Annotated in this window: 51 protein-coding genes (1 of these 51 only partly in view); 35 read left to right on the top strand and 16 right to left on the bottom strand. The window is 73.1% G+C overall.

Annotation, left to right across the window (positions count from 1 at the left end):
- The 3 genes from ACY34K_RS23765 to ACY34K_RS23755 all read left to right on the top strand — a co-directional run.
- Positions 1-91 carry the final stretch of a carbonic anhydrase gene (locus tag ACY34K_RS23765; protein WP_462750390.1) on the top strand. Its footprint begins 536 nt before the window's first position, so only the last 91 of its 627 coding nucleotides appear in the window; its start codon lies off the left edge, out of view; the stop codon is at positions 89-91.
- Between the two features lie 150 nt (positions 92-241).
- The gene (locus tag ACY34K_RS23760; protein ID WP_462750388.1) at positions 242-1,909 is read left to right on the top strand and encodes a SulP family inorganic anion transporter; all 1,668 of its coding nucleotides are present in this window, start codon (positions 242-244) and stop codon (positions 1,907-1,909) included.
- A gap of 167 nt (positions 1,910-2,076) precedes the next feature.
- Positions 2,077-2,799 (top strand): Kelch repeat-containing protein, encoded by a 723-nt coding sequence (locus ACY34K_RS23755; protein WP_462750386.1) that lies wholly within the window; start codon positions 2,077-2,079, stop codon positions 2,797-2,799.
- On the opposite strand, the gene ACY34K_RS23750 is transcribed toward ACY34K_RS23755, so the two are convergent.
- Together ACY34K_RS23750 and ACY34K_RS23745 are read right to left on the bottom strand one after the other, a co-directional pair.
- The gene (locus ACY34K_RS23750; RefSeq protein ID WP_462750384.1) at positions 2,725-6,804 is read right to left on the bottom strand and encodes a hypothetical protein; all 4,080 of its coding nucleotides are present in this window, start codon (positions 6,802-6,804) and stop codon (positions 2,725-2,727) included. The genes ACY34K_RS23755 and ACY34K_RS23750 overlap by 75 nt on opposite strands.
- A gap of 73 nt (positions 6,805-6,877) precedes the next feature.
- The gene (locus ACY34K_RS23745; protein WP_462750382.1) at positions 6,878-7,618 is read right to left on the bottom strand and encodes a PP2C family protein-serine/threonine phosphatase; all 741 of its coding nucleotides are present in this window, start codon (positions 7,616-7,618) and stop codon (positions 6,878-6,880) included.
- Positions 7,619-7,755: 137 nt separating this feature from the next.
- Here ACY34K_RS23745 and ACY34K_RS23740 point away from each other — a divergent pair, with 137 nt between their 5' ends.
- From ACY34K_RS23740 to meaB, 9 genes are all read left to right on the top strand, one after another.
- The gene (locus tag ACY34K_RS23740) at positions 7,756-8,814 is read left to right on the top strand and encodes a M28 family peptidase (protein ID WP_462750380.1); all 1,059 of its coding nucleotides are present in this window, start codon (positions 7,756-7,758) and stop codon (positions 8,812-8,814) included.
- A 75-nt stretch (positions 8,815-8,889) separates the two neighbouring features.
- Complete coding sequence (locus ACY34K_RS23735; protein ID WP_462750378.1) at positions 8,890-9,267, top strand: VOC family protein; 378 nt, start codon at positions 8,890-8,892, stop codon at positions 9,265-9,267.
- Positions 9,268-9,393: 126 nt separating this feature from the next.
- Positions 9,394-11,844 carry a SpoIIE family protein phosphatase gene (locus ACY34K_RS23730; protein WP_462750376.1) on the top strand — a complete coding sequence of 817 codons (2,451 nt, stop codon included), beginning with the start codon at positions 9,394-9,396 and terminating at the stop codon, positions 11,842-11,844.
- Positions 11,841-12,941, top strand: coding sequence for a sugar ABC transporter substrate-binding protein (locus tag ACY34K_RS23725; RefSeq protein WP_462750374.1), 1,101 nt, complete (start codon positions 11,841-11,843; stop codon positions 12,939-12,941). The genes ACY34K_RS23730 and ACY34K_RS23725 overlap by 4 nt, the downstream gene beginning before the upstream one ends.
- A 59-nt stretch (positions 12,942-13,000) precedes the next feature.
- Positions 13,001-13,789 carry an ATP-binding cassette domain-containing protein gene (locus ACY34K_RS23720; protein WP_462750372.1) on the top strand — a complete coding sequence of 263 codons (789 nt, stop codon included), beginning with the start codon at positions 13,001-13,003 and terminating at the stop codon, positions 13,787-13,789.
- Positions 13,786-15,015 carry a sugar ABC transporter permease gene (locus ACY34K_RS23715; protein WP_462750370.1) on the top strand — a complete coding sequence of 410 codons (1,230 nt, stop codon included), beginning with the start codon at positions 13,786-13,788 and terminating at the stop codon, positions 15,013-15,015. Before ACY34K_RS23720 ends, ACY34K_RS23715 begins: the two co-directional genes overlap by 4 nt.
- 114 nt (positions 15,016-15,129) lie before the next feature.
- Positions 15,130-16,989, top strand: a complete 1,860-nt coding sequence (locus ACY34K_RS23710) for a methylmalonyl-CoA mutase family protein (protein WP_462750368.1) — start codon at positions 15,130-15,132, stop codon at positions 16,987-16,989.
- The gene (scpA, locus tag ACY34K_RS23705) at positions 16,989-19,193 is read left to right on the top strand and encodes a methylmalonyl-CoA mutase (protein ID WP_462750490.1); all 2,205 of its coding nucleotides are present in this window, start codon (positions 16,989-16,991) and stop codon (positions 19,191-19,193) included. Before ACY34K_RS23710 ends, scpA begins: the two co-directional genes overlap by 1 nt.
- 6 nt (positions 19,194-19,199) lie before the next feature.
- Positions 19,200-20,183 (top strand): methylmalonyl Co-A mutase-associated GTPase MeaB, encoded by a 984-nt coding sequence (gene meaB / locus ACY34K_RS23700; RefSeq protein ID WP_462750366.1) that lies wholly within the window; start codon positions 19,200-19,202, stop codon positions 20,181-20,183.
- A gap of 6 nt (positions 20,184-20,189) precedes the next feature.
- On the opposite strand, the gene ACY34K_RS23695 is transcribed toward meaB, so the two are convergent.
- Entirely contained in the window at positions 20,190-21,659 is a 1,470-nt protein-coding gene (locus ACY34K_RS23695; RefSeq protein WP_462750364.1) for a short-chain fatty acyl-CoA regulator family protein, read from the bottom strand.
- Positions 21,660-22,011: 352 nt separating this feature from the next.
- Here ACY34K_RS23695 and ACY34K_RS23690 point away from each other — a divergent pair, with 352 nt between their 5' ends.
- Together ACY34K_RS23690 and ACY34K_RS23685 are read left to right on the top strand one after the other, a co-directional pair.
- A complete protein-coding gene (locus ACY34K_RS23690) occupies positions 22,012-22,509 on the top strand; it encodes a peptidylprolyl isomerase (RefSeq protein ID WP_462750362.1) in 498 nt (165 codons plus the stop codon).
- A gap of 93 nt (positions 22,510-22,602) precedes the next feature.
- Positions 22,603-22,989 (top strand): VOC family protein, encoded by a 387-nt coding sequence (locus ACY34K_RS23685; RefSeq protein ID WP_462750360.1) that lies wholly within the window; start codon positions 22,603-22,605, stop codon positions 22,987-22,989.
- Here ACY34K_RS23685 and ACY34K_RS23680 read toward each other — a convergent pair.
- Entirely contained in the window at positions 22,977-23,462 is a 486-nt protein-coding gene (locus tag ACY34K_RS23680) for a DUF6875 domain-containing protein (protein ID WP_462750358.1), read from the bottom strand. The two genes, ACY34K_RS23685 and ACY34K_RS23680, sit on opposite strands and share 13 nt — an antisense overlap.
- Before the next feature lie 172 nt (positions 23,463-23,634).
- A complete protein-coding gene (locus ACY34K_RS23675; protein WP_462750356.1) occupies positions 23,635-26,874 on the bottom strand; it encodes an amidohydrolase family protein in 3,240 nt (1,079 codons plus the stop codon).
- Positions 26,875-27,079: 205 nt separating this feature from the next.
- Here ACY34K_RS23675 and ACY34K_RS23670 point away from each other — a divergent pair, with 205 nt between their 5' ends.
- From ACY34K_RS23670 to ACY34K_RS23650, 5 genes are all read left to right on the top strand, one after another.
- Complete coding sequence (locus ACY34K_RS23670; RefSeq protein ID WP_462750354.1) at positions 27,080-27,904, top strand: class E sortase; 825 nt, start codon at positions 27,080-27,082, stop codon at positions 27,902-27,904.
- Between the two features lie 208 nt (positions 27,905-28,112).
- Positions 28,113-28,799 (top strand): hypothetical protein, encoded by a 687-nt coding sequence (locus ACY34K_RS23665; protein WP_462750352.1) that lies wholly within the window; start codon positions 28,113-28,115, stop codon positions 28,797-28,799.
- Positions 28,800-29,115: 316 nt separating this feature from the next.
- Positions 29,116-29,790 carry an ABC transporter permease gene (locus ACY34K_RS23660; RefSeq protein WP_462750350.1) on the top strand — a complete coding sequence of 225 codons (675 nt, stop codon included), beginning with the start codon at positions 29,116-29,118 and terminating at the stop codon, positions 29,788-29,790.
- Complete coding sequence (locus tag ACY34K_RS23655; RefSeq protein WP_462750348.1) at positions 29,787-30,458, top strand: ABC transporter permease; 672 nt, start codon at positions 29,787-29,789, stop codon at positions 30,456-30,458. Before ACY34K_RS23660 ends, ACY34K_RS23655 begins: the two co-directional genes overlap by 4 nt.
- Positions 30,455-31,402, top strand: coding sequence for an ABC transporter substrate-binding protein (locus tag ACY34K_RS23650; RefSeq protein ID WP_462750346.1), 948 nt, complete (start codon positions 30,455-30,457; stop codon positions 31,400-31,402). The genes ACY34K_RS23655 and ACY34K_RS23650 overlap by 4 nt, the downstream gene beginning before the upstream one ends.
- On the opposite strand, the gene ACY34K_RS23645 is transcribed toward ACY34K_RS23650, so the two are convergent.
- From ACY34K_RS23645 to ACY34K_RS23635, 3 genes are all read right to left on the bottom strand, one after another.
- Positions 31,363-31,809, bottom strand: a complete 447-nt coding sequence (locus tag ACY34K_RS23645) for a protein-tyrosine phosphatase family protein (protein WP_462750344.1) — start codon at positions 31,807-31,809, stop codon at positions 31,363-31,365. The two genes, ACY34K_RS23650 and ACY34K_RS23645, sit on opposite strands and share 40 nt — an antisense overlap.
- Complete coding sequence (locus tag ACY34K_RS23640; RefSeq protein ID WP_462750342.1) at positions 31,806-32,303, bottom strand: GNAT family N-acetyltransferase; 498 nt, start codon at positions 32,301-32,303, stop codon at positions 31,806-31,808. Before ACY34K_RS23640 ends, ACY34K_RS23645 begins: the two co-directional genes overlap by 4 nt.
- Before the next feature lie 76 nt (positions 32,304-32,379).
- Complete coding sequence (locus tag ACY34K_RS23635; RefSeq protein ID WP_462750340.1) at positions 32,380-33,537, bottom strand: ABC transporter ATP-binding protein; 1,158 nt, start codon at positions 33,535-33,537, stop codon at positions 32,380-32,382.
- Positions 33,538-33,760: 223 nt separating this feature from the next.
- Here ACY34K_RS23635 and ACY34K_RS23630 point away from each other — a divergent pair, with 223 nt between their 5' ends.
- From ACY34K_RS23630 to ACY34K_RS23620, 3 genes are all read left to right on the top strand, one after another.
- A complete protein-coding gene (locus ACY34K_RS23630; RefSeq protein ID WP_462750338.1) occupies positions 33,761-34,888 on the top strand; it encodes a glycoside hydrolase family 5 protein in 1,128 nt (375 codons plus the stop codon).
- A gap of 85 nt (positions 34,889-34,973) precedes the next feature.
- Positions 34,974-36,269, top strand: coding sequence for an alpha/beta fold hydrolase (locus ACY34K_RS23625; protein ID WP_462750336.1), 1,296 nt, complete (start codon positions 34,974-34,976; stop codon positions 36,267-36,269).
- Positions 36,270-36,311: 42 nt separating this feature from the next.
- Positions 36,312-37,055, top strand: a complete 744-nt coding sequence (locus tag ACY34K_RS23620) for a PIG-L deacetylase family protein (RefSeq protein WP_462750334.1) — start codon at positions 36,312-36,314, stop codon at positions 37,053-37,055.
- 96 nt (positions 37,056-37,151) lie between these two features.
- On the opposite strand, the gene ACY34K_RS23615 is transcribed toward ACY34K_RS23620, so the two are convergent.
- A complete protein-coding gene (locus ACY34K_RS23615) occupies positions 37,152-38,567 on the bottom strand; it encodes a pyridoxal phosphate-dependent aminotransferase (protein WP_462750332.1) in 1,416 nt (471 codons plus the stop codon).
- Between the two features lie 311 nt (positions 38,568-38,878).
- Between ACY34K_RS23615 and ACY34K_RS23610 the strand changes: the two genes are divergently transcribed.
- The 11 genes from ACY34K_RS23610 (at position 38,879) to ACY34K_RS23560 (ending at position 49,829) form a co-directional block, all read left to right on the top strand.
- Positions 38,879-39,847, top strand: a complete 969-nt coding sequence (locus tag ACY34K_RS23610) for an NADPH:quinone oxidoreductase family protein (protein WP_462750330.1) — start codon at positions 38,879-38,881, stop codon at positions 39,845-39,847.
- Positions 39,844-41,025, top strand: a complete 1,182-nt coding sequence (locus ACY34K_RS23605; RefSeq protein WP_462750328.1) for an acyl-CoA dehydrogenase family protein — start codon at positions 39,844-39,846, stop codon at positions 41,023-41,025. The genes ACY34K_RS23610 and ACY34K_RS23605 overlap by 4 nt, the downstream gene beginning before the upstream one ends.
- Entirely contained in the window at positions 41,022-42,125 is a 1,104-nt protein-coding gene (locus ACY34K_RS23600) for an acyl-CoA dehydrogenase family protein (RefSeq protein WP_462750326.1), read from the top strand. The genes ACY34K_RS23605 and ACY34K_RS23600 overlap by 4 nt, the downstream gene beginning before the upstream one ends.
- 88 nt (positions 42,126-42,213) lie before the next feature.
- A complete protein-coding gene (locus tag ACY34K_RS23595; RefSeq protein ID WP_462750324.1) occupies positions 42,214-43,821 on the top strand; it encodes an ABC transporter substrate-binding protein in 1,608 nt (535 codons plus the stop codon).
- A 23-nt stretch (positions 43,822-43,844) separates the two neighbouring features.
- Positions 43,845-44,810, top strand: coding sequence for an ABC transporter permease (locus ACY34K_RS23590; RefSeq protein ID WP_462750322.1), 966 nt, complete (start codon positions 43,845-43,847; stop codon positions 44,808-44,810).
- Positions 44,803-45,669, top strand: coding sequence for an ABC transporter permease (locus ACY34K_RS23585; protein ID WP_462750320.1), 867 nt, complete (start codon positions 44,803-44,805; stop codon positions 45,667-45,669). The genes ACY34K_RS23590 and ACY34K_RS23585 overlap by 8 nt, the downstream gene beginning before the upstream one ends.
- Before the next feature lie 23 nt (positions 45,670-45,692).
- Positions 45,693-46,610 (top strand): ABC transporter ATP-binding protein, encoded by a 918-nt coding sequence (locus ACY34K_RS23580; RefSeq protein WP_462750488.1) that lies wholly within the window; start codon positions 45,693-45,695, stop codon positions 46,608-46,610.
- The gene (locus ACY34K_RS23575; protein ID WP_462750318.1) at positions 46,603-47,265 is read left to right on the top strand and encodes an ABC transporter ATP-binding protein; all 663 of its coding nucleotides are present in this window, start codon (positions 46,603-46,605) and stop codon (positions 47,263-47,265) included. The genes ACY34K_RS23580 and ACY34K_RS23575 overlap by 8 nt, the downstream gene beginning before the upstream one ends.
- A gap of 88 nt (positions 47,266-47,353) precedes the next feature.
- Positions 47,354-48,217: an ANTAR domain-containing protein gene (locus tag ACY34K_RS23570; protein ID WP_462750316.1), complete on the top strand. Its 864-nt coding sequence runs from the start codon at positions 47,354-47,356 to the stop codon at positions 48,215-48,217.
- 228 nt (positions 48,218-48,445) lie between these two features.
- A complete protein-coding gene (locus ACY34K_RS23565; protein ID WP_462750314.1) occupies positions 48,446-49,240 on the top strand; it encodes a bleomycin resistance protein in 795 nt (264 codons plus the stop codon).
- Positions 49,233-49,829, top strand: coding sequence for a hypothetical protein (locus ACY34K_RS23560; RefSeq protein WP_462750312.1), 597 nt, complete (start codon positions 49,233-49,235; stop codon positions 49,827-49,829). The genes ACY34K_RS23565 and ACY34K_RS23560 overlap by 8 nt, the downstream gene beginning before the upstream one ends.
- 156 nt (positions 49,830-49,985) lie before the next feature.
- On the opposite strand, the gene ACY34K_RS23555 is transcribed toward ACY34K_RS23560, so the two are convergent.
- The gene (locus ACY34K_RS23555; protein ID WP_462750310.1) at positions 49,986-51,119 is read right to left on the bottom strand and encodes an aminotransferase class I/II-fold pyridoxal phosphate-dependent enzyme; all 1,134 of its coding nucleotides are present in this window, start codon (positions 51,117-51,119) and stop codon (positions 49,986-49,988) included.
- Positions 51,116-51,760, bottom strand: coding sequence for a helix-turn-helix transcriptional regulator (locus ACY34K_RS23550; protein ID WP_462750308.1), 645 nt, complete (start codon positions 51,758-51,760; stop codon positions 51,116-51,118). The genes ACY34K_RS23555 and ACY34K_RS23550 overlap by 4 nt, the downstream gene beginning before the upstream one ends.
- 210 nt (positions 51,761-51,970) lie before the next feature.
- Between ACY34K_RS23550 and ACY34K_RS23545 the strand changes: the two genes are divergently transcribed.
- Both ACY34K_RS23545 and ACY34K_RS23540 read left to right on the top strand, forming a co-directional pair.
- On the top strand, positions 51,971-52,897 hold the full coding sequence (locus ACY34K_RS23545) for a phosphatidylinositol-specific phospholipase C/glycerophosphodiester phosphodiesterase family protein (protein WP_462750306.1): 927 nt from the start codon (positions 51,971-51,973) through the stop codon (positions 52,895-52,897).
- 120 nt (positions 52,898-53,017) lie between these two features.
- The gene (locus tag ACY34K_RS23540) at positions 53,018-53,212 is read left to right on the top strand and encodes a hypothetical protein (RefSeq protein WP_462750304.1); all 195 of its coding nucleotides are present in this window, start codon (positions 53,018-53,020) and stop codon (positions 53,210-53,212) included.
- 27 nt (positions 53,213-53,239) lie between these two features.
- On the opposite strand, the gene ACY34K_RS23535 is transcribed toward ACY34K_RS23540, so the two are convergent.
- The 5 genes from ACY34K_RS23535 to ACY34K_RS23515 form a co-directional block, all read right to left on the bottom strand.
- The gene (locus tag ACY34K_RS23535) at positions 53,240-54,460 is read right to left on the bottom strand and encodes a phosphodiester glycosidase family protein (RefSeq protein ID WP_462750302.1); all 1,221 of its coding nucleotides are present in this window, start codon (positions 54,458-54,460) and stop codon (positions 53,240-53,242) included.
- Positions 54,461-54,656: 196 nt separating this feature from the next.
- Entirely contained in the window at positions 54,657-55,496 is an 840-nt protein-coding gene (locus ACY34K_RS23530) for an AAC(3) family N-acetyltransferase (protein WP_462750486.1), read from the bottom strand.
- Between the two features lie 187 nt (positions 55,497-55,683).
- Positions 55,684-56,067 (bottom strand): hypothetical protein, encoded by a 384-nt coding sequence (locus ACY34K_RS23525; RefSeq protein WP_462750300.1) that lies wholly within the window; start codon positions 56,065-56,067, stop codon positions 55,684-55,686.
- Between the two features lie 18 nt (positions 56,068-56,085).
- Complete coding sequence (gene grpE / locus ACY34K_RS23520) at positions 56,086-56,814, bottom strand: nucleotide exchange factor GrpE (RefSeq protein ID WP_462750298.1); 729 nt, start codon at positions 56,812-56,814, stop codon at positions 56,086-56,088.
- A partial coding sequence (locus ACY34K_RS23515) for an Hsp70 family protein (RefSeq protein WP_462750296.1) occupies positions 56,811-57,294 on the bottom strand: 484 nt, incomplete at its 5' end. The genes grpE and ACY34K_RS23515, both read right to left, overlap by 4 nt.

Genomic DNA, 57,294 nt, shown 5'->3' with positions numbered 1-57,294 from the left:
CGGCGAACTGCGGCTCCACGGCTGGTACTACCAGGTCGACACCGGTGTCCTGCACGAGCTGGCCGACGACGGCTCCTTCGCACCCCACTGATCCGCCCCACCCCGCCCGCGCCACCCCCCACTCCCGCGCGCCGCCCCACCCCGCCCGCGGCGGCGGGCGGCGGCGGGCGAGCGCAACGGATCCTCACGCCCCGGGCACCCGCGGCCCGGGCCGTCGGCAGAGACCAAGGAGTCCCCCCGCATGTCGTCCCCGCCCCTCACCCCGTCCCCCGCACCCTCCCACCCCCCGTCCGCGCCCGGCGAGGCAGTTTCCCGGGCCAAGGCGCCGAAGCAGCGCGCCCGGCACGCGCGCCCCGCCGGACGGTCCGCCTCCTCCGCGCCCGCCGCCCCCAGCCTCGCCGCCGAGCTGCGCGGCGCCCGTCTCGCCACGGAGATCACCGCCTCCTTCGTGGTCTTCCTGGTCGCCCTGCCGCTGTGCATCGGCGTCGCCGTGGCCTCCGGGGCACCCGCCGAACTGGGCATCGTGTCCGGCATCGTGGGCGGTCTCGTCGTCGGCCTGATGCGGGGAAGCGCGCTCCAGGTCAGCGGACCCGCCGCGGGGCTCGCGGCACTCGTCGCCGAAGCCGTGCTGGAACACGGCCTCGTCATGCTCGGCGTGATCGTCCTGGCCACCGGCATCCTCCAGATCGCCCTGGCCCTGATCCGGCTCGGCCGCATGTTCCAGGCGATCTCCGTCGCGGTGGTGCAGGGCATGCTCGCCGGCATCGGCCTCCCCCTGATGATCGGGCAGTCCTACGTCCTCGCCGACTCCAAGGCACCGGGCACCCCGGTGGAGAACCTCCTCGGGCTTCCGGCGCTGATCGGCTCCACCGCCGGTGACACCGGCGCGACGGTCGCCGCCGCGCTGGGAGCGGCCACCGTGGTCCTCAGCTTCCTGTGGAAGAAGGTGCCCGGGCCGGCTGCCAAGGTCCCGGCCGCGCTCGTCGCGGTCGTGCTGGGCATGGGCGTCGCCGCCCTGCCGGGCGTGGACATCAAGACACTCCAGGTCGGCGACCTCCTCGGCGCGGTCCATCTCCCCGGCCCCGAACAGTTCGCCGGTCTCGCGGACCCGGCGGTGATCGCCACCGTGCTCACCTTCACGGTGATCGCCTCCGCGGAGAGCCTGTTCACCGCCGCCGCCGTCGACCGCATGCACACCGGACCCCGCACCCGCTACAACACCGAACTGCTCTCCCAGGGCGTGGGCAACACCGTCTGCGGCGCGCTCGGCGCCCTGCCCATGACGGCCGTCGTGGCACGCAGCTCCGCCAATGTCCAGGCCGGTGCGCGGACCCGGCTCTCCCGCACCCTGCACGGCCTGTGGCTGCTCGCCTTCGCGCTCCTGCTGCCGGGCCTCCTCGCGCTCATCCCCATCACCGTCCTCGCCGGCGTCCTGGTCCACAGCGGCTGGAAGCTCTTCGCCCCCGAGCAGTTCTCCCGGCTCTGGAAGCAGGACCGCGGCGAAGCCGTCGTCATGGGGGTCACCACTCTCGCGATCTTCGTCACCGCCCTCCTCGAAGGCGTCCTCATCGGCCTCGCGGCGGGCATCCTGCTGGCCGTCCTGCGTATGTCCCGGACGACACTGCGGCATTCGAACGACGGGGAGACGGCCAAACTGACCATGACGGGCAGCGCCACCTTCGTCCGCCTCCCGCAGCTGCTGGAGGCGCTCGAAACCCTCGCCGCCGCGGGCACGCCCCGCATCCGGCTCGACCTGACGGCGACGACCCATCTGGACCACGCCTGCCGGACCCAGATCGACGAGTTCGTCGCCCAGCAGCGCAAGACCGGCACCATGCGCGTCGAACTGCTGCTCCCGACCGGGCGAGGGACCACCGGCCGACCGGACCAGGGCGCGTTTCGAAAGTAGCGTCGTCCGCCCGGAGGGCGGGGCCCCGGCCGGACGGGACTTTCGAAACACACCTTGGGCCCTGCATCGTTGGTGGCCGCTCCCTCCGCGTGTCGCGCACAGGGATGACTGAATGACCGTGAACACCCTTTTTGTCCCCTCGAGTGTCATTCCTTGAGCTGCCCGCCATGACCGTCGGCCGCTCGGGAACGGCGGCGGTGAACGCACCCTGCCCGCGGAACGCCCAAGGCCTGCGCGGCAGCTGTGTGTACGCCGTCGGCGGCGTCGCCACCGCCGAACCCCTCGGCACGGTCGAGGTCTTCAGCCCGGCGAGGAACGAGTGGCGGAAGCTCGCCCCGGTGCCGTCCGCACGGCGCGGCATGGGGGTCGCCTCGGGCCCCTGCCCGGCGCCCGCCACCGATCCCGGCCGCGTCACCACCTGTGTGTACGGCGTCGGCGGCTCGCTATCTGTCGCGACCCCGGCCGCCGCGACCCCGACCGTCGCCACCATGGAGGTGTTCACCCCCAACGGCAGCGCCTGGTCCGTCCTGCCCGCCCTGCCCAGGCCCTGCTTCGGCGTCGGCGCCACCGCCGCCCCCTGCACCGAGGACCTGAAGCGCAGCTGCCTGTACGCCGTCGGAGGCACGGCCGGCGGGCCCCCAGCGCCGACGTCACGTCCTTCGACGTCACGGGCGCGCGGACCACCCCGGCGAAGCCGCCCGCCGGAGGTGCCGCGAAGCCCTTCCCCACGGTGCGCTGACCCCGCGTCCCGGCAGCCGGCCGTGCCCGGGCGGGACTCCCGCCGGAAGTCCCGCCCCGCACCACGCCGACCCGCGTCAGGACCGACGACGCTGCCACGCGCGGGTGAACAGCACCGGCAGTGGAACGGACGGCACCGCCGCCATGTGTGACGTCGACCGGTGCTCCGCCGCCAGCGGAAGCAGCGAGAGCTTCGAGGCCTCGACGGGCAGGCGCGGCGGCTTGCGCTCCTGCCAGAGGCCCGGCGCGAAGAGGGTGCGCCCGGATCGGGGCCGGTCCGCGCGCACCACGAGGGCCGATGCGCCCAGTTCGGCCACGGCCGTCTTGAAGCGAGCCGGCTTCCAGTCCGTCCACGTCTTGACGTTGCGGTCCGTCGGATCCGGCAGGGCGAGAAGCATCAGATAGAGCGCCGCGGCGTCCTCACCCAGCCCGGTGGAAGCGGCGCACTCCTCGACCAGATGCGGCACCGATCGCGCGGGGTGCTGCTCCCAGCCCGGTTCCCGCCCCGCGTCCTTGGCCAGATGTTCCCCCAGCGCGGCGAAGTCGTCACTCAGCAGCAGCCGCAGATCCGCCACTCCGGGCAGTCCCCAGGGCCCCGGCAGCCACTGCGAGGGCAGGACGGAGTCGAGGTACGTGTCCAGCGAGTCCAGCAGCGGATCGTCGGCGCCCTTGAGCAGGGCGGGATCCACCCGCAGATGACGGATGTCGTACACCGCGTCCTCCGTCTCCGTGACCGCCGGGTGCGCGGTCAGGGCATCGGTCGACGGGGGAGCGCCCATCAGGTAGTTGCTCTGCAGGGAGAACACCGTGAGCGGCCCCGGTCCCGCGGCCAGCTCCTCGCGGAGCCGGGACATCGCCGCGCCGATCGCCGGGCGCTGAGGATCCCCGGCCGGGGTGCGGTGGGCGAACCAGGCGGTGAGCCTCGGCAGCGCGAGCAGCGGCGGCTCCGCCACCGGGCCCGGCCCGGTGGTGGTCAGACAGTCCGCACCGGCGGCGACGCGGCCGGTGAGCGCGTGCAGCCGCAGGGCCGGCCACCAGAACGCACGGTCGCGTTGCGTCCCGCGCGGCAGCGCGGCCTCCCCCGTCGGCGGTGCCGTCTCCTTGGTGAGAAGAGGAAGGAGGGCGGCGGGGACCGGGAGCGGGTCGCCCAGCTCGGTCACCCACCACGCCGCGGCGCGCTCCACATCGGGTCCCGTGCTCCACAGCTGCCCGGGGTCGTCCGGCAGCAGCTTGTCGTAGAGCGTCGCGAGCGCTTCAGGCCCGAGCACCGAGCGCAGGTCGGCCACGGCACGATCGGCCTCCTTCCTCGGGATGCCCCACGGACCGAGGTCGAAGGACCTGCTCTCACGGCGGTCGGCCTTCAGCCCCGTCACCTGGTGGGGCGCGGCGGGAACGTACGCCATGAGCAGTACGGTCGCCTCCGCGACCGAGAGGCCCAGCCGTTCGGCGAACGCGCGGGCGAGCTCCGGGCGGGCCGGCGGGAAGCCGTGGGTGGCGAACAGCTCGGCGAAGCGGGCGAACCAGTCTCCGGACCGCACCGGCTCCAGCACATACGCGCCGGTGAGCCTCGCTCCCGCGGCGGCCAGCGGACCCTCCTCGGGGAAGACCCCGTCGGGGGCGTACTCCCACAGCGTCCGGCGGTGCCGAAGCGCTCCGTGGTCCATCACGTACGCGGCCGACGTGGCCGTCCTGAAGAGCTGTCCGCCGACCGGGAGGCGGACATCGGGCCGGTCGTGGGGGAGGTCGCAGTGGACCACGCGCCAGCGGCCGGGCTCCCCGGTGACGAACGGATACCGCGCGTACGTCACCAGTGCCTCGGCCGCCCGCCGCCCGACCGCCGAGGCGCTCGTGGACGACGCGACGGTCAGGGCGAGAGCCGCGGCGTCGGCGTGGGTGGGCCGGAACCGGAAGGAGACGCGGCGATGGTCCAACTCGCCGCTCGGACGCGTCAGATCGCCCTCCCAGACGGGGGTGCCGGACGCGGCGAGCTCCCTCAGCCGGCGGCCCACCCGCGTCTCGTCGTCCTCCTGCGGCGCCTCGGGCACCGCCGGTGCCTCCGTCTCGTCCGGGCTGAGGCGCCGGACCAGCCGCTCCAGGCCCGCGCGGCAGTTGACCGCCACGACCAGGGCGTACGAGACCCGGTCCAGGTCCGCCGCCGACAGCTCCGGCAGGGCCTCGGCGATCGGCCGGTGATGGGGACCGGCGGATCGGTTGCTGACGCCGACGTATGCGGGCGTGAGCGAAGGCAGCAGCTCCTCCACCCGCGCGCGCGTGACACCCTCGGGCAGCTCGGCCATCAACAGCGGCATGACGTCCACCGCGGCGAACTCGGCCGCCGCGGCCGGGTCCTTGAGGAGCCGGTCCACCGCCTTGCCCGCGTGCACGAAACGGCCGAGCAGCAGGGCGAGCTCGCGCAGGTCCACGCCCGCGCGGAGCCGGGCGCGCTCACGGTCGCACCAGGAGCGCACCTCCTCGTGCCCGACGGGGTTGTCGAACAGTGCGGGCAGCTCGTGCCAGCCATTGGTCTGGTGCGGCTCGTACCAGCTGTTGGACGCCCGGTCCTGGACGGTCATGTCCAGTTCGGCGCGGAGCCGGGCACGCAGCTCGCGCGCGAAACGCTCGTCCGCCAGCAGGTGCTTCAGCTCGGGCCGGCGCGCGATGTGGAGGCTGTTCAGGTAGCACGGCCCGAGGAGCTCGGGCGGGTCCGCGACGGGGGCGCCGTGCTCCAGGAGGACGTCGATCAGGTCCAGCGGAGTCTTCCCCGCGACCCGCTCTCCCACGGTCCAGTAGCGGAACTCCACGGGCACCCCGTCCGCTGCCAGCTTCGGCGCCAGGCTTTCGGCCAGCTCGTACAGAACGGGCCAGGGGCCCGGCCGGTCGCTGGACTTCAGCACGCAGTCGGCCAGCCACGCCGCGGCCTCCCCGGGGGCCGCCCCCGGCGCCTCGCCGGTGAGCCGGGCCAACGCTCCCGTGCGCTCCAGCAGCTGCGGCCACACCTCCTGGCCCCCACGGAACCGGACCGGGCGCAGTGCCAGTACGTGCCGGACCGCCTCCGGCCCCTGATCGGCCAGGAGTTCCAGGGCCCGTCCCTTCAGACAGTCGGCCCAGAACTTGTCGTCGTACAGCGACGGCCCGCCGTCGGTGAGGACGCCCCGCAGCAGGACGGCGAGTTCTTCCTCCGGGTCCCGGCCGGCGGCCCTGGCGATCCTGCGGATGTCGGCGGGCAGTTGCGGATACACCTCCCGGGAAGCCCGGAAGCGGCGGAGTACCACGTCGCGGAAGCCGGAGAGATCCGACGCGGTCGCCTTCCCCGAGGTGGTCAGCTCACGTGCCCAGGCCCGCAGGACCGTGGCCGGCAGCGCGTCCTCCCCGGCGTAGCGCAGATAGCGCTCGCGCAGCCACGCCTTGTCGACCTTGCGGGCCTGAAGCCGTTCGGCCGCGCGGGCGCGACCGAACCAGGCGGCCGCCGTGGCCGGCTCCTCCCTCCGCAGGGCGAAGTCGGCCATCTCGTCCAGGAAGGTGATGAGCACGGCGGGCTCGGTGTCCTCCAGCCCCTTCAGCACACCGTCGACGTCCTTCTTGTAGGGGTGGCCCCAGTCGACGGTCTCCCTGGCCAGCGCCCGGAGCGTGGCGATCGTCGTCTCCTCCCGGCCGGGGTGGGCCGCGACGACCCGCTCGGGGAAGGGCAGAGCACCCTCCGAGAGGTCCGGTATGCGGGTGGAGAACAGGCTTTCCGGCTCCAGTCCCTCCGCGCGCATCAGCAGATCGCGGTACGGGACGACGTGTTCGGGCATCGGGAGGGCCATGGTGTGCCCGTCCCACCCGCTGTAGACGCGGACGAACAGGCCGCCCTCGCCCAGCTCCTCGGTGAGCCGGACACCCTCGGCCTCCAGGGCCTCGTGCCACCACGGGTCGGAGTCCGCCAGCGCGCGCGGCACGGCCGTCCCCGCCCCGGCCCACTCCCGTGCCCGGACACGGCAGGCGTCGCGGTGCTTGCGCAGTTCCCGGCGCGCGTCGAGCAGCGTGTCCAGATCCGGGGCCCCCACGATCCCGTCCGGGCAGGTCTTGAGGCGCCTTCCGCGCGGGTTGCGGTAGACGATGTCCAGATCGTCCGTCAGTTCCGCGGTGTAGCCGTTCTTTTCGACACGCCGGCCCATAGGTCGTTCTCCCCGTCGTGGTGATCGTTCGGGTCGACCCTACGGGCCGCCACTGACAGGCGGCCGGCCGGTCTCACTCGCCGATCCGCACCACCGCGAGGGTGATGTTGTCCGGGCCGCCGGCCTCGATGGCGGCCTTCCACAACTCGAAGGCCGCCCGGCCGTCGTCGTACACCCGCAGCAGGGCTGACAGTTCGTCGTCGGGCACCGGGTCGGTCAGCCCGTCGCTGCAGATCAGGAACCGGTCGCCGGTGCCCACAGCGGCGGTCGCCACATGCGGCAGCACCTCGGTGTACGCGGCGCTCCCGCCGAGCGTCTGCAGGACCGTGGACGTGGTGCGCCGCCCGGGCTCCGGAATCGGGCTGTCGTCCACACTCACCTGGTGCAGTTCGTCGCCCGAGGCGTCGTACACCTTGCTGTCGCCGACGTTGAACGCCACCACGGACTTCGCCAGGACGACGGCACCCGCGACCGTGGTGCCCATGGTGAACAGCTCGGGACTGCCGCCGGCGGCCGAGTACACCGCCCGGTTGCAGTGGTCCAGGGCGCCGACGACCGCCTCCTCGTCGTCCAGCACCGGGCCGAGTGCCGCCAGCCGGCGGACGACCAGGGCGCTCGCCACCTCACCGGCCGGCTGCCCGCCGAGGCCGTCGGCCACCGCGACGACGACGGGGGAGCCGAGCGGGAAGACCAGTGTCTGGGGGCTCTCGGTCACGGTGCCGCAGAGCGTCCACGGCCCGACGACGAGACTGTCCTCGTTGTGCTCGCGGACCAGTCCCACATGACTCAGCGCGGTCACGGCTACGTACGGCACCCGAATCGCCCCGCCTCTCCCGCTCCGGCAGGCATGCTCCTCACCCCCCATTGTCGCGCCGTGAGCGGAGGCGCACCCCGTGGCGGAGGCGCACCGTGGTGCCAGGACCGAAGAGCGGTGGGAAGGCGGTGGGACCCGTGCTGCCGACGGACGTGACCGCGCTGGCCGGCGAGCTGGCCCGGCGCGCCGATCCGCTGCGCCTGCGGCGTGACGTGGAGATCCTCGCCGACCGCCCGCGCAGCCGTACCCGCGCCCCGGAGGCCATGCGGCGGGCCGAGGCCCATGTGGTCCGCGAGCTGACGGCGGCCGGCTGGCGGACCGAGCGGCAGCCGTTCGACGTGCGCTGGCGGCTCGGCTCCACCGACCGCCGCGGCCACATGGCCCTGCCGCTCGAGTTCCGGCTGCACCCGAGGCTGACGGGGGCGAACCTGCAAGCCGAGCCGCCCGCGGGCCGCACCGCTCAGCCGCGCCCCGGTCCCACCGTGGTCGTCGGCGCCCACCTGGACACGGTCGACGGCAGCCCCGGCGCCGACGACAACGCCTCCGGAGTGGCTGCCCTGCTGGAGGTGGCGCGGCTCCTCGCCGCCCTGCCCCGGCCGCCCGAGGTGACCCTGATGGTCTTCGACATGGAGGAGCTGGGCCTGATCGGGGCCCGGGTCGCGGCCCGGCGGCTGCGCCGCACCCGGCGGGTGGCCGGCATGATCTGCCTGGAGTCGGTCGGCTTCTTCGCGACCGGCCCGGGAACACAGACGATGCCGATCGGCTTCGACACGGCGTTCCCCGCCGTGGCCGCCGAGGTCCGCTCGGCCGGCCTGCGGGGCGACTTCACCCTGGTGGTCCACCGGCGCTCCACGCAGGCCGCGGCGTCCGTGTGGTGCGCGGCGGCGCGGGCCGTGGACCTGCCGTGCGTCATGCTGCGCGACCCCCGTCCGGACGGGCCGCGGGGCGCGCTCCTCGGCCTCGCCGTCCCCCCGATGGCCCATCTGGACCGCAGTGATCACTCCGCCTTCTGGAACCTGGGCATTCCGGCGATGATGCTCACCGGTACGGCGAACTTCCGGAATCGCCACTACCACCGGCCCACCGACACCCCGGACACCCTCGACCACCCCCGGCTGACGGCGGTGGCGGTGGCGACCGCGGCCACCACCGCGTGCTGGCCGTCAGGCGCGTCCGCGGCTTCCGGAGGACACTGACCACGACAGCCCGGCCGGGAGTGTCCGGCACGTGGAGCCGCCCGGCCGGACGTGCGTCCACTCCCGGAGGTGAGCATGTTCGGATCGACGAAGGCGTTCAGCGGGTTCTCCGTGAACGACATCGAGGCCGCCAGGAAGTTCTACGGCGAGACACTCGGGATCAGGGTCTCCGAGGAGAACGGGATGCTGATCCTGCACATCGCCGGGGACCGGGACATCTTCGTCTACCCCAAGGACGATCACACCCCGGCCACCTTCACGATCCTGAACTTCCCCGTGGACGACATCGACGCCGCGGTCGACGAGCTCGGCGGGCGGGGGGTGCGCTTCGAGCGCTACGAGCAGTTCGAGGCCGACGAGAAGGGCATCGTCCGCGCCGAGGGCGGCCCCGAGATCGCGTGGTTCACCGATCCCGCCGGAAACATCCTGTCCGTTCTGAAAGAGCCCGAATAAATCTGTATAAACCCGGATGATGCGGGTCGGACTGGCTGCTCCGGTCCGAAACGTAGCAGCATGGGGTAAAGGCAATGAACAGCGGCCCTTGCCGGCGGCCAGCCGCGCGCGGAGGCGGTGCACGCTTTGACCGGGCAGATCTTTGCGTCCTGTGGGGTAGAGCTTGCCGCTGTCTACGTGCTGACGGAGAGCGGGAACGAACTCCACCTGGCCGAGGTCGTCGGTGACGCCGGAGCGCCGTACGGAATGCCCTCGGCGTACGCCCTGGCGGGACGCTCACCGGTCGCCGACGCCTGTCGCGAGGGCCGGCCCCTGTGGCTGAGCGCCAAGGAGCTCGCCCCCTACGGCGTGGGCGGCCCCGGCGGCGCCATCGAGGTACTGGACCGCACGGGCCGGTCCGACGGTATTTCGCTGGGCGCGCTGCCGCTCGGTGGCGAGGCTCGGCTGCTCGGCTGTCTGCTGGTGGTGCGGAACGCCTCGGACGGCTTCGCCGACGACCACCGCGCGCTGCTGGAGCTCTACGCCGACCAGGCGGCCGCGGGCCTCGAGGCCGTCGCGGCCCGGGTCTCCGTCCGTACGGAGACGGTCGGCCGCCCCGGCCCGACCCTGCTGCCGCGCCGCGGCGGCGCCTTCGTCCTCACCCTCGCGACCGGGCACATGGACGTCGACGCCCCGGTACTCGATCTGCTCGGCATCCCCCCGGAGGCGTTCGACGGGCAGGTGGAGAGCCTGCTGGCATGCGCCGTCCCCGACGACATCGCCGCGCTGATGTCGGTCGTCGAGCCGGACCGGCGGGCCACCGACCAGCAACTGGCCTTCCGGGTCCGGCGGCCGGGCGGCGAGCTGCGCTGGCTGGGGCTGCGGTGCCGGGTCCTGACCGGAGCCGACGGCCGGCCGGAGCGCATGCTGGGCGTGGTGGGCGACGCCTCGTACCTGCGGCCCAGCGCCGACGAGGTGTCCCTCGTGCAGCGGCTGTCGGCCTCCCTGGCGGGCGCGACCACCATCCGGGACGTCAGCCGGGTCGTCGTCACCTCGCTGCGCGAACCGCTGAAGGCCAGCAGGGTGGCCGTCGCCGAACTGGAGGGCGACCGGCTGGTGGTCACCGTCCTCGACCCGCCCGACCCCGACGACTGGCCCGAGTCGTGGCGCTCGGAATGGCGCTCGGAGTGGCCCGACGCCTCCAGCCACACCCTGCCCACGCTGGAGAGCGCCGTGCGCGAGGGCCATGTGAGCCTGTGGCCGCCGGGCGCCGAACTCGAACCCGGCCTCACCGGCATCGGCCCCGGCGGCCTCGCCGTGCTGCCGCTGCCCGCCGACGGCCGCATGGTCGGGGTGTGCATCGTCGGATGGGACACCGACCACCGGTTCGGGCCGGAGGAGCGTTCTCTGCTGACCGCGACGGCCGGCCTGGTCGGCCAGGCCCTGATGCGCGCCCACGCGCTGGACGCCGGGCACGAGCTCGCCACGATGCTGCAGCGCAGCCTGCTTCCCCGCAAGCTGCCGGAGCTGCCCGGCGGCGTGGCCGTGGCCCGCTATCTGCCCGCGACCGTCGGCCTGGAGGTCGGCGGCGACTGGTACGACGTCATCCCGCTGTCCGACGGCCATGTGGCGCTGGTCATCGGCGACGTCCAGGGGCACAGCGCCGGAGCCGCCACGATCATGGGCCAGATGCGTACGGCGATCCGCGCCTACGCCGTGGAGGGCCACCCGCCGGATGTCGTCGTCGCGCACGCCAACCGGCTGCTCGTCGGAATGGAGACCGATCTCTTCGCCACCTGCAGCTATGTGGATCTGGACATGGAGGAGGGGCTCGCCTGGATCGTCCGGGCCGGGCACCTGCCGCCGCTGCTGCGGCTTCCCGACGGGACCACCGAGGAGACGGAGGTCGAGGGCGGGCCACCGCTCGGCGTCATGGCCGACGCGGAGTACCCGATGACCGAGATCGGGCTCGCCCCCGGCACCCTGATCACGCTGCTCACGGACGGGCTGGTGGAATCGGCCGGACTGCGCCTGGAGGACGGTCTGCGCGCCGTGCGCGACGTGCTCGGCGCCACCGACGTGGCCGACCCCGGCCGGGTCGCCGACGAGCTCGTGGCGAGTCCGCGCCGGCGCGAGGACGACGTGGCGGTGCTGCTGATGCGCTACGACGGCATGCGGGTACGTCCGATCCGGGCCAGGTGGGCCGTGTGGCGGCTCCCGGACGCCGTCATGCACGCGCGCCGCTTCACCGGGCGCACCCTGCGCTCCTGGGGAGTGGTCGACGAGCTCGACGTCGCCCTGCTGGTCGTCTCCGAGCTCGTCACCAACGCCATCGCGCACACCCAGGGCGAGGTGCGGCTCGATCTGACGCTGGCGGGCGACCGGTTGCGGATCGCCGTCAACGACGCGTCCCCCCGCACCCCGGTCAAGGCGGGCAGCGTGGACTGGGAGGCGACCGGCGGGCGGGGGCTCCTCCTCGTCGAGGCGATGTGCGCGTCCTGGGGATCGGTGCCGCTCAGCGGCGGCAAGCAGGTGTGGGGCGAGGTGGCCCTCTCCCCGCGCGAGCAGCTCGGCGACGCCGGGAGGCGAGAGAGATGAACACACGACCGCGCCGGACCGCCGCCCTGCTCACCGCGCTGGTCCTGGCCTCGGGCCTGGCCGCCTGCGGCAAGGCCGCCCAGGTCGAGGAGTCGGACGGGCAGGCGGTCGGCAACGGCCTCGGGATCGGTCTGCTGCTCCCGGACAACACCGAGCGGATGGACAAGTTCGACCGGCCCCTGATCGAGCGGCGGATCGCCGAGCTGTGCCCGGGGTGCACCGTCGAGTTCGCCAGTGCGCAGCACGACGTGGCGACGCAGCAGCAACAGGTCGACGCCATGATCACCAAGGGGGTCCGGGTGATGATCCTGGACTCCGTCGACTCGCGTTCGCTGCGCTCGTCGGTCGAGCGGGCCCGGGCGGCGGGTATCGACGTCGTGGCGTACGACCGGCTCGTGGAGGGGCCGATCTCGGGATACGTCTCCTTCGACGGCGAACGCGTCGGCCGGCTCCAGGGCGACGCGCTGCTGGCCGCGCTCGGGGACAAGGCCCGCGGTGGCCAGATCGTCATGATGAACGGTGCCGCGACGGACCCGAACTCGGCCTGGTTCAAGCAGGGAGCGCTGGCCGCCCTCGAAGGCAAGGTGAAGATCGGAAAGGCCTACGACACGGCCGGATGGCGGCCCGTGAACGCGCACATCAACATGGCCGGCGCCATCGCCGCCCTGGGCGCCGAGAACATCGACGGCGTCTACTCCGCCAACGACGGCCTCGCCTCCGGCATCATCTCGGCCCTCAAGTCGGCCAAGATCACCCCGCTGCCTCCCGTCACCGGGCAGGACGCCGAGCTCGCCGGAGTGCAGCGGATCGTCGCCGGCGACCAGTACATGAGCGTCTACAAGCCGTTCCACCTGGAGGCGGACGCCGCCGCCCGGATGGCCGTCGCCCTGGTCCGCGGCGAGCCCGTGACCTCCGTCGCCACCAGCAGGGTGAACAGCGCCACGACCCGGAACATCCCCTCGGTCCTGCTCACGCCGATCGCCGTAACCGCCGACAACATCAGGGAGACCGTCGTGAAGGACGGTATGTACACGATCGCCCAGATCTGTACGCCGAAGTTCGCGGACGCCTGCAAGAAGGCGGGTCTCATCCCCTAGGCGGAGTGCCGCGCCGCGTCAGTCACGTTCGTCCGCCGTCCGCGGCGAAGGAGGAGCAGATGGTCCACACGTCAGCACCACCCCTGCTGGCGCTACGGGGAGTGTCCAAACGGTTCGGCGCCGTACAGGCGCTCGCGGACATCGAACTGGAGATCCGTGCCGGTGAGGTCGTCGCCCTGGTGGGGGACAACGGCGCCGGCAAGTCCACTCTGGTCAAGGTGATCGCGGGGGTGGACCCCGCGGACCGCGGCGTGATCGAGTGGGAGGGCCGGCCCGTCCACATCGGGCGCCCCCACGACGCCCAGAACCTCGGCATCGCGACCGTCTACCAGGACCTGGCGCTCTGCGACAACCTCGACGTCGTCGGCAACCTCTTCCTCGGCCGTGAGATCAACAGGATCGGCATCCTGGACGAGGTGGAGATGGAGCGCCGCACCCTCGGACTGCTCGAAACCTTCGCCATCCGCATGCCCAGTGTCCGGGTCCCCGTGGCCTCACTGTCCGGCGGGCAGCGGCAGACCGTCGCCATCTCCCGCTCGGTCCTCGGCGAACCGAAACTCGTCCTCCTCGACGAACCCACCGCCGCGCTCGGCATCGAGCAGACCGCCCAAGTGCTGGACATGGTGGACAAGTTGCGCGAGAGAGGCCTCGGGGTCCTCCTCATCAGCCACAACATGGGCGACGTCAAGGCCGTCGCCGACTGGATCGCCGTACTGCGGCTCGGCCGGAACAACGGGTTCTTCGACGTGACGACCACCTCCCACGAGCAGATCATCTCCTCCATCACCGGGGCCACGGACAATGCCGTGACCCGCCGTGCGTCCCGGGAGTGGGAGGCGGATCTGTGACCACGACCAAGCCGTCCGGGTCACGACCCGCGGGCGGATGGCCGCGGCCCGGCCGCCTTGCCGAGGCCGTCGAGGACCGGCTCCGCAGCGGCGAACTCGGCTCCCTGCCCGTCCTGCTCAGCCTCGTGTCGATCTGGATCATCTTCGCCGCCCTCAACGAGAACTTCCTGTCGCCGCGCAACCTGTCCAATCTCAGCGTCGACATCGTCGGCACCGGACTCATGGCGGTCGGTATCGTCTTCGTGCTGCTCCTGGGCGAGATCGATCTGTCGGTCGGCTCGGTGAGCGGACTTGCCGCCGCCGTGTTCGCCGTGCTCAACGTCCAGCAGGGCATGGGGGAGGGGACAGCCGTGCTGATGGCCGTCGCCGTGGGCACGGCCACCGGCGCCCTGCACGGGTTCTTCTTCGCGGGAGTCGGCGTGCCCTCGTTCGTCGTCACCCTGGCCGGCCTGCTCGGCTGGAACGGCCTGATGCTCTACGTCCTCGGCTCCAGCGGCACGATCAATCTCGACGGAGAGGGCCTGGTCGCCCAGTTGACCGGCTATTACTTCAATGACGTCGCCGTCGCCTACGGGGTCGCGGCGCTCGGCACCGCCGGCTACTTCCTCGCCTCCTGGCAGGACATGCGCCGCCGCAGGAATGCGGGCGTGCCGTCGCGGACGCCGGCCGAGATGACCGCGCGTACGGCCGCGCTGGGCGTGATCGCCTTCGCCGCGGCGTTCGTGCTGAACCAATTCCAGGGCATGCCCCTCGCCCTGCTCCTCTTCATCGTCGTCCTCGTCGCGCTCGACTACGTCCTCCGCCGCACCACCTACGGCAGGATGATCTTCGCGCTCGGCGGTGGTGTCGAGGCCGCCCGGCGGGCCGGCCTCGACGTCACCCGGGTCCGCATCTCGGTGTTCATGGTGTCCGGCACCATGGCGGCGGTCGGCGGTCTCTTCCTCGCCTCCCGCGTCACCTCCGCCAGCCAGGCGTCCGGCTCCGGGAACCTGCTCATGGAGGCCATCGCCGCGGCGGTCATCGGCGGCACCAGCCTGTTCGGCGGCCGCGGCACGGTCTGGTCCGCGCTGCTCGGTGTCCTCGTCATCCAGTCGATCGCCTCCGGCGTCGCCCTGCTGGGTATCCAGGGGGCCGTCCAGTTCATGATCACTGGAGGGGTGCTCCTGGTGGCCGTCGTCATCGACTCCCTCTCGCGGCGCGCCCAGAAGGCACACGGTCGCGTCTGAACGGATGCGTCCGGACATGCCCGCTCTCGTACGGGCCGGTGATCCTCCCAGAGAGGGCAAGGTCACAGCCGTCCCCTCTGCTGCTCATCCGTACGCCTGGCCTAGCATCCGAGCATGACGGTTCTGCCCCAAGACGGCCTTCCGCTGGCCGCCGAATTCCCGGACGCGACCCACGAGGAGTGGCAGCGCCTCGTGGCCGGTGTGCTGCGCAAATCCGGCAAGGACGTGTCCGGCGCGGCGGCCGAGGAGGCGCTGGCGACCCCGCTCGAAGACGGGCTCGTCGCCCACCCCCTCTACACCGCGCGGGACACCGCCCCCGCCGCCGGATACCCCGGCTTCGCCCCGTTCGTACGGGGCGGCAGGCCGGTCGGCGGCTGGGACGTACGGCAGCGGCACGAGCACCCGGACCCCGAGCGCGCCAACGAGGCGGTCCTCGCCGACCTGGAGAACGGCGTCACCTCGCTGTGGCTGACCGTCGGCGGCGCCGGAGTGCCCGTCACCGGCCTGGCCCGGGCCCTGGACAAGGTCTACCTCGACCTGGCGCCCGTCGTGCTCGACGCCGGCCCCGAAACCGCCTCCGCCGCCGCCCGGTTGCTCCGGCTGTACGACGAGCGGGGCGTGGCCCGCGATGCGGCCCGCGGCAACCTGGGTGCGGACCCGCTCGGCCACACCGCCCGCACCGGCGAGGACCCGGCGGGCGTGGACGACGCCATGGCCCTGGCCCGGCGCTGCCACGAGGAGTACCCGGGGCTGCGCGCCCTCACCGTCGACGCCCTGCCCTACCACGAGGCCGGCGCTTCCGCCGCGCAGGAGCTCGGCTGCTCCCTGGCCACCGGCGTCGCCTACCTGCGCCTGCTGACCGCGGCCGGCCTGCCCGTCGAAGCGGCCTGCCGTCAACTGGAGTTCCGCTACTCGGCCACCGCCGACCAGTTCCTCACCATCGCCAAGCTCCGCGCCGCCCGCCGCCTGTGGGCCCGGGTCACCGAAGCCTGCGGGGCCCCCGACGCGGGCGGCCAGCGCCAGCACGCCGTCACCTCGCCGGTGATGATGACCCGGCGCGACCCGTACGTGAACATGCTGCGCACGACGATCGCCACCCTCGGCGCGGGCGTCGGCGGCGCCGACGCCGTGACGGTCCTGCCCTTCGACCAGGAGATCGGCCGGCCGGACGCCTTCGCCCGCCGCATCGCCCGCAACACCTCCTCCATCCTGCTGGAGGAGTCGCACCTCGGCCGGGTCGCCGACCCGGCGGGCGGCTCCTGGTACGTGGAGCGGCTGACGCACGAACTCGCCGATGCCGCCTGGGCGTTCTTCCAGGAACTCGAGGCCGCCGGCGGCCAGGAGACGGCGTTGCGCTCCGGCCTGGTCGGTGACCGCGTCGCGGCCACCTGGCAGGCGCGCAGGAAGCACCTCGCCAAGCGCCGCGAACCCGTCACCGGCGTCAGCGAGTTCCCCCACCTCGCCGAGAAGCCCGTCGAGCGCGAACCGTGGGACAGCGCCCCCCGGGGCGGGGGCCTGCCGCGGGTGCGCCGGGACGAGGCGTACGAGGAACTGCGCACACGGTCCGACGCCCATCTGGCCGCCACCGGTGCCCGGCCCCGCGTCTTCCTCGCCGCACTCGGCCCGGCCTCCGCCCACACCGCCCGGCTCGCCTTCGCCTCCAACCTGTTCCAGGCGGGCGGCGTCGAACCGGTGAACGAGCCCCTTCCCGCCGGGGACCGGAGCCCCGCCGACGCGGCCGCCGAAGCCTTCCGGGCCAGTGGCGCGACCGTCGCCTGCCTGTGCTCCAGCGACGCCCTGTACGAGGAGCAGGCCGCCGAGGTCGCCGCGGCCCTCAGGGAGGCGGGCGCCGAGCGGGTGTTCCTCGCGGGCAGGCCCGCCGACCACCCCGGCGTCGACGAGTACGTCTTCGCGGGCTGCGACGCGGTCGCCGTCCTGTCCTCCGTTCTCGACCGCATGGGAGTGGCGGCGTGATGCAGATTCCCGACTTCTCGCAGGTCCCCCTGGACTCCGGCGTGCCCGCCGAGGCCACGGAGGAGCAGTGGCGGGCCGCCGTCAAGGAAGCCACCGGCAGCAGCGCCGACGACCTGCTCTGGGAGACCCCCGAGGGCATCGGCGTCAAGCCGCTCTACACCGGCAGCGACCTGGAGGGCCTGGACTTCCTGGGCACCTACCCCGGCGTCGCGCCCTATCTGCGCGGGCCCTACCCGACGATGTACGTCAACCAGCCGTGGACGATCCGGCAGTACGCGGGTTTCTCCACCGCCGAGGAGTCCAACGCCTTCTACCGGCGCAACCTCGCCGCCGGCCAGAAGGGCCTGTCCGTCGCCTTCGACCTGCCCACGCACCGCGGTTACGACAGCGACCACCCGCGCGTCACCGGCGACGTCGGCATGGCCGGCGTCGCGATCGACTCCATCTACGACATGCGTCAGCTCTTCGACGGCATCCCGCTGGACCGGATGACCGTGTCGATGACCATGAACGGCGCCGTCCTGCCCGTGCTCGCCCTCTACATCGTGGCGGCCGAGGAGCAGGGCGTACCGCCCGAGAAGCTCGCGGGGACCATCCAGAACGACATCCTCAAGGAGTTCATGGTCCGCAACACCTACATCTATCCGCCGAAGCCCTCGATGCGGATCATCTCCGACATCTTCGCGTACACCTCGCAGAAGATGCCGCGCTACAACTCCATCTCCATCTCCGGCTACCACATCCAGGAAGCCGGCGCGACGGCCGACCTGGAGCTCGCCTACACCCTCGCCGACGGCGTGGAGTACCTGCGGGCCGGCCGGGACGCGGGCCTCGACGTGGACGCCTTCGCGCCCCGCCTCTCCTTCTTCTGGGCGATCGGCATGAACTTCTTCATGGAGATCGCCAAGATGCGCGCGGCCCGGCTGCTGTGGGCCAAGCTGGTCAAGCAGTTCGACCCGAAGAACGCCAAGTCCCTGTCACTGCGGACCCATTCACAGACCTCCGGGTGGTCCCTCACCGCGCAGGACGTCTTCAACAACGTCACACGCACCTGCGTCGAGGCGATGGCCGCGACCCAGGGCCACACCCAGTCGCTGCACACCAACGCCCTCGACGAGGCGCTCGCCCTGCCGACCGACTTCTCCGCCCGCATCGCCCGCAACACCCAGCTGGTCCTCCAGCAGGAGTCGGGCACCTGCCGGGTCATCGACCCGTGGGGCGGCAGCGCCTACGTCGAGCGCCTCACCTACGACCTGGCCCGCCGCGCCTGGCAGCACATCCAGGAGGTCGAGGCGGCCGGCGGCATGGCGCAGGCCATCGACGCGGGCATCCCCAAGCTGCGCGTCGAGGAGGCCGCCGCCCGCACCCAGGCCCGGATCGACTCCGGCCGCCAGCCGGTCATCGGCGTCAACAAGTACCGGGTCGAGAACGACGAGCAGATCGACGTCCTCAAGGTCGACAACTCCTCCGTGCGCGCCCAGCAGATCGCCAAGCTGCGCAGACTGCGCGAGGAGCGCGACGAGACCGCGACGCAGGACGCGCTGCGGGCGCTGACCGAGGCCGCCGGGCGCGGCCCGGGCCCCGGCCTGGACGGCAACCTGCTCGCGCTCGCGGTGAACGCCGCCCGGGCCAAGGCCACCGTCGGTGAGATCTCCGACGCCCTGGAGAAGGTGTACGGGCGGCACGCCGGACAGATCCGTACCATCGCCGGTGTCTACCGCAACGAGGCAGGAGAGTCCCCTTCCGTGGAACGCACCCGCTCCCTGGTCGACCGCTTCGAGGAGGCGGAGGGCCGCCGCCCGCGCATCCTGGTCGCCAAGATGGGCCAGGACGGGCACGACCGCGGCCAGAAGGTGATCGCCACCGCCTTCGCCGACCTGGGCTTCGACGTCGACGTCGGCCCCTTGTTCCAGACGCCGGCCGAGGTGGCCCGCCAGGCGGTCGAGGCGGACGTCCACATCGTCGGCGTGTCCTCCCTGGCCGCCGGGCACCTCACCCTCGTACCGGCACTCCGTGAGGAGCTGGCCGCCGAGGGCCGGGAGGACATCATGATCGTCGTCGGCGGTGTGATCCCGCCGCAGGACGTGCCGACCCTCCTGGACATGGGCGCGGCGGCGGTCTTCCCGCCCGGCACGGTCATCCCCGACGCGGCGTACGACCTGGTGACGCGGCTCGGCGCGGCACTGGGCCACGACGAGCTGTAGCCGCGTATGCCCATCGACCTCGACAGCTACATCAAGGGGGTACTCGACGGGAAGCGGGCGTTCGTCGCCCGGGCGATCACGCTCGTCGAGTCCACCCGCCCCGATCACCGCGCCCTGGCGCAGCGTCTGCTGACGGAGCTTCTGCCGCACACCGGCAACGCCCGCCGGATCGGCATCAGCGGTGTCCCGGGCGTGGGCAAGTCGACCTTCATCGACGCCTTCGGCACGCTGCTCACCGGCCTCGGCCACCGGGTGGCCGTGCTTGCCGTGGACCCGTCGTCCACCCGCACCGGCGGCTCCATCCTCGGTGACAAGACCAGGATGGAGCGGCTGGCCGTGGACCCGGCCGCCTTCGTGCGGCCGTCGCCCAGCGCCGGGACGCTCGGCGGCGTCGCCAAGGCCACCCGCGAGTCCATGGTGGTCATGGAGGCGGCCGGCTACGACGTGGTGCTGGTGGAGACCGTCGGCGTCGGCCAGTCCGAGACCGCGGTCGCCGGCATGGTCGACTCCTTCCTGCTGCTCACCCTCGCGCGCACCGGCGACCAGCTCCAGGGCATCAAGAAAGGCGTCCTGGAACTGGCCGACGTCATCGCCGTCAACAAGGCCGACGGCCCGCACGAGCGGGACGCCCGCGCCGCCGCCCGCGAGCTCGCCGGCGCACTCCGCCTGATGCACCCCGCCGACGCCGCCTGGACCCCGCCGGTCCTCAGCTGCAGCGCTCGCGAATCCACCGGTCTCGACGTCGTCTGGGAGCGGCTGGAGGCGCACCGCGGTGTGCTCGACGCGGGCGGCCGGCTGGCCGCCAAACGCCGCGACCAGCAGGTCGAGTGGGCCTGGTCGATGGTCCACGACGAACTGCTCGGCCGGCTGCGCACCCACCCCTCGGTCCGCTCCCTCGCACCCGCCCTGGAACAGCGGGTCCGGGACGGCGCGCTCACCGCGACCCTGGCCGCAGAGCGGATCCTGGAGGCGTTCGCCGAGGAGCGCTGACACGCGTCACGCCCCAGGGGGTGTCCTCGGCGGCACCTCCTGGTCGGCGACCGGGTACGGCACGAAGGTGCTGCTGTTCTCGTCGACGGCCAGCGGGCGGCCCAGCGGCGGCACGGCCCGCTGCGGGCAGTCGAGCCGCTCGCACACCCGGCAGCCCATGCCGATCGGGACCGCGGCGCCGGCGTTGCCGAGGTCCAGCCCGTCGGCGTAGACGAGCCGGGAGGCGTGCCGGATCTCGCAGCCCAGCCCGATCGCGAAGATCTTGCCCGGCTCGCCCCAGCCGCCCCGGTGCCGGGTGACGGTGCGCGCCGTCCACAGATAGCGCCGGCCGTCCGGCATGGCGGCGATCTGCACATGGATGCGCCCCGGCGCGGCGAACGCCTCGTACACGTTCCACAGCGGGCAGGTGCCGCCCGCGCGGGAGAAGTGGAAGCCGGTGGCGGACTGCCGCTTGGACATGTTGCCCGCCCGGTCGACCCGTACGAAGGAGAACGGAACCCCGCGCAGCCGCGGCCGCTGCAGGGTGCTCAGCCGGTGGCACACCGTCTCGTACCCGAGCCCGAACCGGTCGGTGAGCCGCTCGATGTCGTACCGCATCTCCTCGGCCGCCGTGTGGAAGGCCGTGTAGGGCAGGATCAGCGCGGCCGCGAAGTAGTTGGCGATGCCGATCCGGGCCAGCGACCAGGTGACGGAGCCCTCCTCGAAGTCCTCCGACGCGAGCGCGGACAGCTCGCCGCCGTATTCGAGCAGGGCCAGTTGCGTGGCCATCCGGAACGCCTGCTGACCCGGGCGCAGCCGGGAGGACAGATGGAGCGTCCGGCGCTCCGGGTCGTAGTGGTGCAGCCGGCCCGGATCGCCCTGCCCGCCGGAGCGGTGCGAGGGCCAGGAGCCCGCCGCCAGTCGTACGCCGTGCCGTTCGCCGAGCCGCGCGGCGAGCGCGGGCAGCACCCCGCCGGGCCGCACCCCGACCTCGCCGGCGAGCGACTCGGCCGCCACGTCCGTGGCGTGCAGATAGTTCTGGCGCCGGTAGAAGAACTCCCGTATCTCCTCGTGCGGAGGACGCGGCGCGGCCGGGTCGGCGCTGCCCGCACGCCCTTCCGCGGCCTGGGCCAGCCGCTCCGTCAGCGCCTGGTTGCGCCGCCCCATGTCGAGCAGGACCGCCGCGACGGCCGGCAGGCGCGAGGCGAGCTCCGACAGATCGGTGGGGGAGATCCGCGCCGAGGCGACCTCGTCGGCGAGCGCCTCGCGCAGATCCGCCAGCACCCGGGTGGTGTCCCGCTCGGAGAAGAACCCGGCGTCCACGCCGAACGCCTCGGTCAGCCGCAGCAGCACGGGGACGGTCAGCGGGCGTGAATCGTGCTCCATCTGGTTGAGATAGCTGGGCGAGATGGCCAGTAGCCGGGCCAACTCCGCCTGGCTGAGCCGCCGCTCCTCGCGCAGCCGCCGCAACCGCGCTCCCGCGTACGTCTTGCCCACCGCGGCTCCCGCCCCCGCTCCGACCTTCCGGACACCCCCCGACACCGTGAGTCTAAGCGCCCAACCCCGCGAAACAACCTTCGCCGAATTGGCAAAATCCGGAGGAAGGATTCGCAGAACTTGGCATTCGTCCTGCCCGGCGGGGTACTCCGAGGAGCGAAAACGGGTGCGACCCGCCCTTGGCACGGTTCACAACCGGCGGAGGCCGGCCAGGGTGCGGCGGACGAGTCGAGGGGTCCGTGCCCCCGGCCGGGGCGGGCCGGGGCCGGGACGGCGTGGCATGGGACACACGGCCGGGCGATGCCCACCCTCCTGTGCGGCACCACGATGCCGAAGTGACAGGATGTACCCCATGAGCAACAACGTGTTCTTCGACATCACCATCAACGACAAGCCCGAGGGCCGGATCGTCTTCAAGCTGTTCGACGACGTCGTCCCCAAGACGGCCCAGAACTTCCGTGAGCTGGCCACCGGCCAGCACGGCTTCGGCTACGCCGGCTCCTCGTTCCACCGTGTCATCCCGCAGTTCATGCTGCAGGGCGGCGACTTCACCCGTGGTGACGGCACCGGCGGCAAGAGCATCTACGGCGAGAAGTTCGCCGACGAGAACTTCGAGCTGAAGCACGACCGCCCGTTCCTGCTCTCCATGGCGAACGCCGGCAAGAACACCAACGGTTCCCAGTTCTTCATCACGACCATCGTCACCGACTGGCTGGACGGCAAGCACGTCGTCTTCGGCGAGGTCGTCGAGGGTCAGGACCTGGTCAAGAAGATCGAGTCCCTCGGCTCGCGCTCGGGCAAGACGTCCGCCAAGATCTCCATCGCCGAGTCGGGCGTCGTCGAGGGCTGATCCCCGGCGTGCCCGCCGCGCCACGCGGCTGAGGGGCCGAAGGAGCGTCATGTCTCCTTCGGCCCCCGCACCCGCCCGCGTACGCTCGGAGGCATGGTGCATGTCCTGTCGAGCAGGATCCTGTTGTGCCCGACCGACCCGGAGCGGACCCGCGACTTCTACGGCGACGTGCTCGGCCTCGCCGTCTACCGCGAGTTCGGCACCGGACCCGACCGCGGGACGGTCTACTTCCTCGGTGGCGGGTTCCTCGAAGTGTCGGGCCGCTCCGCCGGCCCACCCCCGCGCGGTCTTCGCCTGTGGGTACAGGTGGCCGACGTCCGGGCGGCACACGAGGAACTGCTGGAGCGCGGAGCGGAGATCCTGCGGCCCCCGCGACAGGAGCCGTGGGGGCTGATCGAGATGTGGGTCGCCGACCCGGACGGCGTACGCATCGCCGTCGTCGAAGTGCCGGCGGACCACCCCCTGCGCTACCGCCCCTGACCGTGCGCCGGTCCTCCGGCCGGAGCGCGGGACGCCATGCCGAAGCGGGCCCGGTACGCCGCCAGGTGACGCGGGTCGTCACGCAGGAACGGCAGGTCCGAGGGGACCATGCGGCGGATGGCGAGCAACGGCACGGAACCGCGGAGCGGCCCGGTGGACCGGTTCCGCAGCCCCGGTACGACCGACCGCCCGTCGGGGAACTCGTCGATCATCAACCCCTGTTCGGCGAACTCCGTCTTGAGCGCCCGCCGCACACCCTCGACCGCCCAGGACACGTCCCGCCGCGACAGCGCGGGGAGGGCGACCAGCAGGGCCCGGTGCCGGCCGGTGGCCGGCGAAGTCCCGGCCCGGCGGAAGAACCGCCTGCGGTACGCCCTCATGAGCTCGACCAGCTGTTCCGGCCCGGTCGGCCTGCCCGGCCACACCACGGCCCGCGGACCGCCGCGGGCCGGCGCCCCGTCGCTCAGGATCACGGGATGTCTCCTCATCCGTCGGGCCGGTACTGCGGAGTACCACACTTACGGTCAGTGCCGCCGGGCGGCCACCGGAACAGATGCCCGGAAGGAGCCGCCGGATGGCACGGAGACGCAGGTCAGCCCCGGCCGGCCGGGCATGCGATTCACCCGCTCACGGGAGCCTGAATGGCTACGCGTGCCTCTCGCCGAACAGGTCGGCCCCGCAGCAGCCGTCGTGCCGCAGATGCTGCCCGACCGACAGCCAGTCCGGGGCCGGGGAGTCCCGCAGCCGGGCTCCGGCGGACGCCGGAGCCGGGGGGAACGCCTCGACGAGCGCGGCCTGTTCGTAGGGCACTCCGCCCCGGAGCACCGCGACCGTCCGGACCAGCGAGTCGAAGTCCGTGAACGGATCGCCGTCGACCACCGTCACATCGGCCACCTTGCCCACCTCCAGGCTGCCCAGGTCACGGTCGGCGGCGAAGGCCCGCGCGGGAAGCAGCGTCACGGTCCGCAGCGCCTCGGCGGGGGACAGTCCGCCCAGCCGGTGCAGGGCCCGCAGATTCATGTGCAGGGCCAGGCCCACGGGGACGATCGGCGCGTCGGTGCCGAGGGCCACCAGCCCGCCCGCGGCCAGCACGCGCCGGTAGAACCCGGTCTCGACCCGCAGGGCGGCCAGTTGTGCCGCGCTCGGCGGCTCCGCGGCCAGCTCCCGGATCAGCGCGGCGTCCCACGGAGCCATGACGGCGGTGACGCGCGGGTCGCGTGCCAGTTCCGGATCGGCGCCCACCAGACCGATCGCGTTGAAGGGAGTGGCGATCAGGGTGAAGCCCACACCGCGGGCGGCATAGATCTCCTCCACGTCCTGGTAGGTCCGCCCGGACATGGTCGTCGCATGACCGAACTCGGCCCGCTGCGTCGCCTGCAGATGACTGGTCAGGTCCTGTCCCGTCTGCAGGCCGGGGGAGCAGAAGTGGCTGCCGGTACGGACACCGAGCCGCTCGTGGGCGAACCGAGCCGCTTCCTCCATCACCCAGGCCGGTGCCCGCACATAGGTCTTGACGACGTCCCAGTCGAGGGCGGCACCCCGCTCCAGCGAACGCCGCAGGCCCTCCGGTGTGCGGTGGGCCCGGCCCATGCTGTACGCCACCCGGGCGCCGTCCAGCAGTTCGCCGCAGGTCAGCAGGCGTGGCCCGGCCAGCTCCCCGGCGGTCACGGCCTCTCGGACCCGGGCCTGCTCATGGGCGAACCCGCCCAGCGAGACCGCCGTCGTGATCCCGTACACCAGCTGGGAGGCGGTCTGGCGGCCGCCGTAGGTGCTCTGCCAGGGGTGGGTGTGCGCGTCCCACAGGCCGGGCAGCACCGTGCTCCGCTCGGCGTCCACGCGCCGCAGCGCCGGCCGGGCGCGCCGCGGCCGGTGCGGCTCCACCGCCGCGACACGCCCACCGCGTACCACCACGTCGACGTCCTCGCGGACCGACCGGTCGCCGCCCGTGCCGTCCCAGAACCGGCCGGCGTGCACGACCGTGTCGGCGGGCGCGGGCCGCCGGTGGTCCAGCGGCACGCGCACCGTGCGCGGTTCGCCGCCGTCGGCGCCGATCAGCCGCAGCCTGCTCCCCGACAGGTACAGCAGAGTCCGGGAGTCGCCCGACCAGGACGGGTGGTCGGCGGGTTCGTCGGTGAGCCGGCGCGGTTCGCCCAGCGGCCGGCCGTCCGGCGCCACGGGCAGCAGGCACAGCGCGGACTCGACGATCACCGCCAGCAGCCGGCCGTCCGGCGACCAGACCGGACCCGAGTCGTAGCGGTCCGACAGGGAGGCGTGCGGCGCGACGGCGTGGAGCCGGGCGGCCCCGGTGGCGGCTTCCACGACCCGGACGAGGTTGTAACCCTCCCGGAATCGCCGGTTCAGCCGGTTGCGGTCGCACAGCGCGATGAACCGGCCGTCCGGGGACCAGCTCGGCCGGCCGGGCAAGCCGCCACCGCCCAGGGGTTCGGCCAGCACACGTTCCGCGCCCGTGGACAGCTCCCGCACGATCAGGTGTCCGGTCAGGTCCAGGCAGGCGAGCCGGGCGCCGTCGGGGGAGAGTGCCGGATGCACGCGCCCACCCGTGGCGAGCGCCGTCTCCTCACCGGAACCGAGGTCGTGCCGGTAGACCCCCGGCAGGCCGTCCCGGTCGTCGCAGTAGACCAGCGACCGTCCGTCGCGCGCCCAGACCGGCCCGAGCACATAGCGCGTGGCGGCGGCCCGCACCAGCCGGCGCGGGGGCCGCCCGCCCGCCGTCCCGGCCAGCCAGAGAGAGTTGAGCGCGGCGAAGGCGATCCGCCGGCCGTCGGGCGACAACGCCGGGAGATGGATTCCGCGCACCGGGCGCACCCGGTCGCCCTCGAAGTCGTACCGCTTGGTCCGGTAGCGCGGCCGGTCGACGGGGAGTGCCGCGGTGAACGGGATCGTCTCCACGGCCCGGGGCTCGTCGGGGCGCACGAGGGTGAACCGGCCGTCGACCGTCAGGAGCAGTTCTCCGCCGGCCGTCCAGCGCGGCGGCACGGGCGCGACGTCCCCGGGGACCGCCACCGGGCTGCCGTCCACCACCAGGGTGCACGAGCCCCGGGGCGACGGAGTAGTGCGCAGATACGCGAGCCGTCCGCCGTCCCTCGACAGGGCCGGGACCATCACCTGGGCCGCCGCCGTCCCGGTGTGCACGACACTCACGGGGCCCGCCCCGTCGGCGGGCGCGGCCACCACGGTGCGGGCCTCCAGAACCTGGCCCGAAGGGGTGGTGAGGACCTTCGCCCGGACGAACAGGATCCGCGCGCCGTCGGGCGACCACGTCGGGTCGAAGTCCTCCCAGGGGCCGTCCTGCGACGGCCCGTCCTGCCCGGGTACTCCGCTCACCCGGCGCAGCGCCCCGGTCCGCAGGTCGAGCACCCAGACGCGGTACGGAGCGCCGGTCACCGGGTCGCCACCGCGCTCGGACGCGAAGGCGAGCCGGGTGCCGTCGGGGGACCAGGCCGGACCGCGGTCGTCCCACGGCCCCTCGGTGCGCCGGCGCAGCTCCGAGCCGTCCGGCCGCATGGTCCACAGGTGGAAACCGCCGTCCCGGAAGGCGCAGAACGCGACCAGGGAGCCGTCGGGGGAGAACACCGGCCGGGTCGGTTCCAGATCGGCGGGGGTCAGCGGGACGGCCGTGCCGCCCCGGCGGGGGACCGACCACAGGACGTGCTGGATCTCCGCGATCAGCCGCTCCCCGCCGGGCGCCAGATCGGCGGAGCCGTTGGTGGCGGCGGTGAAGCTCAGCGCGACGGCCCGGCGCCCCGCGCCGGCGGCGGCCTCGGCCGGCGGCGGGAGCACGACGGTCCCCGCCGCCGCCCCGGCTCCCGCGAGGAATCCCCGGCGGGACAGTGCCTCCGCCGCGCCGATCGGTCCGGTGTCCAACGATTCCTCCCGGGTTTCCCGCGGTCCGCATGGCCACCAGGAGTATCTCCGCTGTCGCACTCCGTGCACCACCACGCCCCCGATTGATGGCCCACCTCACGTGCGGGAACCCTGTTGGAGGAACATCTGCTCGACTACCGTCGTTTTGTCCGACAGGTGCCGTCCCCCGCACGGTGCGACCGCCTGGCCATCGACCTGGAACGCCATGTTCAGTCACCGAACCGTCCCCGCCGCTCTCGCCGGCGCCGTCGTCGTCGCGCTGGTCGGCTGCTCCGGGGCCGACGCGGCGAGCGGCGACGACAGGCCCGCGGCGGCCCCCGTCGCGGTCTCCTCCGCGAAGGCGGCGACCACCGCGCCCGCTGTTCCCCCGGCCGCACCGTCCCCGGGCGTCACGGCCTCGACCGTCCCGTCCCCGGGCGCCGCCGCCACGGCCTCCGTGCCCGCCGGCAGCCCCGCGGAGCCGTCCCCCGAGCCCCCGCCGGGCAAGAGCGAGACGCGCACCCGGCCCGCCGAGCTCACCATCCCCGAGATCGGCCTGAAGGATCTGCGTGTCGTGCCGTACGAGGGCACCACCGACGACTGGCCCGGTACGCGCATCCAGAACAAGGGCTTCGCCGCGAGCCCCTACGGCGACGAGGGCGGCGTCGGCCCCGGCGAGGTCGGCAACTACCTGGTCACCGCGCACCGGCTCTCCGCCGGCGGGCCGCTGCGCGACCTCCCGTCCCTGGACGTGGGCGATCGTGTGTTCGTCACGGCGGGCGGCACGGTGCACGAGTACCGGATCACCGAGACCCGCGAGACCTCCTTCCGCTCGGAGCGCTCCCTGGCCGAACAGCGGGCCGCCGTCCCCGGCGAGCCCGGGAAGAAGCCCACCGAGGCGATGATCACGCTCTCCACCTGCGCGACGCCCGAGGACAACGCCGCCGGCAACTTCTGGCGCGACGACCGCGGCAACCCCGAGCACCGCATCGACAAGGTCGGTGTCCTGGTCTCCTCGAAGCCCGCCGCCGGCGCCCCGAGCGCCTCCTAGGCGTGTTTCGGAAGTCCCGTCCGGCCGGGGCCCCACCCTCCGGGCGGACGACGCCACTTTCGAAGCACGCCCTGGCCCCCGGCGGCCCGCGCGGTCGTTCCGTTTGTGAGGGCCGGGGTGTTCGCCGCCCGGCACGCCCGGCCGGGCGTTAGCGTTCCCTCGTCACACACATGTACATGTGCACCGTGTGCACAGGGGGGAAATCCGCATGGGGAACACACGCACGCCCGCAGCGCGCCGGACGGCCGCCGCGTTACTCGCCGGGCTCGTCCTCGTCCTGCTCGGCCCGGGCGCCGCCCACGCCTCGACCACCGTCGAGGTCCCGGCACCCACCGCCGGAGGCGTCTCGGCGAGCCTGAAGTTCTACGGGGCCAAGGTGCCCCAGCCCTACAACCCGGATCCGGACGCCCACTTCGGCGACCGCAAGTGCCGGCTGATCTACCACGACTACGACCCCACCGCGGGCTGCGGCGGGTTCAAGCTCTCGGTCACCCTGCACAACGTACGCAACCAGCCCGGCTACCTCGCCGGCCTCAGCAGCACCGGCGGCTACTTCCGTGCCTACGCCGACACCGCGCGCACCTTCGGCTGCGTGCGTCCCGACGGCACCTTCGACCCGGCCACCAGGTTCGCCGTCCGCACAGAGCAGGCGCCGATGTCCGCGACGTACTACGAGCCGGACAGCAACTACGTCCTGAATCGCTACCGGGGCACCGCCGAGGGGGACTTCGGACCCCACTTCTTCGTCAACTTCCCGCCGGTGACGTTCGACTGCCCGGCGGGCACCACCGCGACCCAGTACGGGCTCAAGGTCACCAACGTGAAGGTCACGATCGACGACGCCAACGTCTTCGGCAACTCGGCGTGGAGCCACCCGGGGCCGTTCTACGCCTAGGGCGTGTTGCGAAAGTGGCGTCGTCCGCCCGGAGGCTGGGGGCGTCTGGTGCGTGCGTTCGCAAGGCGGAGGGTGGGGGTACCTCCCGCGCCGCCAGGCGCAGGGGGAGAGGGCGCAGCGGGCCGCGCCGACGACCGACAACGCCGCGAGCGTGCCAGGCGTTCCCGGCCGGACGGGACTTCCGAGACACGTCCTGGTCCGTAGTCCGTTCCACGCCTGACTCGCACCGGCGCGCGCCGGGGACACGCCGGCCGGCGTGTCCCCGGACAGCCGAGCAGGAGGGGCGGTCCCGGCCGGCCCGGGCTGCAATGGGCATGTGATCGCACCTCCCGACGACTGCCTCGCGCGCAACGAATGGATCTGCGGCGCCTATCTGACGACCCGGCGCGATCTCCTCCGCGACGCCGTCGTCCAGCATCTCCAGCTGTCCCTCACCTCGGTCCTCGTCGGACTCGTCCTCGCCGTCCCGCTGGCCGTCGCCGCCCGCCGCCTGCGGGCCGCCGCCGCGCCGGTCCTCGCCGTGACGACCGTGCTCTACGCGATCCCGTCGCTCGCGATGTTCTCGCTGCTGCTCCCGGTGTACGGACTGTCCGCGTGGCTCGTCATCGCCGGCCTCGTCCTCTACTCCCTCACGCTCCTCGTGCGCAACATCCTCGCCGGGCTGCGCGCCGTGCCCGAGGAGACCCGGCAGGCCGCGCGCGGCATGGGATACGGGCCCGTCCGGCTGCTGCTCGCCGTCGAGCTGCCGCTCGCGCTGCCCGCCACCATGGCGGGACTGCGGATCGCCACCGTCTCGGCCGTCTCCCTCGTCACCATCGGTTCGGTCGTCGGGTTCGGCGGACTGGGCAACCTCATCCATGCCGGGATGAACACCTACTTCAAGGCGCAGGTCCTCACCGCCTCCGTCCTGTGCGTGGTCATCGCGCTCGCCGCCGACCTGGTGCTGCTGCTCGTCCAGCGCCTGCTCACCCCCTGGGAGCGATCCGCGTGAACACCCTCGTGGACGCCTGGGGCTGGCTGACCACCGCCGGCCACTGGTCCGGCGACAACGGCATCGGCCACCGTCTCGCCGAGCACCTCCACCTCACCGTCGTGTGCCTCGCCCTGAGCTGCGCGCTCGCCCTGCCCGTCGCGCTCGTCCTGGGCCACCTGGGCAAGGGCGGCGCACTCGCGGGCAACATCTCCAACGCCGGGCGCGCCGTCCCCACCTTCGCCGTCCTCGTCCTGCTGCTGCTCAGCCCGATCGGCCCCTACGGGGACTGGCCCACCGTCGTGGCCCTCGTCCTGTTCGCCGTGCCCCCGCTGCTCACCAACGCGTACACCGGAATGCGCGGAGTCGACCGCGACGTCGTACGGGCCGCCCGGGGCATGGGAATGACCGGGTCCCAGATGCTGGTGCGGGTGGAGATCCCGCTCGCCCTGCCGCTGATCCTCACCGGCGTCCGCATCGCCGCCGTCCAGCTCGTCGCCACCGCCACCATCGCCGCGCTCGCCGGTGGCGGGGGACTCGGACGGATCATCACGGCCGGCTTCAACCTCGCCTCGACGCCCCAGGTCGTCGCGGGAGCGTTCCTCGTCGCCGCGCTGGCGCTGGTGGTCGACGGCGTGTTCGCGACGGTGCAGCGGCTCGCCCCGGGCGGCTCGAAGGCCGCGGCATGACCGCGCGAGCCGTCCTGCCCGCCGCCCTGCTGCTGCTCACCGCCTGTGCCACCGGGCCCTCCCTGGAGACCCGGGGCGAGCTCACCGCCCCGCCCGGCGACAGCCGGTACCTGACCATCGGCTCGGCGGGCTTCACCGAGAGCGAGCTGCTCGCCCGGATGTACGCGCTGCTCCTGGAGCAGGACGGCTACCGCACCCGCGTCCTGTCCGTCACCAACCGCGAGATCTACGAACCCGCCCTGGAGAACGGCCAGATCGACGTGGTGCCCGAGTACGCCGCCACGTTCGCGGACTGGCTGAACGCCAAGGAGCACGGGCCCGGCGCCCCGACCGCCGGTTCACCGGACGCCGGCGCCACCATGACCGCCCTGCGGGCCCTCGCACGGCCCCGCGGGCTCACCGTCCTCGACCCCGGCGGGGCCGTCGACCAGAACGCCTTCGCCGTGACCCGGGCCTACGCCCGCGAACACCGGCTGCGCAGTCTCAGCGATCTCGGGGCCGCCGGACTGCCGGTGCGCCTCGCGGCGGGCGACGAGTGCGTGCGGCGCCCGTACTGCGCGCCCGGACTGCGCAAGACCTACGGCATCGACATCACCGCCGTCGACCCCAAGGGCGTCGGCACCACCCAGGCGAAGCAGGCCGTCCGCGGCGGCCAGGACCAGATGGTCCTGACGACCACCACCGACGGCACGCTCGACGAGTTCGGCCTGGTCCTCCTCGCCGACGACCGACACCTGCAGAACGCCGACCACATCGTGCCCGTCGTCAACCGCCGGCGCGCCGGCGGAGCCGGTGTCGTCCGCGCCCTCGACCGCCTCAACAAGGTGCTGACCACCCGAGACCTGGCCGCCCTGAACGAACAGGTGGACGACTGGCGGCGGCTGCCCGAGGACGTCGCCAGGAACTACCTGGTCTCGAAGGAGCTGCTGAAGCGCCGTACGTAGCGACGCTGCCAGGGCGTTTCGACGGCCCGGTGGTCGTAGTTCCGGCGGACGTACTCCACCGCCCGGTCCGCCGGGACGCCGTCGAGCACGGCGATGCACGCGAGGGCCGTCCCCGTGCGGCCCCGACCGCCGCCGCACGCCACCTCGACGCGTTCCGTGGCGGCGCGGGTCCATGCCTCGGTGAGCAGTTCCCGGGCCTGCGTGTGACTGCTCGGCAGCCGGAAGTCCGGCCAGCGCAGCCAGCGCGACTCCCACGCGACCTCCGGCGGCCGCTTTCCGAGCAGATAGACCGCGAAGTCCGGGACCGGGCCGGCGGGGAGAGGCCTGCGCAGGCCGCGTCCCCGGACGACACGCCCGGAGGGAAGGCGCAGGACCCCGGGGTCCGTCGTCCGCCACGTGTCCGTCATGCCTGCCCGCCCTCCCCCAGCGGTCGGGTGTACCGGACGCCGGGCCGTCCGTCGATCCTGATGTCCTCCACGGCCCCGAAGCCGTTGCGGGTGAGCACGGCCATGGACGCCGGGTTGTCGAGGGTGGTGACCGCCGTGAGCGCGGTGAGCCGGTACACCGCGCCGGCCAGGCGGCACACCTCGGCGACCGCCGCCGTCGCGACGCCCCGGCCGGTGGCGCGCTCGCCGACGCGGTAACCGAGTTCGGCCGCGCCGTCGGTGACGTCCACGAGATTGACACGGCCGAGCAGTTCCCCCCGCTCGTCCACGACGAGGTGGAAGTGGCACAGCCCGCTGTCCTGCTCGGCGAGCAGCGCCTCGTGCCGGGCGGCGAACTCCGCGAAATAGGCGTCCCCGCGGTCGGGCACGGTGTGGGTGAAGAACGCGCGGTTCTCCCGTTCGAAGGCCAGCAGGGCCGGCGCGTGATCCGCCCGCAGTCGCTCCAGCATCACCATGAACGGCAGCATACGTATACGTGATCGAGTCGGACCACGGAATTCGGAAGCGGAGCGCGTGGGGCCAGTGGCGGGCTCAGGCGTTCGCGACCGAGTCGAAGGCGACCTCGTCGCGCCCCACGCCCCGGGCGTCCGCGTCCACCGAGCGGCGCAGTGCCTCATGGAGCTTCGCGGGGGTGAGGACGCCGAGGAACGCGGCGCCGTCCAGGACCGCCACCCAGCCCGCGTCGTGCTGGAGCATTTCGCCCAACGCCCGCTTCAGTGGTGCCCCCACCGGTACCCGGGCCCCCATGCGCCGGGCGTGGTCGGCCACCGTGCCGCGGGCGCCCGCGAGGGCGCCGGCCGCGACCCAGCCGTGCAGTTCTCCCGCGCCGTCCAGGACGACCGCCCAGCGGGCGCCCTCGTCCCGCATCCGGGCGGCCGCGGCCGGGGCCGGTTCGTCCGTCCGGGCGACCGGCGGCCGCTCCAGGTCGTGCGGCTCGATCGCGGTGACCGACAGCCGTCTCAGGCCCCGGTCCGCGCCGACGAAGGCGGCCACGTACGGGGTGGCCGGCGTGCCCAGCACGGCGGCCGGGGAGTCGTACTGCTCGATGCGTCCCCGCCCGTACACCGCGATGCGGTCGCCCATGCGCACGGCTTCCTCGATGTCGTGGGTGACCATCAGCACCGTCTTGCGGACCGTCGCCTGGAGGTTCAGGAACTCGTTCTGCAACCGTTCGCGGACCACCGGGTCGACCGCGCCGAACGGCTCGTCCATGAGCAGCACCGGAGGGTCGGCGGCCAGCGCCCGCGCGACCCCGACGCGTTGACGCTGCCCACCGGAGAGCTGCGCCGGGTACCGCCCGCCGTACACAGCGGGATCGAGTCCGACCAGGTCGAGGAGCTCGGCCGCCCGCGCACGGGCCCTGGCCCTCGTCCAGCCGATCAGCGCCGGGACGGTGGCGGCGTTGTCGAGGACGGTGCGGTGCGGGAAGAGGCCGCCCTGCTGGACGACGTATCCGATGCGGCGGCGCAAGCGGACCGGGTCGACCCGGGAGATGTCCTCGCCGCCGACGAGGATCCGGCCGGAGGTGGGCTCGATCAGCCGGTTGACCATCATCATCGTGGTCGTCTTGCCGCAGCCGGACGGCCCGACCAGGGTGACCAGTTCACCCTCGGAGGCTTCGAACGAGAGGTCGTCGACGGCGGTCGTGCCGTCCGGGAAGACCTTGCTGACCCGCTCGAACCTGATCATGGCCTCCACGCTAGGAGCGGCCCGGCCCTGCCGCACACGGACCTGGACCGGACGAGTCGGGGTGGCGGCCGCCGCCGCGGTGCTCGTTCCGGTGCCGCCCGGATCGAAACGTTGTCAGGAGCCTTGCGGGCGTCGAAGGAGCGCTGCTATCCCTCTGTAAGGAAAGTTTCCTTCCAGTCTCTCCCCCCACCCACGGCCCGCCGTCAATGGCATTGGAGGCCCCATGAGACCGGCACGGATCCGACTACGTCCCCTCCTCGGCGCGGGCGCACTCGCCGCCGCTCTGCTCCTCGGGATCACCACGGCACCCGCCGCACCTGCCGCCCCCGTAACCCCGGCCACCGCCACCGCCGCGGCAGACGGTTCCGGGCACAATCGGCGGGTGGACCCCTCCGCCGCCCCCCGCCGCACGACCCCCGTGAGCAGAAACGGGCACCTCAGGGTCTGCGGCACCAAGCTCTGCAACCAGTACGGCACGCCCGTCCAACTGCGCGGCATGTCCACGCACGGCCTGCAGTGGTACAGCCAGTGCCTCACCAGCGGCTCACTGAACGCCCTGGCCACCGACTGGAACGCCGACGTCCTGCGCATCTCGATGTACATCCAGGAGGGCGGATACGAGACCGACCCCCGCAAGTACACCGACCTCGTCCACTCCGTCATCGTACAGGCCACCGCGCGCGGCCTGTACGCCATCGTCGACTGGCACATGCTCAGCCCCGGCGACCCGCACCACAACCTGAGCCGCGCCAAGACCTTCTTCACGGAGATCGCCCGGCGCCACCACGGCAAGAACAACCTGCTCTACGAGATCGCCAACGAACCCAGCGGCGTCGGCTGGACCCGGATCAAGAGCTACGCCGAGGAACTCATCCCGGTGATCCGCGCCCATGACCCCGACACCCCGGTCCTCGTCGGCACCCGCGGGTGGTCCTCGTTCGGTGTCTCGGAGGGCTCCGACGAGAAGGAGGTCGTCAACAACCCCGTGAACGCCTCCAACATCATGTACACCTTCCACTTCTACGCCTCATCGCACCGCGAGGAGTACCTGAACACGCTCTCCAGGGCGGCCGGCCGACTGCCCGTGTTCGTCACCGAGTTCGGCACCCAGAACTACGCCGGCGAAGGCAGCAACGACTTCGCCATGTCCCAGCGCTACCTGGACCTCATGGCGAGCAGGAAAATCAGCTGGGTCAACTGGAACTTCTCCGACGACGACCGCACCGGAGCCGTCTTCAGGAGCGGTACCTGCGCGGCGGGCGGCCCCTGGACCGGGACCGCATCGCTGAAGCCCGCCGGGGTCTGGATCCGTGACCGGATCCGCACCCCGGACCGCTTCACCGGCGACTGACCGGCGCCCCGCTCCCGTCGCGCCCCCGCCCCGTGTGGTCCACTGTGCGGGCGGGGGCGCCACCGACCATCGGACAGGAGCAGCGTTGACCACCTACCGCCAGCCCGGCGTCGTCCTCACGGACCACCACTTCACCGTCCCGCTCGACCACGCGGCGCCCGCCGGCGAACAGATCGAGCTGTACGGCCGCGAAGTCGTCGCCACCGGACAGGCCGCAGCGGACCTGCCCTGGCTGGTCTACCTGGAGGGTGGCCCCGGCTTCGGCGCCCGTCGCTTCACCGGCAGGCAGGCCTGGCTCGGCCGCGCCCTCCAGGAGTTCCGCGTCCTGCTCCTCGACCAGCGGGGCACCGGCCGCTCCACACCCGCCAACCGGCAGACCCTCCCGCTGCGCGACGGTCCCCGCGCCCAGGCCGACTACCTCGCCCACTTCCGCGCGGACAGCATCGTGCGCGACTGCGAGCTGATCCGGCGCCGGCTGACGGGCGGTGCGCCCTGGACCGTACTCGGCCAGAGCTTCGGCGGCTTCTGTGCCACCCACTACCTCTCCACCGCCCCCGAAGGCCTGCGCACCGTCCTCGTCACCGGCGGCCTGCCGTCACTCGACGCCACCGCCGACGACGTCTACCGCGCCGCCTACCCCCGCATGCGCCGCAAGGTCGAGGCGCACTACGCCCGCTACCCGCAGGACGTCGAACGGGCCCGCCGCATCGCGCTGCACCTCATCGAGCACCGGACCGTGCTGCCCAACGGGCACGTCCTCACGCCCGAGTCGTTCCAGTCCCTCGGCATCCTGCTCGGCGGCGGCGACGGCAGCCACCAGCTGCACTACCTCCTGGAGAACGCCTTCGTCCGCACCCCCGCGGGCCCAGCCCTCTCCGACGCCTTCCAGGAGAGCGTGCAGGCCGTCCTCTCCTACGCGGGCCACCCGCTCTACGCCGTCCTCCACGAAGCCATCTACGCCCAGGGCCACGGCCCGACCGCCTGGGCCGCCGAGCGAGTCCGGACGGAGTTCCCCGCGTTCGACGCGGCCAAGGCACTCGCCGGCGACGAACCGCTGCTCTTCACCGGCGAGACCATCCACCCCTGGCACTTCGACACCGACCCGGCGCTGCGGCCCCTGCGGGAGACCGCCGAACTGCTCGCCGCCCGCACCGACTGGCCGGCCCTCTACGACGAGCCGCGCCTCGCCGCCAACGGCGTACCGGTCGCCGCCGCCGTCTACCACGACGACATGTACGTCGACACGGCCCACTCACTCACCACCGCCCGCACGATCCGAGGGCTACGCACCTGGGTCACGGACGAGTACGAGCACGACGGCGTACGGGCGAGCGGCCCGCGCGTCCTGGACCGCCTGCTCTCGCTGGCCCGCGACGCCTGAGTTCACCCCGCGGGGCCGGACGGCGCTACGTATGCTGCGATCATGACCGATCAAGTGACCGAAGAGCTGCGACCGATGCCCGACGACTGGCAGCGAGCCCTCGCCGTCGTCGCCCATCCCGATGACCTCGAGTACGGCTGCTCGGCCGCGATCGCCTCCTGGACCGACGGGGGCCGCGAGGTGGCCTATGTGCTCGCCACCCGCGGGGAGGCCGGCATCGACACGCTCGACCCCGCCGTCTGCGGCCCGCTGCGCGAGGAGGAACAGCGGGCCAGTGCCGCGGTCGTCGGCGTCTCGGAGGTCGAGTTCCTCGATCACAAGGACGGCGTCATCGAGTACGGGCTCGACCTGCGCCGGGACATCGCGGCGGCGATCCGCCGCCACCGCCCGGAGCTCGTCATCACGCTCAACCACCGCGACACCTGGGGCGGTGTCGCCTGGAACACCCCCGACCACGTGGCCGTCGGCCGCGCCACACTCGACGCGGCCGCGGACGCCGGCAACCGCTGGATCTTCCCCGAACTCACCGAGCAGGGCCTCGAACCCTGGAACGGGGTGCGCTGGGTCGCGGTGGCCGGCTCCTCCACCCCGACGCACGCGGTCGACGCCACACCGGGCCTGGACCGCGCCGTGCGGTCCCTGCTCGAACACCGCACCTACATCGAGGCCCTGACCGAGCAGGACCCCGAGGAGTACTGCCGTACGTTCCTCACCGGCAACGCCCGGGCCGCGGCCGGGCGCTTCGGCGGTCGTCCGGCGGTCACGTTCGAACTGTTCGGCCGCTGAGCGGCGGCGGCCCGGGGAGTTCGCCCGGGCCCGTCCGCGAAGGCCCGACCGCCCGCCGGACGGACGGGACTTCGCGGACGCCCCCGGGGCGGGCGCCTAGGCGCCGGAGACGAGCCGGTCGACGGCCGCCGTCCCCGAGGTGTAGCCGCGGGCCATGGCCATGGGGCCGACCGATCGGACGGACGCGGGAGCCGCGGCCGGCGCGGGTACGGCGACCGGCGGGAGCTGGGACGGTACGAGTTCCAGGCCCGGCGCCGCGGGCACGGGAGCCGGTGCGGGCAGCGGTGTGGGCGGGGGCAGCGGTGCGGACGCCGGGCTCCGGGCGGGAAGGGGCGCGGGCGGAGGGGCCGCCTGGGCCGGGAGCGCGACCGGCGAGGTGGCCGACTGCCGCACGGGACCGCCGTACAGCACCTGCTCCATCGCCGAGACGAGCAGTCGCACCTCCTGCGGCTGCCGCACCACCAGCCGCAGGAACCTGCTGGAACTGCCCACCTTGTTGCCGCACTCGCGGACCAGCACGCCGTGTTCCGTGAGCAGCCGGTCCCGCAGCACCGCTCCGTCCACCCCCACCGGCAGCCGTACGTAGGCGAAGTTGCCCTGCGAGGGATAGACGGTGAGGCCGGGCAGCGTGGACAGCAGGGTGAGCATCTCCTGCCGGTCGCGACGGGCCCGGCGCAGACTCTCCGCGTACTCCTGGCGGTGCTCCTTCAGCATGAAGACCACGGCCTCCGCGAAGGAGTTGATGTTCCACTTCGGCAGCATGGAGCGCACCCGGCCGGCCAGGGCCGGATTGGCGACGAGGTAACCGAACCGGATGCCGTGCAGGCCGAAGTTCTTGCCGAGGCTGCGCAGCACGATCACATTGGGCCGCAGGACCGCCTCCTCGACGATGCTGGTCTCCGCCGGGGCGTCCGCGAACTCCAGGAAGGACTCGTCGACGACCACCAGGTCCAGATCCTGGAGGGCGTCGCACAGCCCCAGGACCTGCTGCTTCGACAGCAGCCCGCCGTCGGGGTTGTTGGGGTTGCAGATGACCGCCGTCCGGGAGCCCCTGCTGCGTACGAACCGCACGAAGGCGTCGGTGTCGAGACCGAAGCCGTACGCCTCGGGCAGCAGGAACATGTCGACGCGCTTGCCGGTCTCCATCGGCTGGTCGGTCCAGCGCCCGAAGGTGGGCACCGGAACGGCGAGCGACTCACGGACCAGGAGGTGATCGATCCAGGTGATCAGTTCGGTGGAGCCGTTGCCCATCGCGACGGTCTGCGGATTGAGGCCGAGGACCTGGCACAGCTCGGCGGTGATGGTGTCGGCGCCGCTCGGGTAGTAGGTGAGGATCTCCCGCAGCCGGGCACCGAGCCGGTCGAACATCTCCGGCGTGGGGAAGTAGGCGTTGCACGGGATGCAGAAGTCGGTGATCCGGCCGGGTCCCGAGCCGCCTGCCCGGTCGAGCATCGCGATCGACGGACTGTGTGCGGTCGCGGTCCGGAAAAGCGTGGTGACGTCGCCGGCCATGAACTGCCCTCCCTGCCCCTGGAAGACCCGCACCGGAGGGCGCGGGCCAACGATCCATACGGATGACGGGTGGGACGGCGTTCAACGCCGGGGGCTCATGGTGTCGGCGGACCGTGACCGAGCCCGAGCCGCCGCCCGAGCCGCCACCGTGGTGGTCGCAGCCGCCCCGTCCGGTCTCCGGGGGTCCGGCGCGCGTCGGCGAAGGTGCCTCGCCGACCGGTGCGACCTCTTCCGCGGCGGGCAAGCGACCGCTTAGTATGTGCTGAGTGCGATCCAGCGCGGTACTGCCCGATCCTTGTGGGAGGCCCCCAATGCAGGCATGGCGAGTGCACCGGAACGGCGAGCCGGGCGAGGTGATGCGGCTCGAAGAGGTGGACCGGCCCACCCCCGGTGCCGGGCAGCTCCTGCTGAAGGTCCGTGCGGCGGGCATCAACTTCCCCGACGCGCTGCTCTGCCGCGGCCACTACCAGGTGCGCCCGCCGCTGCCGTTCACCCCGGGGGTGGAGATCTGCGGCGAGACCGAGGACGGTCGGCGTGTCATCGCCACTTCCGCCCTGCCGCACGGCGGTCTCGCCGAGTACGTCGTCGCCGACCAGGCCGCCGTCCTGCCCGCCCCCGACGCGCTGGACGACGCCGAGGCGGCCGCCCTGCACATCGGCTACCAGACCGGGTTCTTCGGCCTGCACCGCCGCGCCGCCCTCAAGGCGGGCGAGACGCTTCTGGTGCACGCCGCCGCGGGCGGCGTCGGCAGCGCCGCCGTACAGCTCGGCAAGGCCGCCGGCGCCACGGTGATCGGCGTCGTCGGCGGGCCCGAGAAGGCAGCCGTCGCGCGTGAGCTGGGCTGCGACCTCGTCGTCGACCGGCGCAGCGACGACATCGTCGGCGCCGTCAAGGAGGCCACCGGCGGCCGGGGTGCCGATGTCGTCTACGACCCCGTCGGCGGCGACGCCTACACCAAGTCCGCCAAGTGCGTGGCCTTCGAGGGCCGCATCGTGATCGTCGGCTTCGCCGCCGGCGAGATCCCCGCCCCCGCCCTCAACCACGCCCTGGTCAAGAACTACTCGATCGTCGGTCTGCACTGGGGCCTGTACAACCAGAAGGACCCCGAGGCGGTCCTGCGCTGCCACGACACCCTCACCGAATACGCCGCCAAGGGCCTGATCAAGCCGCTCATCAGTGAGCGGGTCGGCCTGAAGGACGCGGCGGCCGCCGTCCAGCGCGTCGCCGACGGCACCACCACCGGCCGCCTCGTCGTCCTCCCGGAAGGAGCCGCCAAGTGACCGACGCCGCCGAACTTCGCCGCCGCACCCAGGAGTTGCTGGCGACCCACCCGCCCGCCACCACCGGCCGCACCGACTTCCTCGAGGCCCGCTTCGACGCCGGACTCGCCTGGGTGCACTACCCCCTCGGCCTCGGCGGACTCGACGCCCCCCGCTCCCTCCAGGCCGTCGTGGACGCCGAACTCGAGGCCGCGGGAGCGCCCGACAACGACCCCCGCCGGATCGGGATCGGCCTCGGCATGGCCGCCCCGACGATCCTCGCCTACGGCACCGAGGAGCAGAAGCGGCGCTTCCTGCGGCCCCTGTGGGTCGGAGAGGAGGTCTGGTGCCAGCTGTTCAGCGAACCCGGCGCCGGCTCCGACCTCGCCGCGCTCGGCACCCGCGCGGTCCGCGAGGGCGACACCTGGGTGATCAACGGGCAGAAGGTGTGGACCTCCAGCGCCCATGTCGCCCGCTGGGCCATCCTGATCGCCCGGACCGACCCCGACCGGCCCAAGCACCGCGGCATCACCTACTTCCTGTGCGACATGACCGACCCGGGTGTCGAGGTGCGGCCGCTGCGCCAGATCACCGGCGAGGCCGAGTTCAACGAGGTCTTCCTCACCGACGTGCGCATCCCCGACGCCCACCGCCTCGGCGCGGTCGGCGACGGCTGGAGGGTCGCCCAGACCACTCTGATGAACGAGCGCGTCTCCATCGGCGGTATGCGCATCCCGCGCGAGGGCGGCATGATCGGCCCCGTCTCGCGGACCTGGCGCGACCGGCCCGAGCTGCGCACGCACGACCTCCACCAGCGCCTCCTCGACCTGTGGGTGGACGCCGAGGTGGCCAGGCTGACCGGTGAACGGCTCCGCCAGCAGCTCGTCGCCGGCCAGCCCGGCCCCGAGGGCAGCGGCATGAAGCTCGCCTTCGCCCGCCTCAACCAGGAGATCAGCGGCCTGGAAGTGGAACTCCTCGGCGAGGAGGGGCTGTTGTACGACGACTGGACCATGCGCCGCCCCGAGTTCGTCGACTTCACCGGTCGCGACGCCGGCTACCGCTACCTCCGATCCAAGGGCAACTCCATCGAGGGCGGTACGAGCGAAGTGCTCCTCAACATCGTCGCCGAACGCGTTCTCGGGCTGCCCGCCGAGCCGCGCAACGACAAGGACGTCGCCTGGAAGGACCTCACCCGATGACCGATCTGCCGGACCAGCCGGACCTGCTGTACTCCGAGGCCGAGGGCGACCTGCGCGCCGCCGTACGCGCCCTGCTCACCGACCGGGCCGGCCCGGCCGCCCTGACCGGGCGCGCCGAGGACGCCGCCGGTCCGTACGACCCGGACCTGTGGCGGGCGCTCGCCGCGGACATGGGCACGGCCGGCCTCCTGGTCCCGGAGAAGCTCGGCGGCCAGGGCGCCTCGCACCGCGAGGCCGCCGTGGTGCTGGAGGAGCTCGGCCGGGCGGTGACCCCGGTGCCGTTCCTCACCAGCTCCGTCGTGGCGACCGAGACGCTGCTCGCCGTGGACGCGGGTGACACCGCGACGCGGCTGCTCGCCGAGGTCGCCGCCGGCCATCGGGTCGCCGTCCTCGCCGTCCCGCTGGCGACCGCGCCCGGCTCCGAGCCGGCCGGCTCGGGCACCGTCGGCCAGGTGGCCGACGCCGCGTTCGCCGATGTCCTGCTCGTGCCGCGGCCGGACGGGCTCTACGCGGTCGACGCGGCGGACGCCACCGTCGAGCCGCAGATCCCGCTGGACCTCACCCGCCCGCTCGCCGCCGTCACGACCCCCGACGGCACGGGCACCCGTCTCGCCGACGGCGACACCGCCCGCGCCGCCGTCCGGCGGGGCCTGCTCGCCGGAGCCGGGCTCCTCGCCTCCGAGCAACTGGGCATCGCCGAATGGTGCCTGGAGGAGACCGTCCGCCACACGCGCGAGCGCCACCAGTTCAACCGGCCGGTCGGCTCCTTCCAGGCGCTCAAGCACCGCATGGCCCAGCTGTGGCTGGAGGTCGTGAACGCCCGGGCCGCCGCGAGGGCGGCCGCGGACGCGCTCGCGACCGGCAGCCCCGAGGCGCCGCTCGCGGTCTGTGTCGCCCAGATCCACTGCTCGCGCGTCGCCGTCCACGCCGCCGAGGAGTGCGTCCAGCTGCACGGCGGCATCGGCATGACCTGGGAGCACCCCGCGCACCTGTACCTCAAGCGCGCGAAGGCCGACCAGATCGCGCTCGGCTCCGCCGGCCGGCACAAGGAAACCCTCGCCGAGCTGGCCGGTCTCCCCGGCCCCCCGACCGCCCGGTAAGGACCGCGGTACCGAGCCACCCCCCTACATGCTGTTTAATTGCGAATCGTTCGCAACAACAGCTGATCTTCCCGAGGGGTGTGGCACCATGACCGCCCGATCCATACGCGGCACGGCCGCCGCGACACTGGCCGCAACCCTGGCCATCACCGCGGCGGCCTGCTCGAACCCAGGAGCCCCCGGCTCGGGTGTCGGCGGCCCGAAGGACAGTGCGGTCGTCGGCATCGCGTACGAACCGGAGTCCCTCAGCCCCCTCCTCGGCTACGGCAAGGACGGCAACTCCAAGATCTTCGACGGCCTCCTCGCCCTCGACGGCGACATGCGGCTGCGGCCCGCCCTCGCGGTCGCCCTCCCCCAGGTGAGCGCCGACGGACTGACCTACACCTACAAGCTCCGCAAGGGCGTGAAGTTCAGCGACGGCACGCCCTTCACCGCCAAGGACGTCGTCTTCACCTACAAGACGGTGCTCAGCCCGAGGACCAACAACGCCTCCAAGACCGAACTCGAAGCGCTGAAGGACGTCCGGGCGGAAGGCGACCACACCGTCGTCTTCACCCTCGCTCACCCCTACGCGCCCTTCGCCGAGCGCACCGTCCTCGCCATCGCCCCCGAACACATCGCGGGCAAGCAGGACGTCAACACCGGCCCCTTCACCACCCGGCCCGTCGGCACCGGCCCCTACATCCTCACCGACTGGTCCAAGGGCGAGAAGATCAGCTTCAAGGCCAACCCGCACTACTGGGGCGGCGCGCCGAAGGTGAAGAAGTTCACCATGGCGATCATCAAGGACGACGACGTCCGCGCGACCCGGCTGCGCTCCGGCGACCTCGACGGCGCGATCCTGCCGCCGAACCTCGCCAAGGGGTTCGAGAACGACGGCGCGAAGAAGACGTACGCCGCCAAGACCTACGACTACCGGACCGTGACCCTGCCGACCCACAACAAGGTCGCGGGCGACGCCGCCGTCCGCCGCGCCCTCGACGTCGCCGTCGACCGCGGCACCATGGTCGACAAGATCCTCGAAGGTGCCGGGAAGCCCGCCTACGGGCCCGTACCCACCGGCAGCGAATGGTTCGCCAAGGGCACCGAGCGCACCCACGACCTCGCCGCCGCCAAGAAGATCCTGGACGACGCCGGCTGGAAGCCCGGCGCCGACGGCGTCCGCGTCAAGGACGGCGTCCGCGCGAGCTTCCCGCTCTGGTACCTCTCCGGCGACAAGCTCCGCCAGGACCACGCCCTCGCCTACGCCTCCGACGCCAAGAAGGCCGGCATCGAGATCAAGACCCAGGCCGGCACCTGGGAAGTCATCGAACCGCGGATGAAGGACGACGCGGTCCTCGCGGGCGGCGGCTCGCCCGGCGACCCCGACTTCGACCAGTACCTCCTGCTGAAGTCCACCCTCGCCGGCGACGGCTTCAACAACATGGCGCGGTACGACAACCCCGCCGTCGACAAGGCCCTCGACGCCGGCCGCAGGACCGACGACAAGGCTGCCCGCAAGGCCGCGTACGACACCGTCCAGCGCGAGCTGGTGAAGAACCCCGGCTACACCTTCCTCACCCACATCGACCACCTGTACGTCGTCAACGACAAGTGGGACGGGCTGTCCACCCAGATCGAGCCGCACGACCACGGTCTCGCCTCCGGCCCCTGGTGGAACGTCGAGGACTGGACGCCCAAGGGCGCGGAGAAGTGAGCCGCCGCCTCCCCTGGGGGGCGATGGCACGCATGACCGGACGGCGGGCGCTGCTCGCCGGCCCCGTCCTGCTGGCCGTCACGTTCGGCGTCTTCGCCGTCGCCGCCGCCTCCCCCTTCGACCCCGTCAAGGCCTACGCCGGCACCGCCGGCCTCACCGCCTCGCAGGAGAACCTCGACCAGCTCCGCGCCAACCTCGGAGTCGACCAGCCACTCGTCTCCCGCTGGTGGCACTGGCTCACCGCCGCCGTCACCGGCGATCTCGGGGACTCCGCCGTCATGCGCCAGCCCGTCGCCGACGTCATCGCCGAGCGGATCGGCTGGTCCGCGCTGCTCGCCGCCACCGCCTTCGCCGTCGCCGTCCTGCTCGGCACCGCCCTCGGTGCGCTCGCCGCACGTCGGCAGGGCGGTTGGCTCGACCGGTGCGCCAGCTCCGCCGCGTACACCCTGGAAGCCGCCCCCGCCTTCTGGCTCGGCCTCCTCGCGATCTGGTTCTTCGCCCTGAAGCTCGGCGCGCTCCCGGCCGGCGGACTGACCGACACCGGGAGCGACACCGTCACCCCCGGCCAGGTCGCCTCCCACCTCGTGCTCCCGGCACTGGTCCTCGGTGTCTCCCAGTTGCCGTGGTTCTTCCTCTACGTCCGCCAGGGTGTCGCCGACGCCCTCGACGAGGACCCCGTGCGCGGCGCACGCGCACGGGGGCTCGGCGAACGCACCGTCCTCCTCGGCCACGCCCTCAGGTCCGGCATGCTGCCGATGCTCACCCTCATCGGCTCCCGCGTCCCCGAGCTCATCACCGGCGCGCTGCTCGTCGAGACCGTGTTCAGCTGGCCGGGGATCGCCGCGGCGACCGTCCAGGCGGCCACGTCCGTCGACTTCCCGCTGCTCGCGGCGCTCACCGTGCTCGCCACGGCGGCCGTCCTGCTCGGCAACCTGTTGTCCGACCTGCTGTACGGACTGGCCGACCCGAGAGTGGGCTTCGATGGCTGAGCCCGTATGGACGTCCCACGGCCGCACCCGCCGCTCCACCCGCACCGTCCGCGTCACGGTCTCCGCCGCCGTCGCCGTCGCCGTGGTGCTGGCCGTCCTGGTCGTCCCGCCGTTCGTCCACCTCGACGAGCAGGCCGTCGACCTGTCGATGAAACTCCGGCCACCGTCCTTGGCGCACCCCTTCGGCACCGACGACGTCGGCCGCGACCTGCTGCTGCGCTGCGTCTACGGCCTGCGCGTCTCCCTGCTCGTCGGCCTCGTCGCGGCGCTCGTCGCCACCGTGATCGGCACCGCGGTCGGCGCGGCGGCCGCCGCCTTCGGCGGCTGGACCGACCGGCTCGTGATGCGGCTCGTCGACACCTCCTCGTCCGTGCCGCACCTACTGCTCGGGATCTTCGTCGTCGCCATGTTCCGCCCCGGCCTGGGCCCCGTCATCGTCTCGGTCGCCCTCACCCACTGGCTGTCGACCGCCCGGATCGTCCGCTCCGAAGTGCTGTCCCTGCGCGCCCGCCCCTACATCGACGCAGCGATCTCCGGCGGCGCCTCCCGGTGGCGCGTGACCGTCCGCCACCTGGTCCCCCCGGTACTGCCGCAGGCCGGGCTCGCCGCCGTCCTGATGGTGCCGCACGCCATGTGGCACGAGTCGGCCCTGTCCTTCCTCGGCCTCGGGCTGCCCGCCCACCAGGCCAGCCTCGGCACCCTGGTGCAGACCGCCCGAGGCTCGCTGACGGCCGGCGACTGGTGGCCGACGCTCTTCCCCGGACTCTTCCTGATCATTCCGACGCTCGCCGTCGCCGGACTCGCCGGCGCCTGGCGGGAACGGCTCGACCCGCGCCGCCGATCGGAGCTGATGCTGTGAGCCCCGTCCTGTCCGTACGGGACATGTCCGTGCGCTTCCGGATGCGCGGCGGCCGCCACGTCGCCGCCGTCACCGGCGCCACCTTCGAGCTGGCCGCGGGTGAGTGCCTCGCCCTCGTCGGCGAGAGCGGCTGCGGCAAGTCCGTGCTCGCCTCCGCGCTCCTCGGGCTGCTCCCCGGCAACGCCCAGACCTCCGGCACGGCGGTCGTCGACGGCATCGACCTGCTGTCCGCCGCCGAACGCACCCTCGCCCGCAGCGTACGGGGACGGCGCATCGGCCTCGTACCCCAGTCCCCGGCCGCGCACCTCACCCCCGTACGCACCGTGCGCGCACAACTGGAGGAGACGGTGCGCGAGCTGACCCGCACACCGAGGCGAGAACGCGCCGGGGCCGTCGAGGCGGCGGCCGAACGGGCATCGTTCCCCGCCGGACACCTGGACCGCTACCCGCACGAACTCTCCGGCGGCCTCGCGCAGCGGGCCGCGACCGCCCTCGCGCTCGTCGGCGACGCGCCGCTGCTCCTCGCCGACGAGCCGACCACCGGCCTCGACCGCGACCTCGTCGAGCGCACCGCCGACGAGCTGCGCCGCCACGCCGACGACGGCCGCGCCCTGCTGATGATCACCCACGACCTGGCGGCCGCGGAGCGCATCGCCGACCGGGTCGCGGTGATGTACGCGGGCCGCATCGTCGAACTCACCGACGCCGCCCGCTTCTTCGGCGCACCCGGCCCCCGTCACCCGTACGCCCGCGGACTGCTCGCCGCGCTCCCGGAACGGGACTTCACCCCCATCCCCGGCATGCCGCCGGAGCTGGGCGCCCTCCCTGACGGCTGCGCCTTCGCCGCGCGCTGCGACCGTGCGACGGACACCTGCCGCGCCGTACCGGACTTCCGGGACGGCGTCGCCTGCCACCACGGCGAGGAGACGGCCCGTGCTTGAACTCGACACCGTCACCGCCGGCTACGACCGCCGCTCGCCCATCTTCCGCGGTGTCTCCCTCTCCGTGGCGCCCGGGGAGGCCGTGGGACTCCTCGGCCCCAGTGGCTGCGGCAAGTCCACCCTCGCCCGGGTCGCCGCCCTGCTGCACCGGCCCGACAGCGGGCGGGTCGTCGTCGACGGCACACCCGTACGCCGCTGGCGCCACCGTGCCCCGCGCGACCTGCGCACCGCCATCGGCGTCGTCTTCCAGCAGCCCCGGACGTCGGCCGATCCCCGGCTGCGGCTGCGCGACGTGATCGCCGAGCCGCTGCGGGCCACCGGGCGCCGCGCCGGGGCCGCGGACCGGGTCGCCGAACTCGCCGGGACGGTCGGCCTCACCGACGACCTGCTGGCCCGCCGCCCCCACGAGGTCAGCGACGGCCAGCTCCAGCGTGCCTGCCTCGCCCGCGCCCTGGTGCTCCGGCCCCGCTGGCTGGTGTGCGACGAGATGACCGCGATGCTCGACGCCTCGACCACCGCGGCCCTGGTCGCCGCGGTCGAGAACTACCGCCGCGAACACGGTGCGGGCCTGCTCGCCGTCGGACACGACCGGGTCCTCCTGGAACGCTGGTGCGACCGGACCACCGACTGGACGGACAGCCTGCCCGCCGCATGAACCGAGCCGGTCAGGGCAGGAGCCGGGAGGAACGCCGGAAGGACAGGCTCCGGGCGGGGCGGAGCGGGAAGGAATGGGTGCGGGTTCCATGACCGACACGTTCAGGCTGGGTGCTGCCGACGACGACGCCACACGCGACGAAGTGGCCAGGCTGCGGGACGAGGTGCGCCATCTGCGGGCCCAGGCCCGGACCAGGCCGCTGATCGCGGAGGCACAGGGCATCATCAGGGAGCGCTACCGGCTCACCGACGCGGAGAGCGCCTTCCTGCTGATGCAGCACGCCTCCCAGCGGTTCAACGTCAAACTGCGCACCGTCGCGGAAGCACTCGTCCGGGTGCCGCCCCCGGACACGGGTGCCGCGCACTGGTTCCCGGGACGGGTCCGGCATGAGCCACCCAACCTGGACATCCTGGCCGTCGACGCCACCCGCGCGAACCGCGGCGAAGTGCTGCGCGCGGTGCTCTCGCAGACCATGGCCGTGGTCGGCACCGACATGGGCAACGTGCAGATCGTGGACCGCGCGGCGCGCGGTCTGCGGATCGAGAAGCACGCCGGGCTCAGCGCCGAGTTCGTCGACTTCTTCGACTTCGTCGGCCCGGAGGGCACCTCCTGCGCCCAGGCGGCGCGGGACGTCGCCCAGGTCACCGTCCCCGATGTCGCCGTCGCCCCGGTGTTCGACGAGGATTCCCGCCACGCGATCCTCGCCGCCGGCAGCCGCTCCTGCCACAGCGTGCCGCTCACCCACAACGGCCGCTGCGTCGGCATGGTCTCCGCCCACCTCGACCGCCCCATCGCGGGGCTGCTACCCGCCCAGCTCAAGGCTCTCGGTCACACCGGACAACAGGTCGGCGCCTGGCTCGCCTGGTACGACCGCACGGTCGTCCTCGACGCCCTCGAATTCCTGCACGCCACGGCACGCCGGCCGAATCCCCGGCCCGGGCGGCGCAGATGAGTGCCCTGCCCGTCCCCGCGCCGCCCGCCGCTTCCCCGGGGGCCCGGTCCCGCTCAGGGCGACGGAGCCCCCCGGCGGCCCGGCCCCACTGCCCGTGAATCAGCAGCGAGCCGCCACCCGGCCGGTCGCCGGACCGCCGGCCGCCTGAACCGCCGGATTCCGGCCGACCTCCGAGCGCCGACCCACACCCTGCCGGGCAGCTATTCAAGTTTGACTACAATGCTCGTCGTGACCGACAAAACCATCCCGCTGCTCCCGTGCCGGACCATCCAGCCGGTCCTCGACTTCTACACCGCCCTGGGGTTCGAGACGACGTTCCTGCAGAAGAGCCCCTATCCCTACGCGGCCGTCGAACGCGGCACCGTCCAGCTCCAGTTCTTCGGCATGAAGAACTACGACCCCTCTCAGTCGTACTCCGGCTGCTACGTCGTCACCGAGGACGTCGACGCCCTCCACGAGGCGTTCCGCTCGGGCCTCAAGGCGGCGTACGGAAGGATTCCCAGCCGTGGACTGCCCCGCATCGGGCCGCTGAAGGACATGTCCTACGGGATGCGGCAGTTCCTGATGACCGACCCGGGCGGCAACACCGTCCGCGTCGGGCAGAAGATCGACGAGGACCAGAGCCTTCGCCCGGTGCCCCGGGGGGCCTTCGCCCGCGCGCTGCACCTGGCCGATCTGTTCGCCGACTCCAAGCAGGACCTGCCGGGGGCGGCAAGGATCATCGACCGCGTGCTGGAGAAGGAGGACGAGCGGCCCACTCCCGTACAGCACGTGCGCCTGCTCGTGCTGCGCGGAGACATCGCCGCGCGGCTCGGGGACGACGACCGGGCGGCCGGACTGCTCGACAGGGCCGCCGCGTTGCCCCTCACCGAAGGCGAACGGGATTCCGCGCACGACGCGTTGGCCCGGCTTGCCGAGCTGCGGGCCGGGGGCGCGGCACACCGGGCGCCGGGGCCGTTGCCGGAGAGGGATGGCACAGTGGGCCGCACCGGGCCGGAAAGGGGACGAGGGGCACATGGGTGACTACTTCGAGCGGATCGTCGATGTCGAGGTGACCGGCGAGGAAGCCGGGCTGCTCGCCGAGCGGATGGTGGACTGGATGGTCGCCGAGGGGGTGCTCACGCGCGAGACATCGGGTACCGGCGTGTACAGCGACGGCGTGGACGAGGGGTATGTGCCCGGCCCGAACTGGGCGCGGGCGGTGGCGGAGTCCTCGGATCCGACCTGGATACCCGGGCCGGTCGCGGTCCTCGTGGGCCGTGAGGACCATGTCGGCGGTCAGGGGGAGCACGCGGCGGACAGTGCCACCTGCCCCGGGTGCGGCGCACGGACCGTGATCATCGACTACCCGGAGGCGTTCGAGGCCGACGAGGAGGCGTGGCGGCCGTTCAGGGACGGCATCACCGCCTGGAAGGAGACGGGGGAGGGGAGCGTGGCCTGTCCCGCCTGCGCGGCGTCCGTCCCGGTGACCGAGTGGGCGTTCGGCGGCGGGTTCGACCTCGGGGCGCTCGCCTTCGACTTCTGGGGCTGGCCGCCCCTGGCCGTGGCCTTCCGCGCGGAGTTCGCCGCGCGGCTCGGGCACCGTACGACCGAACAGATGGGCAAGTCCTGACACGGCGCGCGGCGTGACCCCGCGCCCCGCGCTGTTCGGCCGTGCCCTGCGGACCGGTGGCCTGTGGACCGGTGGCCTGTGGACCGGTGGCCTGCGGACCGGTGGCCCGGTGTGCGCTGTCCGCGGGGCGCCGGACCGGCACCGACAGGGCGGCGTTCATCGCTTCTCCCTCATCCAGCGGGCGAACGCCCCCAGTCCCTCCTCGGGGCCGCGGCGGCCGACACCGACCCGGAACCGGTCGGTGGGTGTCTCGGTCAGCTCGGACCGGTAGATGCTCGCCGGCAGCAGCAGGACCCCGGCCTCCGCCACCAGCCGCGCGCAGAACTCCTCGACGCCCTCCGGTCCCCGGTACCGCGGGTACGCCACGCAGCCTCCGTCCGGGGCCCGCCACTCGAAGTCGTCAGGGAACTCCCGGAAGAAGGCGTCGAACACCGGCAGATTCCGTGCGATCAGGGAGCGGTTGCGGTCCAGGATCGTGTCCCGCGCCTTGAGCGCGATCCTGGCCAGGACCTCGCTGGGGGCGGCGTTGCAGATGGTCGTGTAGTGCTTGGCGCGCTCCAGGCGTGAGCGCAGCTCGCGGTCGCGGCAGGTGATCCAGCCGATCCGCAGGCCGGGCAGGCCCAGGGACTTGGAAGTGACGTTCAGCGAGAGGGCCCGCTCCGACAGGTCCGCGGCCTGGGGGAGCGTGCGGGCCGGGTCGCGCTCCAGACCGCGGTACACCTCGTCGCTGAACAGCCGGACGCCCCGCTCGTCGCACAGCCGGGCCAGGGCCGTGAACTCGTCGACGCCGATCACTTTGCCGGTCGGGTTGTTGGGGAAGTTCACGGAAACGAGCCGGGTGTGCGGGCGGATCGCCGCGGCCACCTGGTCCAGGTCCAGCGCCCAGTCCCGTGCCGGATCCAGTGCGACGCCCGTGACGTCGCACAGCGACAGCGGTACGGTCTCGGCGGCCTGGTAGTTCGGCGTCACGACGACCGCGTGGTCGCCCGGGCCCAGAAGCACCTGCATGGCGAGGTAGAGGGCCTCCTCCGCGCCGGCGAAGCAGATCACGTCGTCAGCGTCCGCGTGTGCGTAGGTCCCCGCGATCACCTCGCACAGCGCGGGGTCGCCGAACGTCTGGGTGTACCCCAGCGACAGGCTCCCGAAGGCGCGCCGGTCCTCCTCGTCGGCCAGCGCGAGCAGTTCGTCCAGCGTCATCGTCTGCGCGTCCGACGCGGTCAGATGATGGCGGGCGGCGAACTCCCAGCGGGAGAAGTACGTTTCCAGGCGGAAGTCGGGCAGCCGGGTCATGGTGTGGTCCTCCGGGCTCGGTGCTCGGCGAGCAGGGCGTAGATCGTCGAGCGCGAGGCCTTCAAGGCGCCGGCGACGACCGGGACCGCACGGCGGACCGCGAACACGCCGGCCTCGTCGAGCCGGGCGATCGCTTCGAGGCGGTCCTCCTTGCCCAGCCGTTCGACCGGTCGCCCGCACTCGCGCACATAGGCGCCGACGACGTGCTGGACCCGCTCCGTCCAGTCCTGTTCGAACAGGGGCTCCGGGCGGCCGACGGCCGGGGCGCCGAACGCGGACAGCACGGCCGCCGCCTGCTCCAGCGGTGTTCTGTCGAGATTGACGCAGAGCACCGCGGACGGCCGCCCCTCGCCGTCCCGCAGGACCGCGCTGACCGAGGAGAGCCGTCGCCCGTCGGCCAGCAGCTTCTCGTACGGCCCGTACACATCGGCCGCCGACGGGTCGAGCACGTCCAGTTCGCCCAGCAGCGAGGGGTCGCCCGGGCGGCGCCCGCTCATCGGGTTCCAGATGCCCAGCACCCGGTCGGTGTCCGGGTCGTGCAGCACCACTTCGGCATACGGCCCGAGCAGCAGTGCCACCGCCCGGCACGCGGGGCCCCAGGCCCGCACCCGGGCGTCCGGGCTCTCTTCGACGCTCTCCATGGGTGGACCCTACGTCCAATCTGGACAGAAAGTCCAGGCGGGTGTTGACCGGCGCCCTGGCGACGAATCGTGCGTGCGGCGGGTGCGCGGGGCGAAGGGGGCCGGCCGGCGACACATCGGCCAACTCCGCCGCGATCAGCCCCGGGTGGCGGCCGGGGGAGCGCATACTCGGTCCCGTCGCAGCCGCCCAGCGCCCACAGGAGACCAGCCATGGCGCCCCTGTCCCGCCGCTCCGCCGTCCTCGCGCTCACCGCCACCGCCGCCGGGGGTCCAGCCCTCCCCGCACAGAGCGCGTCCGCGGCCGAGGCCCCCCACCTCACCTCCGGACACCTCACCTCCGGACACCTCACCTCCGGACACCTCACCTCCGGACACCTCACCTCCGCGCGGCCACTGCGCCGCGCGCACGCGCACAACGACTACCTGCACGAACGCCCCCTGCACGACGCCCTCGCCCAGGGGTTCACCAGCCTGGAGGCCGACGTGTTCCTCGTCGGCGGCGAACTCCTCGTCGCCCACGAGCCCGCCCAACTGGACCCCACGCGCACCCTCCGCTCGCTGTACCTCGACCCGCTGCTGGCCCGCGTCGAGGCGAACCACGGCTCGGTGTACCGCAGGCACCGCCGGCCGGTGCAGCTCCTCATCGACATCAAGGCGGACGGCGCCGCCGCCTACCTGGAACTGCACCGCCAACTGTCCGCGTACCGGCGCATGCTGAGCTCCTGCGCCGACGGCCGTGTCCGGCTCGGCGCCATCACGCCGGTGATCTCCGGAGACCGTGCGGCGCGCGCCCCCATGGAGGCCCAGCGGACCCGGTACGCCTTCTACGACGGCCGCCTCGACGACCTCGCGGCCGCCGCACCCGCCTCCCTCATCCCCCTCGTCAGCGGCAACTGGAACCACAGTTTCGGCTGGCTGGGCAGCGGTCCCTTCCCCGTCGCGGAGCGGAACCGGCTGCGCGCGCTGGTCTCCGCCGCCCACCGGTCCGGCCGGCGCCTCAGGTTCTGGGCCACGCCCGATGTGCCCGGCCCCGCCCGCGACGCCCTGTGGGCCGAGTTGCTGGCCGCCCGCGTCGACCACATCAACACCGACGACCTCGCGGGACTCGCGCACTTCCTGCACCACTGGGGCGAGTAACGGGTCGCGGCCAGGTAATACCCGTTCGGCGGACATGCCGTACGGCCGTACGGCGCCGCCGCTCCGCCAGACTGGCCGCCGAATGCCGCACACCCGGTGCGGCGGCCGAGGAGGGTGACCATGGCCGTGTCCGTCTCAGTGGTGGTGCTTCTGCTGGTCCTGGCGGTGATCTTCCTGCGCAACGGCGGCCTGAAGATCTCCCACGCGCTGGTCTGCGGCCTGCTCGGGTTCTTCCTCGCCAGCACCAGTCTGGCGCCGACCATCTACCACGGGGTCTCCGCCACCGCCGACGTGGTCAGCAGCTTCAAGCCCTGACCACGCCGCACACCCGGCCCCGGCGGCTCAGGCCGCCCCGACGAAGAGACCGATCCCGTTCGGCACCGCCCGCTGGACCCCGCCGCTGGGGTGGTTGAGGACACTCACCCTCGACGCCCCGCCGACCCTGGCCACCAGCGTGGAGGACCCCCCGCCGTCGAGGTTGACCGCGTCCGAGGCCCCCAGCTCCCGCATGACCTCCGCGACTTCGACGACGGTGAGACCGGAGCGGAACTCGGGCGAACCGTCCAGCGCGAGGAGCAGCAGCCGACGGCCGTCCTCCGCGACCCCGGCGGCCGTGCGCACCGCCGCCGTCACACCGTCCATCCCGCCGAGCGGCGCACTGCCCCGCAGGACCGGAGAACCCCCCACCGCGAACCGGTACCCGACCCGCGCGTCGTCCCCGGCGGGCACCAGCTTGTGCGTGACCCGCACGTTGTCGCCGACCGCCAGCTTCCGCAGTTCCCGGGCGCCTGCCTCCCGCCCCACCAGGACCTGCGTACCCGCGGCGATCGCCCCGCGGCCGGGGGTCTCCGCCACTGCGGCGACCTTGCCGCCCCGCAGTGTCACCTCGTACGTCTCGTCACTGCAGGGCGCTCCCCGCGAGGTGTCCGTGCCGCACGTGGAGCGCACCCGGGACGCGCTGCCCCAGTCCTTGTTGAACACGCCCACCGACCCCACCGGCAGCGCGTACTGGTTCAGCCCGCGCAGCGGCAGCACCCCGTCCGGCGTCGAGACCGCCCCGCTCAGCGCCAGTTCGCCCACACGGGCCCGGCCGTCCTCGCCGACCCCCAGCACCTGGCGGGTGTTCGTCCCCGGCGGCAGGACGGGCCCGAAACGCTGGCCGTTCGGCACGGCGGCCTTCAGCGCACGCCCGTCGGCCACGGCCGGGCCGACCGCCGAGTGCGTCGCCTCGACCCCCGGATGCTGCGTCTCCGACAGATGGAAGAAGTCCCCGTTGATGCCGCCCACCGCGCCCGCGCCGTCGGCCAGCGAGGACACCGCGGAACGCGCGGCGACGAAGCCCGGGTACAGCAGCCCCACCGACACCCGGGCGTCACCGAGGTCCGCCGACAGCAAATGGGCACGGGCGGTCCCCCGGGCCGACGGGATGTCCAGGTGCCGGTACTCCACGCCTGTGCCGACGCGGGCCCAGGCCGGCTCGGCCGCGGTCGCGGACGGAACTCCGGCGAGTCCTCCGCCGATCAGTGCGCTCCAGCCCAGAGCGACGAACAGGATCGTACGCATCCGCGCGCCACGTCGCGTGGCCCGCCGCCGTCTCACGGTCACGTTCCCCCCAGTTGTCAGGGCAACTCATCCAGGTCGCAGAAGAGTTGCCCGGACACACGTGACCGCGAACCGAACATCCGCGAACGGACCAGGGAACATACGCCGTTAGGGTGCGCCCCCACCCCCTCGCGTCACAAACGCACCGGACGCACCGTCAGGAACGCGGCCCCGCGAGGCGGTTCCGCTCCATCCAGCCCCGCGCGTAGTCCACCGCGTCGGCGATCCCCACCAGCCGGGAGCGGGCCGAACCCACCATGCCGTCCCGGACCACTCCCGGGGCGGCGTCGCGCTCCAGATCCGCGCCGAGGTCCGCGAAGTCGCCGTCGTCGAGTTCCGCGTCCTCGTACTCCCACCAGCGCCGCGCCCCGCCCTCGCGGATCACACAGCGATACGAGCGCCGGCGCGGAGCCGGCACCCGGTACTCGGCCAGATGGAACGCCGTGCACCGGTCGAAACCCGTCCCCAGCAGCAGGATCTGGGCGCCCAGGTCATACAGCCGGCCCAGTGGTGAATCCTCGCCGAGATGACAGTCCGGCCGATGGTCCGAGACGACCTTCTCGGCATGGGCGCCGAGCGCCGCGAACGACGTCTGCGGGTGGGCGCTGCGCAGCGCGCCCCAGGCCGTCCGCACGAGCTCCGGCAGTACCCCCACACCGGTCGCCGGCATGGTCTGCGCGTCGTACGGCGGCATCGTCGCGCGGACGGCCGCCACCTCCGCCGGACCCAGCCCCCGCACCCGCTCCCGGTACGCGGGCGACGTGTCCGAATTGTGGGCCGTGAACGTCGGGACCACGACGGTGCCCCCCGGGCCGAGCGCCGCGCGCACCGCCCGCAGCACCCCCTCACCGCCGCCCGCCACCGGGCCCAGCGCACGCAGCGAGGAATGCACGAGCAGGAAGCCGCCCCGCTCGACCCCCAGCGCGACGAGCTGGGCGGTGAGACGACGCTCCGTGTGCGGTGCCCGGAGCGTCCGGAGTGTGTCCCGTGCTCGGATCGTGCGGCTCCCGGTCGCGGTCAAGGCTCACTCATTCCCGCCGTCCCCGCCCGGGGCACGGCTGCTGGTTCATGCCGGCACATCGTAGACGCGGAGACCGCCTCGCCGGATGCCAGAAGAAGCCAAGGTTCTCCCATGTCCCCTTGTACGAAAACGGAGTTCGACCGCCGAGGGGCCGAACGCGCCATTATCCGGAGCCTCCCGCGGGGCCGTCGGAGAGCGCGCGGCGCACCGTCCGCAACTCCTCCTCGGGGTCGGGAACCGAGACCGCGAGGCGGCGGAACGGAGCCGCGTGCCGGCGCAGGTCGACACAGAGCACGGGCCCACCCGCCCGGACCACGGCGAAGTCCTCGCCGCCGTCCGGCAGGCGCCGCGTGCCCGCGCTCAGCCGGCCCGGGACGCTGAGTCCCCTGCCCGGCATGCCGCGCAGCGCACGCCACCAGTCGGGTTCGACGGACACCCCGCTCACCGCCGACACCGGCACCCGGACGTCGCCGTGGCGAGCCGCGGCCCGCTCCCGCCACGCCAGGTGCACCACGAGGTCCTCGCCCTTCACCGCCAGACGGGCCATGCGTCGCAACCTCCCGGGTCAGGCGGGCGGGTCCGCCCGCCCCTCGTCGGACACCGCGCGTGCGGGCGGACCCGTCACGGCGACCTGGGCGGGCCGCAGCAGATGGTCGCCCACCCGGTAGCCGCGCCGCAGCACCGCGGAGACCACGGGCCGGGCGGCCCGCTCGGACTGTGTGTAGGTCAGCGCCTCGTGGTCCTGCGGGTCGAACGGCTCGTCCCGCTCGCCGACCGGCAGCAGGCCGAGCGCCGCGACCTGGCGCTCCAGTTCGTCCGCGACGGCCGTGAAGGCCATGCCGTCCGCGCCGTGTTCCCGGGCCCGGTCGACGGTGTCCAGCACCGGCAGCAGTCCGGCCAGCACGTTCGACACGGCGATCTCGCGTACCGCCAGACGGTCCCGCCGCACCCGCTTGCGGTAGTTGTCGTACTCGGCCTTGAGCCGCTGGACGTCCGCCGTCCGTTCGGCGAGCCGGGCGCGCAACCGCGCCACCTCGTCCGCCGCCGCCGACGGCACGGGCGGGGAGGGGGCGGGCGGCGCGGCGGAGGAGGGCGCGGCCGGAACGGCGGGTGACGGCGCCGGGGGCGGTTGCCTGGGCGTACGGACCGGCCCGCGCTTCTCCCGCGGCCGGTCCCGCAGGGCCTCCTGCCGCAGCCGCAGGGTGACCGGGTCGATCCTGCGCCTGTCATGGACCACGACCGACGGGTGGTCGCCGTCACCGCCGGACGAGGACGGGCCCCTGGGGAAGGTCATCCGGCACCGCCCTTCTGCTCGTCGTCGACGATCTCCGCGTCGACGACCTCGTCCCCGTCGCCGCTCCCCGCGGCCTCGTCCCCACCGCCGGCCGCTCCGGCCCCGCCCCGGCCGGCGCTGCCCTCGGCATCGCCCGGGCCCGCGGCCCGGGCCTGCGCGTACATGGCGGAACCGATCTTCTGCGCGACCGCGGACAGCTTGTCGCTGGCCTCGCGGACGGCGCCGGTGTCCTGGCCCTCCAGTGTGGTCCTGAGCTCCGCGACGGCCGCCTCCGCCTCCGACTTCACCTCACCGGGGATCTTGTCCGGGTTGTCGCGCAGCAGCTTCTCGGTCTGGTAGACGAGGCCCTCGGCCTGGTTGCGGGTCTCGGCCGCCTCCCGGCGCTTGTGGTCCTCCTCCGCGTACTGCTCGGCCTCGCGCATCATGCGGTCGATGTCGTCCTTCGGCAGCGCGGAGCCGCCGGTGACGGTCATGCGCTGT

Source organism: Streptomyces sp. STAM6 (genome assembly GCF_054963715.1).
The sequence above is the reverse complement of the archived record's forward strand: the minus strand, read 5'-3'. Positions and strand labels throughout refer to the sequence as shown.

Bases quoted from the DNA above. Each gene is read 5' to 3' on its own strand.
- ACY34K_RS23760 (WP_462750388.1), top strand. From the start codon at position 242: ATGTCGTCCCCGCCCCTCACCCCGTCCCCCGCACCCTCCCACCCCCCG.
- ACY34K_RS23755 (WP_462750386.1), top strand. From the start codon at position 2,077: ATGACCGTCGGCCGCTCGGGAACGGCGGCGGTGAACGCACCCTGCCCG.
- ACY34K_RS23750 (WP_462750384.1), bottom strand. From the start codon at position 6,804: ATGGGCCGGCGTGTCGAAAAGAACGGCTACACCGCGGAACTGACGGAC.
- ACY34K_RS23735 (WP_462750378.1), top strand. From the start codon at position 8,890: ATGTTCGGATCGACGAAGGCGTTCAGCGGGTTCTCCGTGAACGACATC.
- ACY34K_RS23725 (WP_462750374.1), top strand. From the start codon at position 11,841: ATGAACACACGACCGCGCCGGACCGCCGCCCTGCTCACCGCGCTGGTC.
- ACY34K_RS23720 (WP_462750372.1), top strand. From the start codon at position 13,001: ATGGTCCACACGTCAGCACCACCCCTGCTGGCGCTACGGGGAGTGTCC.
- ACY34K_RS23710 (WP_462750368.1), top strand. From the start codon at position 15,130: ATGACGGTTCTGCCCCAAGACGGCCTTCCGCTGGCCGCCGAATTCCCG.
- scpA (WP_462750490.1), top strand. From the start codon at position 16,989: ATGCAGATTCCCGACTTCTCGCAGGTCCCCCTGGACTCCGGCGTGCCC.
- meaB (WP_462750366.1), top strand. From the start codon at position 19,200: ATGCCCATCGACCTCGACAGCTACATCAAGGGGGTACTCGACGGGAAG.
- ACY34K_RS23690 (WP_462750362.1), top strand. From the start codon at position 22,012: ATGAGCAACAACGTGTTCTTCGACATCACCATCAACGACAAGCCCGAG.
- ACY34K_RS23685 (WP_462750360.1), top strand. From the start codon at position 22,603: ATGGTGCATGTCCTGTCGAGCAGGATCCTGTTGTGCCCGACCGACCCG.
- ACY34K_RS23670 (WP_462750354.1), top strand. From the start codon at position 27,080: ATGTTCAGTCACCGAACCGTCCCCGCCGCTCTCGCCGGCGCCGTCGTC.
- ACY34K_RS23665 (WP_462750352.1), top strand. From the start codon at position 28,113: ATGGGGAACACACGCACGCCCGCAGCGCGCCGGACGGCCGCCGCGTTA.
- ACY34K_RS23650 (WP_462750346.1), top strand. From the start codon at position 30,455: ATGACCGCGCGAGCCGTCCTGCCCGCCGCCCTGCTGCTGCTCACCGCC.
- ACY34K_RS23645 (WP_462750344.1), bottom strand. From the start codon at position 31,809: ATGACGGACACGTGGCGGACGACGGACCCCGGGGTCCTGCGCCTTCCC.
- ACY34K_RS23640 (WP_462750342.1), bottom strand. From the start codon at position 32,303: ATGGTGATGCTGGAGCGACTGCGGGCGGATCACGCGCCGGCCCTGCTG.
- ACY34K_RS23635 (WP_462750340.1), bottom strand. From the start codon at position 33,537: ATGATCAGGTTCGAGCGGGTCAGCAAGGTCTTCCCGGACGGCACGACC.
- ACY34K_RS23630 (WP_462750338.1), top strand. From the start codon at position 33,761: ATGAGACCGGCACGGATCCGACTACGTCCCCTCCTCGGCGCGGGCGCA.
- ACY34K_RS23620 (WP_462750334.1), top strand. From the start codon at position 36,312: ATGACCGATCAAGTGACCGAAGAGCTGCGACCGATGCCCGACGACTGG.
- ACY34K_RS23615 (WP_462750332.1), bottom strand. From the start codon at position 38,567: ATGGCCGGCGACGTCACCACGCTTTTCCGGACCGCGACCGCACACAGT.
- ACY34K_RS23610 (WP_462750330.1), top strand. From the start codon at position 38,879: ATGCAGGCATGGCGAGTGCACCGGAACGGCGAGCCGGGCGAGGTGATG.
- ACY34K_RS23600 (WP_462750326.1), top strand. From the start codon at position 41,022: ATGACCGATCTGCCGGACCAGCCGGACCTGCTGTACTCCGAGGCCGAG.
- ACY34K_RS23595 (WP_462750324.1), top strand. From the start codon at position 42,214: ATGACCGCCCGATCCATACGCGGCACGGCCGCCGCGACACTGGCCGCA.
- ACY34K_RS23590 (WP_462750322.1), top strand. From the start codon at position 43,845: ATGGCACGCATGACCGGACGGCGGGCGCTGCTCGCCGGCCCCGTCCTG.
- ACY34K_RS23585 (WP_462750320.1), top strand. From the start codon at position 44,803: ATGGCTGAGCCCGTATGGACGTCCCACGGCCGCACCCGCCGCTCCACC.
- ACY34K_RS23580 (WP_462750488.1), top strand. From the start codon at position 45,693: ATGTCCGTGCGCTTCCGGATGCGCGGCGGCCGCCACGTCGCCGCCGTC.
- ACY34K_RS23570 (WP_462750316.1), top strand. From the start codon at position 47,354: ATGACCGACACGTTCAGGCTGGGTGCTGCCGACGACGACGCCACACGC.
- ACY34K_RS23560 (WP_462750312.1), top strand. From the start codon at position 49,233: ATGGGTGACTACTTCGAGCGGATCGTCGATGTCGAGGTGACCGGCGAG.
- ACY34K_RS23555 (WP_462750310.1), bottom strand. From the start codon at position 51,119: ATGACCCGGCTGCCCGACTTCCGCCTGGAAACGTACTTCTCCCGCTGG.
- ACY34K_RS23550 (WP_462750308.1), bottom strand. From the start codon at position 51,760: ATGGAGAGCGTCGAAGAGAGCCCGGACGCCCGGGTGCGGGCCTGGGGC.
- ACY34K_RS23545 (WP_462750306.1), top strand. From the start codon at position 51,971: ATGGCGCCCCTGTCCCGCCGCTCCGCCGTCCTCGCGCTCACCGCCACC.
- ACY34K_RS23540 (WP_462750304.1), top strand. From the start codon at position 53,018: ATGGCCGTGTCCGTCTCAGTGGTGGTGCTTCTGCTGGTCCTGGCGGTG.
- ACY34K_RS23535 (WP_462750302.1), bottom strand. From the start codon at position 54,460: ATGCGTACGATCCTGTTCGTCGCTCTGGGCTGGAGCGCACTGATCGGC.
- ACY34K_RS23525 (WP_462750300.1), bottom strand. From the start codon at position 56,067: ATGGCCCGTCTGGCGGTGAAGGGCGAGGACCTCGTGGTGCACCTGGCG.
- grpE (WP_462750298.1), bottom strand. From the start codon at position 56,814: ATGACCTTCCCCAGGGGCCCGTCCTCGTCCGGCGGTGACGGCGACCAC.